Here is a 57,671-nt window from a genome sequence, read left to right on the forward strand (position 1 = left end):
AGCGCAAGGCCATCTTCAACAAACCAGCATCATATTATCTGAAAAGGGGGTCCCTCTTCGACGCCGATCGGGGGTCCCTTTTGAACGCCGTTTGACACCAGAGCTTCCACCGAGAACGCTCAGCACTGTCTCGCGGCTCGCCTGTAGCATTCGGATGTCAGGCTTTGCGCTCGAAACCGCCAAACGGCCCAGCAACATATCCCGTAACTCCGGGCCGGGATCAGCGGCCGGAAGCAGAAAGCGCTCGCCGCGAAGATCCGTCCAGTGAACCACGTCGCGTTCTGCAAGCGGATGCGACAACGGCAGCGCGGCCAACATCCGCTCGCTCCAAAGCGACTCGCAGCGGAACCCGTTATGGCCGGCGGCACCCATGAGGATCGCAATGTCGATCTCACCTGTATCAAGGCCGGCGAGCAGGACGCTGCGGTCCGCTTCGACGCATCCGACTTCGACATCGGGGTGCGCGTCGCACCAACTCATCATCGTTGCCCGCAGATTGCCGGCGGAAACCGAGCTGTTATGCCCCAGCACGAGACCACCTGCGCGGCCTTGGCCGGCTGCCCGCATCATCGCCACGAGCTTCTCGGCCGTTGCCACCATTGGTTTCGCGCCGCGAATGAATGCGTTTCCTGCCAGCGTCGTTGTTACGCCGGCGCGCGAGCGTTCAAAGATCGGCATTCCGATGGAGCGCTCCAACTTCAGGATGGCGCGGCTCAGCGTCGATTGCTCGACATCCAGCGCGCGCGCAGCCCTGTAGAAGCTGCCGTGATCTGCCGCCGCAATGGCGTAACGAAGCTGGCGGATGTCAAACGACATCATCCCGCTCGCTACTCTTGAATCGCGGCAGCGGCGCGTCGCGCGATGCCTTGAACAGCACGATGCCCGCTTCGAGCCGGTCCAGAATGAAATGGTCCTTGCTGGCTTTGGCGGATTTGATGTCCGCCTTCGAAAACACCGACAGCGACACCGCACAGCGATTTCCCAACTCACGAGCGATGATCGCCTTCGCACGGCACCACCGCGTTTCGTCGGCATAGAGCGTATGATTGACGACGACCCAGAACTCGTAATCCGAGAAATAGAGCGAGGCTTTGTCCTCGTACCAAGTGCGCCGGGCATAGGGTCCAATGAGCACGATCTTCAGGATCTCGCCGAGCACAGGAGCTGCCACACCCTCGAATGAAGCGGCCGCACGCAGGATGCGCGTGATACGCTCGATCTCCTGTTGCTTTCTCCGGATGAGGTGCCCGACGCGGGCCATGACCACCTCGCGCGCATAGACATCCTCGATAAACTGGTCCTGGCCGGTCATTCTTTGCACCTCATTTTGCCGGTTTACGAATTCCGGAAATTGAGCGGCACAAGCCCATGTCTAGCAATCCAGCTAAACAGAGGGGTACTGATCAGGTCAGGTAGTTGAGGCTTACATAACCGTCCCGAGCGGCGGCGAGCACGAGCTGACTTCGGGTCTTCACGCCATAACGGCTGCGGGCGCCCTCGACGTATTCGTGGATTGTGCTGGGGCTGAGACCAAGAATTTTCCCCATTTCCCACTCGGTTTTTCCGGCGGCGATCAGCCGAAGACAGTCGATCTGGCGCGGACTGAGGGGCGCGCCATGAGCTTTGACCGCTCGGCCCTCAATCATCTCGCGTCCCCTCTGAAAGACGATGCCGCCGATGAGCTGCGCCGAGATCGCCTCGGCGTATGTGAAAGGCCGGTCTTTTCGGCGGGCTACGCTGAAGAAGGCTCCACGCTCTCCCGGAATCCGGAAGGGCACGGTGTAGCCCGCATTAAGCCCGTGAGCTCGGCCGCGCTCCAGAACCGAGAGCTGGGCCTGCGTAGGGGCAATCATTTCGCGGATGCGCTCCCAGCAAAGGCCGGTGGGGCTCCGGATGCTGGCGGCATGAACCGGATCATTACGATACAACCGACCGCTGATGACTTCGTCCACCCAAGAAGACGGATAGTTGGTCATCATCAAGCAACCGGGTCGGTCCTTTCCAAGGTCGCCGTCGTCGACGAGTGCAAACCAAGGAAATCCGAATGATCGGATTGCCGCGTCGACCACCGTAGTTAGCTGCGCGTCGGTCTGGGCCGTTTCACATGCCTTTTGGACTTCCTCAAAGTCTCTAAGCTGTGCAGAGTCCAAGGCTTGAGCCATGAGCAATCCTACTCGATAATTTGCTGTTTTTTCAAGCCTCAAGGCCGCTTACCGTGGCAGTTTAGTGGTCGCGCATCAGTATGCTCTCCGCGCGCGGTTAATATGAGCGATGGCCTTGGACATACGCCGCTGGACCGCTTTTTCGCTGAGACCTTCTTGGTTGGCGATTTCCTTGTAGCTTGTGCCATCCCGACGATGGGCGAGGAAAACCGACCGGGACTTTTGTGACAATCGGGCGAGCGAGGCTTCGAGCCGTTCGAGTTGATCGCGCGCCTCAAGAGCGGCAATTGGATCGTTCCCCGCAAGCGGCACCTCGTCAGCCGGAATGTGATAGGCCATCCGACGGCGTGCCGCGACCCTGGCTCTCTCCCGAAGCAGGTTTAAGGCAATCGTGCTCAGGTAGGCTTCCGGTCGTTCGATCGCTGTTTCAGGTCTTTTTTCGCGTGCGCCTGCCAGCCGGATAAAACAGTCCTGAACGAGATCGGCTGCGTCCTGCCGCGCCCCGTGGCGCGCGAAGAAACGAAACAGTCGGCGGGAATGAATGCGATGAAGTTCTTCGAGCCCGATTGGCGAAGATGTCGGCCTGTTCTCACTGGATAGTGGACGGGCGGTATCGCCGGCCAAAGGCGCTGGTTGGCTCGGGGTGTGGACCATCATCGCGCTCCAAATCGCGCCGTCGGCGATCTCCGGCGGCAATTCGGTCGAAGTAGAAAATGTCGAGGCGATACGGGCAATCCCTCCGAACAGAGGGATTAGCGGTTCGAACCGCCTGCCTTGCGTACGCGCTGGAAATTGAGTCTGAGTTCGCTTCCACCGAAGAGTGGACGGTTCAAATCCGCGCCTCAACCGCGATATCGCAGCGCTTCGGCCAGCAAGGCACGTCACGAGGCATTTACGAACGATCTAATCCTGGTCAGCCATAGCTCCGCGGTGCGCGGCGAAATATATTCGCTATGTTTGTTCGGCGTGTCGCCGCGCATACTTATACGCCTAGGCCGTATGGGCTCCGATGAAGGAAAAATCGAAATCTCAAATCGTAGAGCCGTCGGTGGCCGGTGGTAAAAAGCTCGAATCGTGTGGGGTGGAATGTCAGCTTAGCGCCCCATTTTTCGCCGTTCGGGAAGGTGGCCGACCACCCACCTGCAGAGCCTTACGCGGCACCTTCGAATTCGAGATTTGTCGCCACCATGCGCCCGTCACGCCCTTCCTTCAGATCGAAAATCCAGCGCTGGCCCTTTTCGACCTCGGCGACCCCGACCTTCTGGACCTCGGAGACATGCAGGAAGACCTTGGGCTGCTTGTCGTCGCGCGAGATGAAGCCCCAGCTGCCTTCGGGGCCGACATATCTGACCGTTCCTGCTGGCATGGACCGCGCTATCCTTCCTTCGCGCATTCGATGCAGGTGGTAACGGCGGGGTTATGCTCCAAGCGCGCCGGCGCAATATCATCGCCGCATTTCACGCAGTAGCCGAACTCGTCTTCGTCGATCCGGCGCAGCGCCGCATCTATGGCCGATCGCTCCGACTGTCGACGGCGCCCTTGGGCCAGAGCCATTGCCTGCACCTGCATTGCGTCGATGCGCGAAAGCCTGCCCACGCTGTCTTGGTCGAGCGCGACCGGCGCTCGGTCTGCTGCGGACAGTCGGTCCTCGGCCACGAGTTCCTCGCGCCGGGCGAGGAGCTTCTGGCGAACGCGAGTGAGGTCGAGCGCCACGTTACCGCACGAGCAGCACCGGCACGTGGGTCGTGCGGATCATGGTCGTCGTGGTGCTGCCGACGATCAGAGTGCGGATTGGCGAATGGCCATACGCTCCCATGACCAGCATCGCGCCGGGCGTCTGCTCGACAATCTTGGCGATCACGGTTTCCGGCTTACCACGTTCGAGGGTCGTGGTGACGTCGCGTTCTGCCCCAAGGCGCGATGCGGCATCATTCAGCGAACGACGGTGCGCTTCGTTGTCCGTGTCAGCCATGACGATTTTGACGGGCATCCCAGTGAAGAGCGTGGATTCGACCAGTCGACCCAGCGCCCGCTCGGCGGCCGGGCTGGCATCATAGGCAAACACGATGCTGCGCGGTTCGGAATAGTCGCGCGAGGCGACCAGCACCGGCTTGGTACTGGCACGCACAACGCGCTCGAGCTTCGAACCGATATGGCCGCTCGCGAACTCGTGGGATGCACCGCGCTTGCCGATGACGACGACGCGCGCGCCTTCTTCGCGTTCCAGGATCGTCTCGACGATACCACCATGGCGGTGCAGCGTGCGCACATCGAACGCACCACCTTCACGTAGGCGCTTTTCACCAGCGGCCAGCAGCAGTCGGCCGCGTTCTACCTTCAGCTTGGCATCGGCTGCTTCCAGCGTGACCAGTTCTTCCATCAGGCTGGACTTGACCCCGAGGCCGATGGCCCCGGACAGGTCGCCGCGCGCGGCCACGGCATCGCTGCGTTGGACTACATGAAGCAGCTCGACCGGCATTTGCAGGCGGTTGGAAGCCCAGGCGGCAAGATCGCAGACGCTGTCGGCGTAGCTGGATGCGTCGATACAGGCGAGGACGTGTTCCATCGTCATAATCCTCTCAGTGCGCGCCGAGTTGCGCTTCGGCACCCGGCTTGTCGTGGATGGCGTAGCGGTCGACCATAGAAGCGCTGGCTTCGTTGAGTCCGATGACGCTCACTTCGGTGCCTTCGCGGCGAAACTTCAGGATCGCCTTGTCGAGCGTTCCAACCGCGGAGATGTCCCAGAAGTGAGCTTGTGACACGTCGATCACGACACGGTCGAGAACCTCCTTGAAGTCGAAGGCCCCCACGAAGCTTTCTGATGACGCGAAGAAAACCTGCCCCGACACCTTGTATAGGCGAGCAAGACCGTCCGCCGAAAGCTCGGATTCCACCGTGAAGATGCGCTTCACCTTGCTGGCGAAGAACAGGCCCGACAGGATCACGCCGGCCAGCACGCCCTGCGCCAGGTCATGCGTCCACACCACGATCACCACGGTGACCACCATGACCACCGACGACTGCCAGGGATGATGGCGAATGTCGCGAATCGATCCCCACGAGAAAGTGCCGATCGAGACCATGATCATCACGGCCACCAGCGCAGCCATGGGAATGATGGCGACCAGAGGTCCCAGAACTACGATCAGAAACAGCAGGAAGGCACCGGAGACGAAGGTCGATAGCCTGGTAAGACCACCCGATTTCACGTTGATCACCGATTGGCCAATCATCGCACAGCCGCCCATGCCACCAAGGAAGCCGGTGAAGAAGTTGGCGATGCCTTGCCCCTTCATTTCGCGCTGCTTGTTCGATGGCGTGTCGGTCAGGTCGTCGACGATCTGCGCCGTCATCATCGATTCCAGCAAGCCGACGGCGGCCATGGTCAGCGAGTAAGGCAGGATGATCTGCAGCGTTTCGAGCGTAAACGGCACATTTGGGATCAGCCAGGCCGGCAGTGAAGACGGCAGCTCGCCCATGTCGCCGACCGTGCGGACATCGAAGCCGGTGTAGAAGACCAGCGCCGTGATGACGATGATCGCGACCAGCGGTGATGGCACCGCCTTGGTGAGGTACGGAAACAGGTAGATGATCGCCAGACCGCCGGCGACCAAGGCATAGGTCAGCATCGGCACGCCGGTCAGCTCGGGCAACTGTGCCATGAAGATCAGGATGGCCAGCGCGTTCACGAAGCCGGTGATGACCGAACGCGACACATATTGCATCAGGACGTTCAGCCGCAGGAAGCCGGCAATCAGCTGGATCACGCCCATCAGGATCGTGGCCGCGAACAGATAATCGACGCCATGGTCGCGGATCAGCGGGAGTACCAGCACGGCAATCGCCGCAGTCGCGGCCGAGATCATTCCCGGACGGCCCCCGACCAGCGAAATGATGACGGCGATGGAGAACGAGGCGTAGAGGCCGACACGCGGATCGACCCCGGCGATGATCGAGAAGCCGATGGCTTCGGGAATGAGGGCGAGTGCAACGACGATCCCGGCAAGGATGTCGCCACGCGGGTTGGACAACCATTCGCGTTTGATGGCTTGTAGATTGAGCATGTGTGGCCTTGCTTATAAACCGATGCGACACAGCCTGGCGTCCCGCAGAAACCGGTTGGTTCGTACGCATCGCAAGTCAGACTGTGGGGCTGAAAGGTTATCCCGGGGATAGGCGCCGGGCCGAGCCACTCGGCAAAACCGAGTCCAGCGGATGGGCCGGCTGATAGTCCATTAATAATCGTGCCGCAAGTGCGAAGAGTTTCATCCTCAACCTGCCCGCCTCATGAGCAGGCGACAAAGACTTAACCGCCTCTTGGTAGCCTGAGGGCATGACTGCGTATCTCCATGAAGGCGGGTTGAAGCTTCGCCGGAAAGTCCGCGCGATCGTTGTCAACGAAGCTGGCGAGTTCCTGCTGGTGCGACCGCACGGCTACGGACAGAGCGAATGGACGCTGGCCGGCGGCGGCGTCGAACAGGGCGAGACGCTGCACGAGGCGATGCGACGCGAAATCGCCGAAGAACTGGGCGTGACGCTGGAGGACGACCTCCAAGCTTTGCCGGTCTGCAACCGCTTCATCTACAGCGTCGAGCATAAGGCCCGTCGCGCGCTCGATCATGACGGTCAGGAAGCGACAATGTTCGTGGTGCGGCTCGCTGCAGGCGTCCCTATTGCCCTGCAGGCCGAGGAAATTGCCGAAGTGCGCTGGTTCAGCCGCGCGGACGCGGCAGCGGCCTTTCCGGTGAAGAAGCAGCGAGACGTTTTTGAAGCCTGCCTCGCGGTCATCGCGGCGTGAGGTACGACGTTCGATAAGAGATCGACCTTCTTCATAGCGGCGATTCCGGAACAGCACCCCAGAGCCTTGTGCAACGTCGGCTTGGCCGCACACCCGTTTGACTGAACTAAACCCACAACAGCACTTCGACAGTTTTCGAAATATCGGTTGACCTACGAAACCTGCGCGCTTATTTCGACCCTTCTAGAAAGGTAGGGTTCATGGACGATCTCAGCGCGCAGGTCTGGGCGGTCGATGCACTCGCCGCGCTGGCGCATGAAACGCGACTGTCGGTTTTCCGCACGCTGGTGAAGGCTGGGCCGGACGGCATGATTGCCGGCGCGATTGCCGACCATCAGGGCGTGCCGCCCTCGACCATGTCGCATCACCTGGCCACGCTGGAGCGCGCTGGCCTCGTTCAGTCCGAACGCGAAAGCCGTCTGATCCATTACCGCGCCGACTTCCCCGGCATGCGTCGTCTGCTCACCTTCCTGCTGCAGGATTGCTGCCAGGGCGCACCTGAAATGTGCGGCGACCTGCTTGGCGATCTTACCTGCAACGCCGCTCGACCCTCGAACGCCTGAGGCCCGTAATGCCCGACAAGATCTACAACGTCCTTTTCCTCTGCACCGGCAACAGCGCCCGCTCGATCCTAGGCGAGGCGGTGATGAACAAGCTCGGCGCCGGCCGCTTCAAGGCGTACAGCGCCGGCAGTCAGCCCAAGGGCGAGGTCCACCCAATGGCGCTGTCGGTGCTGAACGGCATGGGCTACGATACCACCGGTATGTACTCGAAGAGCTGGAGCGAGTTCTCCAAGCCCGGTTCGCCAGAGTTCGATTTCATCTTCACCGTTTGCGACAGCGCCGCGGGCGAGACCTGCCCGGTCTGGATCGGTCATCCGATGACTGCGCACTGGGGCATAGAGGACCCGGCGGCCGTCGAGGGCGAAGGTCAGCGCGACGCATTTCTTCAGGCGCTGCGCTATCTGACGAACCGCATCTCGCTGTTCTTGACGCTGCCGATCGCCAGCATCGATGAAATGGCGATGAAGCAGAAGCTCAAAGAAATCGGCAAGGCCGAAGGCGCCAGCAGCGGAGCGAGCGCGTGACCGACATCGTAATCTACCACAACCCGGAATGCGGCACCTCGCGCAATGCGCTGGCCATGATCCGAAATGCCGGGATCGAGCCGCATGTCATTGAGTACCTGAAGACACCGCCGTCGCGCGCCATGCTCGAAAGCCTGATCCAACGGGCAGGCATCACACCGCGCGCGCTGCTGCGCGAGAAGGGCACGCCCTATGCCGAACTGGGGCTCGGCGATCCGGACCTCACCGATGTGCAACTGATCGATGCGATGATGGCACATCCCATCCTGATCAACCGCCCGCTGGTGGCCTCGCCGCTCGGCATCAAGCTATGCCGCCCCTCGGAAGAGGTGTTCGACCTCATTCCTGCGCAGCAGCGCGGCGCCTTCGCCAAGGAAGACGGCGAGCAGGTCGTCGATGCCGCCGGCAACCGCGTAGCCGGTTGAGACAGGGAAGCAGCATGACCTCGCAGTCTAAGCGCGAACGCCTGTCGTTCCTCGACCGCTATCTCACCTTGTGGATCTTCCTCGCCATGGCGCTCGGCGTCGGGCTGGGCTCGACTTTTGCGGGCCTGCCGGAGGCCATCGACAGCCTGTCGTGGGGGACCACTAATGTCCCCATTGCCATCGGCCTGACCCTGATGATGTACCCGCCGCTCGCGCGCGTGCGTTACGAGGAGTTGCCGCGCGTGTTCGAGGACAAGCGTGTGCTGGCGATCTCGCTGATCCAGAACTGGATCATCGGCCCGGTGCTGATGTTCGCGCTGGCGGTGCTATTCCTGTCCGACAAGCCGGAATACATGACCGGTCTGATCCTGATCGGCCTGGCCCGCTGCATTGCCATGGTGATCGTCTGGAACCAGCTCGCCAAGGGCGACAACCAGTATGTCGCCGCGCTGGTCGCATTCAACTCGATCTTCCAGATCCTGTTCTTCAGCGTCTATGCGTGGTTCTTCCTCGCCTTCCTGCCTCCCCTGTTCGGGTTGGAAGGCAGCGTCATCGATGTCAGTTTCTCGATGATCGCGGAAGCCGTGCTGATCTATCTTGGCATCCCGTTCCTCGCAGGATTCCTCACCCGCAGATGGCTGGCGAAGGCCAAGGGCAATGACTGGTACGAGAAAACGTTCCTGCCAAAGATCGGCCCGATCACGCTGGTCGCGCTGCTGTTCACGATCGTCGCCATGTTCAGCCTCAAGGGCAATGAGATCGTCACCCTGCCGGGCGACATCATCCGCATCGCCATTCCGCTGACGATCTATTTCGTGGTCCAGTTCACCATCAGCTTCTTCATGGGCAAGCTGATCGCCAGTGACTATCCGCGCACGACTGCCGTGGCGTTTACGGCGGCGGGCAACAACTTCGAGCTGGCGATCGCCGTCGCCATTGCGGCCTTCGGGCTGGCTTCGCCGGTCGCCTTTGCTGCGGTAATCGGCCCGCTGGTCGAGGTGCCGGTGCTAATCCTGCTGGTCAACGTCGCCTTCTGGTTCGGGCGACGCTGGTTTCCCGACAGCGTTCCGGCGGAGGCCCGCGCGTGACCGAGCCTGTCCACCAGCGCCTGCGCCCGCTTCCCGATCCCGATCTGCTACCGGCACTCAAGCCCGAATATGTTCACCGCCGCCCGGCGCTGGGCCTCGGTGAGTTCGATCCGCCACCCCGCATCTTGTTACTCTACGGTTCCTTGCGCGAGCGTTCCTATTCGAGGCTGGTGGTGGAAGAAGCCGCGCGCCTATTGCAGTACTTCGGCTGCGAAACGCGCATCTTCGATCCATCGGACCTGCCACTGCCTGATCAAGTGAAAGACGATGATCATCCTGCGGTCCACGAGTTGCGCGAACACTCGCTATGGTCGGAAGGCCAGATCTGGTGCAGCCCGGAGCGGCACGGCCAGATTAGCGGGATCATGAAGACGCAGATCGACCATCTGCCACTCGCCTACAGGGGCCTGCGCCCCACCCAGGGCCGCACGCTCGCGGTGATGCAGGTCAGCGCCGGATCGCAAAGCTTCAACAGCGTCAACACGCTGCGCATTCTGGGCCGGTGGATGCGGATGGTTACCGTCCCTAATCAATCCTCAGTGGCTAAGGCCTATGAAGAGTTCGACGAAGCCGGGCGCATGAAGCCGTCGAGCTATTACGATCGGATTGTCGACGTTGTGGAGGAACTGGTTCGTTTTACGGTGCTCCTCCGGCCGCACGCCGATCAGTTGGTCGATCGCTACTCGGAGCGTGTCGACCGGTACGAGCCGGTCTATACGCATGTTGAAGCTGCTGGGCTTGCCACTACGACTTAGACATCTGCGACCGCAAACGCTCGTGACAAGCGGGGCTCACGTCAGGTGGCGGCCGATTTGCGCCTTCATAGCATCAGAAGCACCGCCATGCGGCGCACGTCGGTGGCCGGCGCCCAGCAGCGGCTCTATAGGAGCGCAAACGGCGACACATATTGGTTATGTTTATCGTGCGCGGGGCGCCGCGCCCGGAAGGATTCGAACGCGTCCGCCGATCCACCTCAATCGTAGTGCTATAGCGTAAACGTAGTGCTCATCATGATCGGGCGTGGCCCGCCATACCGCTGTGCGCCGACGTGTCCTACCCATAAGCCGCATCGGCTACGCCAGCGTAGTGGATGTGACGGCGTCTATCGTGTGCGGCGCACTCAGCCTTAAGTCTGTACAGTTCCCCATCCAGCCCGAAGTCGTCGCCTGCTCAAGTCCAATGGTCAGTACTCTTGCCGTTACCGCGCTCAACGCAGGCCTAGGTTTTGCGCTCCACAAGACGGCAAGCCAAGACCTGTTCGCCCCAGGAGGTGGCGAATGTGTCGGAGACTACTTTCCATTGTCCTGCCGGGCTGTGCATCCCATGATGCTCGCCCATGCACGAACACTGACATTCGTCACCGGTCGCATTCCAACAAGCCGGTGCGCATTTTTCCTGCTCTCGATAAGGCTGAATGATATAAACCTTGCCGAACTTCTCGAGACACTGTCCGACCAGCGCATTAAACCAGGCTTGCGGAGTTTCCCAGAAGCGGCGCTGCTCGTCCCATTCGGGATTGGACCGACGCTCGCGCCGGATCCAAGCTCTGTTGGTGATCCCATACGGCAGACGCATCCGGAGCCGATGTCCCGGCCCCTGCCTCAGCAGGACCGGAATCTCCTTCTGATTCCAAATGCGCCGGAGTCGATCGGGCGTACCGTCGTCCAAGCCGAGCCTTTCTAATTATCCTGCGTCGAGACCAACCTCATATCATTGCCCTGCGGCCGCGGACCTCGATGCGATATGCCATCGACAAGCCGAAAGAGGATGCTCTCGAGTTCATGCGTCGGCAGATGCAACTCGGCGGCGATGTGATCCCTCGTGGTGCGTTCGCTCCATAATGCGCCCAATACTCGCGGCCAGACCACTGAGCACTCCGGTTCCAAACCCTCCGGTTCGCGGGTTCGATAGCCACGGCGAGAGATTTCGATATTGAACGTCCGGTTCTGCCACTCGCTGACAATGCCCATTTTGTTCAGCCGGTAGGTCAGTGCGGCCACCGAGACGCCCCACCGCTTTTTCGCGTGGATAAGCTCCTCTAGCCCAGTGACGTAACGGATTCGACCTGCGACATCGTCTTGCGGCATCAGGAAGTGCGACGCGAACTGGTCAGCTTCGTTTTCGGCCTGTCGGCTATCCTGCTGTTCGCCATGCCGATGCATGACCAGATGCCCCAACTCATGTGCTGCGTCGAAACGACTGCGCTCGGTCGATTTGAAGGTGTTGAGGAACACAAACGGTTGTGCATTTCGCCAACATGAAAAAGCGTCGACGGTCTTGGTGTCCTCGCAGAGCGAAAAGACGCGGACGCCCTTTGCCTCCAGCAGCTTGACCATGTTGGGAACAGGCTGCTGACCCAAGCCCCAATATTCCCGCACAGCCTGCGCGGCTGCTTCTGGTGTGGCATCCGCGCGAAGGTCGGGCACGTCAGGGGCAGGAAGATTGAATCGCTCTTCGATCCAGTCGTCGAAAAGGAACGCGATAGTGCCAGCCGACAACGCCGCGTCGCGCTCTTTGGCCGTCATGGAGGTCAGGCTGCGAAAGCTGGCCGACTGAACTGCGAGATCATCAAAGTCTCCCGCAAAGAAGAACTCGGGCGGGAAATCCAGCACTCTCGAAAGGGCGCTAAGGGTTTCCTCTTCGGGCTCATTCACACCGTTTTCCAGGCGCGAGATCGTAATTGGCGAAACGCCCACCGCGGTGGCGAGCGCGCGCGCGGTCATCTTTCGCCGTTTCCGGCTGAGAATGAGCCTACGATGGTTAAACATAGTAATCGTCAGTTCTTACGCGAAACAGACACCTCGAAATCGACTGGGGGCGCGTCGTCCGCCAGCGGGTCGGGATTATCCCAATCGCCCTTCCGCACGAGAAGGATGCGCTCGTGAAATTGATCGAACTGCTCGTCGTTGATCGCGACGGGGCATGAAAGCTCAGCGCGAACGTCGGCGCCGTCGGCATAGACGAACAGATACCATGTCGCCGCCGTGATCTCGGCCACTTCCTGCTCCCGCACCTCAGGGAAAAGGTCATATTGGCCAAGCTCGACAGCGCGTGCCGCGCCGGCTCCCTTTTTCGAAACAGCAATCGGATCGCAGATGGGATCCCCCGCACGGTCGGCATTCTGATAGACAATTTTGATGCCGATCTCGGCGTGGAAGATCGACTCGATATTGTCACGCCGGCACGTCTGCCAGCCCTGCGGCAAGAATACGCGGCGAAGATGTTCGGTGCCTGCGAGGTAGGCGAGCAGCCCGCCTGCGCTGAGCGGATGAAAGGGCGTGGCGTTGCGCCGAGCGCCGACCGCAGCGCGGACGACTTGGAGCAGCTCCGCCTTGGTCACGCGAAGCTGATCGAGGCGAGGCGCGACTTCAAATTCTTCTGCGAGGACTGCCATGACCACCCCTGTTAACTTTTCAAACCTCATTTGAGCAGAAAAAAGTTAGCACGTCAATATGGCTTGAATTCTCAAACCCTGAGGCCGAGGTCGCTTGCCAAGAAACATTCTGCCACGGCTTGCTGATAAAGTGTGTCGAGAGTCGAGCTAAGTGCCAGAAGCGCCGCAATCCGGTGGATCATTTGGCGCAACCAACGGCGCTCTTCGTCGGTCAGTCCGTTACCCGTCCGGCGGTCAGCCTGGCGGTAGCCAAGCCATTTCTTGAGCACGGGATAGCCGCCGAGCTGATATGACCAGACTGCCTCCGGAACATGCGCAAAATGCGCTTCATCGTTCAGGAAAAGATCGCCGGTGCGATCACCCCACGCTTGATCCCACATCGCGTCGGGCAGCTCGGGATCAGTGAATGGCCTTGGAATCCATTTGCCTTTGCCGCCGCCCCAATAGGTGACCGTCAGCTTGAGGTCGTCCGATGAGATCTGCCCGCCGTCCATCCGGCGGAGCTGCCCGAGAAGCGCGGCGCGCGTGGGCGTGAGCACGCCATCGATCACATCGCGCGCATCTCGATTGGCGTCGAGCAGGCGGATGACCTTCTCGCCGGCGTCGACCATTTTTTCGAACAGGTCGGTGTTCTTAGGAATGGGAATATGAGCCCAATCACTGGAAAGCGCGCTCTTGTGCTCAGCCTGATAGTTCGGGGCATGGAGCAAGGCGAAGGCGACGCGGAATAGCCTGCCGACCAGGAGTCGTGCGGCATCCCCGCTGCGCTCCCCGGGGAGGCCAAAATGCTCGCGCAGGACCCGCCAGGCTGGCTCGGCGATATTGGCATCGCGGTGCGCAAGCAGGTCGTTGCTGATCGTCTCGCGCGGGAAAACCACCGAGCCACGTTCATGGACGTGCAGATTTATCAGCGTGGTGGCGTAAAGCGGCCACGTCTCGGATACCTTACGAGGTTCCGGAACGGTGATCAGCCATTCGTTGTCGGCGAGGTTTTGCGCGAATTCCGGCCGGGCCTCGTTCAGCCATTTGTGCTTCTCGACGTAATAGATATTCCGCTGATCAAGCGGGAAAGTCAGGAACGGCTTCACGCTCTCGGCCTTGAAATGCCCCTCCTTCTTGAGGGCAGTCCACGCCTTTTCAGGTTGATACCGCGCTTTCTCTTCAGCGATTTCGGGCACAGCAAGAGCGGCGCTCTGGAAGCTTTCTGCGTCAAAATATTTCCGGACCCTGGTCGTTAGCGTAGCAGCATCCACGTCGATCACGCCGCCTTCGACGCCCCTATTGTGATTTACTCCCTGGAATTTCGTCGGGAATAGTTCGTCGAGCGCCGGCCAAGCCTCGAAGCCGCCCTCCATCACGCGCGGTGAGAGCCTCCAGCGTCCTTCGGCGCTGGGATGGATGTCCTCATAGGCTGGCGCCTCACCGGGCACGATCGCCTCTCCGCTCGGCAGGCTGGCGATCAGCGCCTCGCGTTTCCGCGCAGCCGGACCCCAGAAATCGCGGTAGTGAACTTGCGTCGCGGCCGGCATGGTCGGCGCCTCGGCGCGCTTTATCCAGGTGACGATCGCCGTGCCGGGCTGAATACCGCGCGAATCCATATCGGTCGTAAACACGCTGTCGTCGCGCGTTCCGGCGCCGGGCAGGCCCTTGGGAATGATCTTGCCGGTGCGATATTTATCGCCGTTGAGATTGTCGACCCAAACAGCATGGAAGTTCGACAGCAGCGAGCGTCGCATCAGCGGGTGAGATCGGCCCGTCAGATACGAGGAGTTGGAAATGTAGGAGACCACGCCATAGTCGGCGGCGATCCCGATCCGCTCTTCAGCCAATCGAAGAAAGCGAACGTAAAGATCGTCAAGCAGCTGCTTCCTGACCCCGAATTCCTCATAGAGCAGGCTGCTGCCCTTCTGTTTCATCAAGGGCCGGCCGAAGCCGTCGAGTTTGACCTGACCGTCTTTCGTCTTTTGCTCCACCAGCTCGATCCCCTTGTAGTGGGCGACCAGCTCAGCCTCTTCCGCCTGGGCCGCGCCGGTAAAGCGGTCATAAGGCGGATTGCCGATGACGACGATGATCTTGGCCTCGCGCTTGACCTGTTGGGAGGCGTCGAACTCCTCGCGCATTTCGGGAAAATTGAGCTTTACGTCGCCATGCTCGTGCCAGCCCGACAGCGCGTTCGTCAGATAGACAGCAAGGCGGCGATCGGGGTCTGGTTTGGCGCCTAGTTGCTCCAACAGCAGATAAAGCTGCAGCTGGGCGATCGCGAAGGGCGCGGTCAGAATCTCGAAGCCGATGACGCGGTCCTGAAACGCCCTAGTCAGTTCCAAGCCGACAGTGGTGGCGTCGCCCTCGGCGATCAGTTCCTCGGCGATGCAGCGGGCGACCTCAAGAAGATAAGCCCCGGTCCCGCAGCAGGGATCGAGCACGATCACGCCGGGATCGGCTAGGCCGCGCGGGCGGCCGAGTTCGGTCTTGAGCAAATAGTGGACGCGCCGGACCTGGTAGCGGACGACCTCGGGCGGCGTATACCAGACACCGAGATCCTCGCGCAGCTTGGGATCGAACGCCTCAAGGAACGGCTCGTAGAAATAGGTGATGGCCGCGGTCGAGGTTTCGCCATCGATCGTAGGGAAGGTCATCCGCCCGCGAAACAACGGACGATCTACCCGATTCAGCGTCGCGATCGCCCGCGCCAGATGCGGCTCCAGCCCAAGATGTTTCATGCGCGCCGGGTGGCGAATGTCGTGCAGCAGTGCGTCGAGGAACGGTATGGGGAGGAAGCTGTGCGCGTCGTCGATGTCGAACACCGCGTTCGCATCAGCCTTTTTGTCCCATAGGATCCAGGCGGCGAACAGCGCATAGAAAACGGACTGCACGAGCGATGAGCGGAAGAAGCGCGCCCCTTTCTCGTCGTCGATGTCGAAGGCGAGGCCGAGCGCCTGATGATAGTCGTCGAGGAGCGGCTTGAGCGGCTTGAGATCGGTGGGCAAGGCATCCTTTGCGTCGCGCGCCTGCCGCGCCAGGATTTTGGCGAGATCCGACGGCGCCCCGATTCTCGCTAGGTCGGTGACGGCGTGTGTGACGATGGCGATGAGCGCGGCGACGGCTTCGGCATCGACCTTGGGTTTGGCGCCGCCGGTTACCGCTGCCCATAAATCGACCGTTTTCTGCAGCACCCGCTTGTCCGGCGGCACTGGGGTCACGCCGTCCCTTACATAGGCCGAGTCGCACACGAGCAGACCGAAGCCGCGGATGTTGCACAGGAGAACGACGCCCGTTTGCGCGAGGTAGCGCCCGATCTGATCCTTCTGCTCGGTCGATGCAGCGAGATCTTCCAGCGTCGTGCTGGCGCGTTTGACCTCACCGAACACGCCGACAAAGAGCGCACCATCGCCGAGCACGAAGTCCGGCATGTCATGGCTGGCGGCGCCTTTTTCCGAGGTGCCCGTGCGCACGTCGAACGGCAGCTTTTCGGATTTCAGGACCGACGCGAGCAAGGTGCGGACATCGGGATAGAACGTCGTTTCAGTCGATGACGGCAGCGCTTCCAGATTGCGCGTGTCCGCGCAGTAGGCTGCGATCGACTCTGAAAGTGGCGTGGACAACCGGAAAACCTTTCAGCGAGCGCGACGTGCCCGACATGGATCGAAAAGGCTCAGCGCACCGGGGCGGTGAACCGAGAGGATTATCTCTGCCCGAGCCGGCCCCAGCAAGACCGCGCTCATATCGTGAGCAATCTGACGTCGGGGTCGGCATCCGGGATGCGCTTCATCCGGCCATCGGCGGTCACGAAGATGAGATCGCGCTCCTTGGCCTGCGCGCACATCCAGAGGTCGTTTTCATCGATGCCGAGCTTTTGACCGGTGGCTTTGTCGACCCACTCTTCGATATATTTCGGCCTGTCCTTGCGCAGCACCTTGGCCAGATATTTCTGCGCGATGCGTGCCTTCACTTCGGCATAAACCGACGCGGTGTGGTGCGTGATGTCGATGACCGCGTGCGAGCGAGCCTGGACCAGCATCGCCTCCAGCGCCGACAGATTGCCCTTGCCGATCGCGGCGGCGAGCTTGGTCCCAAATCCGAGTTCGGCTAGCGCGACGGCGGAGATGAATCGCGGGCTGGCGGCGGGCAACGCCGCCAGCGACTGGCTCTTTTCGGCGTGATGGGGATGCGTCGGATCCAGATAGATGGACAGGATCGTCGTATCGAGAAGATAGGCGTCCATTCTCCTTCAGGCCACATAGTCGCGGAGCAACGACAGCTGGTCTTCGGGCAAGGGCTGGAAAATCTTGCGGACCCAGTCTCCGCCCGGGTTGAAGCGGCCCGACGCGCGTTCGGCCAGGCTCAGTCCGGGCACCGGATACAGGCTGTCCCAATGCTGCCAGTGATGCGAAACCGGGCGCTCGGACCCCTCGAAAAACGCCAGCAACTGCCGCTCGAGCCGCAGCGGAAGGTCATAAGCTTCCAGCAGCGTCGCATCGATATGCGCGAGCAGCCGGGGTAGCTGGTCCTCCGTCCCGGTCAAGATGTCCGAGCTGCCGAGCAGCGCGACATAGGCCTCAACCAGCTCGCCGAGCTTCGCGGGCAGGGAAACCGGGATCGGAATGGCGTCGATGACCGAGGCCCTGAAGCGGTCCTTGGGGGAGTTCACCGCGAGAAAGGCATTCGCCACCGGTCCGTTCAAGACGGCGGTCAGTGCGAGCAATGCATTCGGTGTCACTGCGCTCGTCGGCCGCATGGCGAAGAATTGTTGAGAACACAGCAGACCTTCGAGATCCGGAAAAGCGCCTATGCACCACGCGCCGCGGCTCAGCCGCGTGGCGCTGGCAATCAGCTTCGGTGTCGACCAATCATGTGTCGCGCCACAGCGAAGCTGATCGGACCTGAAATCCAGCCAAACGGAAGGCGGCGAGCGATACTGCCGCAAGTTGCGGGCATTGGCATAGCCGAGCCGGTAGCCGGGCTTTTCCACGTCGCTCGCGGCCTGATCCTGGCGGTACTTCCATTCCAGCCCCCGTCGTGATTCCAGCACCGAGGCCAGTCGCGGGTTGCGCTGCAGATAATCCCAAAGGTCGTTCAGTGGCGGTATCCACAACTGCCCCCGCGGATCGTCGTCGATGACGCGCGTCACATCGCGCTGGACCGTCGTCTGCCCGGTCTTCAGGAAGGAGGAACGATCTCGTTCGGCGACTTCGGTTGAGAGTAGCGTGATGGTCTTGGTCGTAGGCGCGCGCAGGTCGCGGGCGATGACCGCCGAAGATTCGACGTCCGATGCGCCGAAGATCCCGTCGGGAAGCTTCAGGATTTCGACGGAGCCATACAGGCTCTCCATGCGACGGCGCTGTTCCGCGAACTGCTGCTCGAGGATGAACGATCGCGGGAGCACGAAGCCCAGGGCGAGCGGTTTGGCGTCGAGCGCCGCACTGAGCGCGGCGATCGCCTTCGAATGTGTGTCGGCAGCGATCGCGTAATTTATCCGGTCGGCCTTGCTGAACGCTTCGAACGGCGGGTTACATACGATGACGTTGCTCGACCCGATCCGCTGCGCGAGCGCGCCGTCGGCGAACAGATCGGCTTCTTCGACATGCCAGCCATTGTGATTGGGGTAGTCGGCAAGGATCAGCGACAGCGTCGCCACTTCGCAGGCGAAGGGATCGACCTCGTCGCCGGAAATATGTTTGATGAGGAAATCGTGGCGCTGCTGGTCCGACCATTCCACCGGCAGCAGATCGCGCAGGTGACGCAGCGCCGACACCAGAAATACTCCGGCGCCAGCGAATGGCTCGTAGATATTGATGTCTTCGGGTTTGTGATTGTGCAGCTCCAGGCGTTGAACAACATATTCCGCCACCTGGCGCGGCGTACTGTGCGTCCCGAACAGCTTGCGCGTTTCCGGCGTGACCAGCGTGTTCTCATAGACGAAGGCGAGATCGTCGGACGAGATATTGGAAAAACTGATCCCGGCGCGCAAATGCCGCCACGCCGGATCGAACATCGCTGGTAGCGCGCTGTTAGCTGACCCGTCGATCGCGCCGAGTGTATAATAGGTCTCGATCCCGGTTAGGACCGATGCCAGGTCTTCGGGATTCCAGCCATCGGCATAGGGATGTCGGCGATCCTGTAGTACCTTGGCAGCGAGCAGGCGAAACACTACGCGAAACAATGTGCGCGGATCGAGGCGATCGCCGCCGGACGCCTTGCGCGCCAGATCGAGCGTCTCGACCAGCAGACGATCCAGTTTGAGGTGGATTTCGCCTTCGATCGCGGGCAGCAGCCCCAGATCCACGAAATCGAGCTGATAGCTCCCACCGGCGCTGCCGACCGACTTGGCGCGGTGAATGGCATCGGGGTGCCAGCTCGCCTGATTGCGGGCGAACAACGCTGTCAGATCGGCAAGCTTGATCTTCTCAAGTGCCCGGGGCGGGTCGACACTTCTGACCTGCCAGACGGTCACATCGTCATGGTCGATGACGAACAACAGCGGCGCACCCAGTGCTCGATGCTCATTCACGAGGTCGACGGCATGGCGACCCTCGCCATTCACCACCGCGAGTGCTGCGGACCGATAGGATGGCGGCGTTCGCGTGAAGGCGACGAGCGGCACCGTCCGGGTAGTGTTGGTATCGACCAATACGTCCGCAAAGGCATAGTCGCGCACGACCGCTTCCGAGCGATAGCCGGCGCTGTGGACGGCCTGTGCGATGCTGTCGATGGCATTCACAGCCGGCCTCCGCGCGCGGAGGCCGCAGTGTTGATCGGCATGGGGGGAAAGAGAAGTGACGCCTGCTCGCGGCTGTCGCTTGCCGCGAGCAACTGCTCCCGGAGACGCGCCACCATCGGGCCCAGCGGGATCGTGATCAACGGCTGATCGCTAACGACCTCTGCAAGCTCCGGGCGGAGCTGCAGCTGCGCGCCGGGCACATTGATAACCACCTTGGCGCGCTCCAGCGCCGGCCAAGGCGACAGGTTGCACAGCTCGAACAGGGGTTCAGCAATGGGAGCCAACGCGCCGACGCGGATCGCCATATCCGTCGCCAGGGATCTGATGACCGACACGGCTACGAGATCGCCCGAGCTAAAGCACGGACTATGCCCTCGTCCCCTGCGCAAGGGGGCCAGCGCCTTTTTCCAATGGCGATAGGTTTCCGGAGCGATCGAGATCGCGCTGCGAAGCTGGCCAGGGGTATAGAGCACCGTCACGAAATCGGCTCACGATCTTGTTGTTTACAACAAGATGCTCTGTTTTCTCTCCCGTGGCAAGAACGATGCTCCTTTGGATCACGCGAGCCCATTTCAAAACATGCCGGCATCGCCGATGGCTGGCGATGCAATGCGCTCTGGCTAAAGTGGGGGAAGGTGGAACTTACCTCTGATCGCGGTGGCAGGAGAGTATTGCTACAGAGTAGATGCGATACATTATAATCCGGCGTGGCCCGTCATCGGCCACCATTTGCCGCCGTCGCTACTCAGAAGCCGCAACAGCTAACCCACGCGCCCCGGAGCTTGAAGGAGCGTGGCGAGTATGTACGAGATAGATCCGGCATGTGCGGATAGCGTGCCGGTAACCCGATGGTCGTAACCGTGCAGGACTTCGAAGTCATACTGGTCACGAAAGCGCGCGAAGGCTGCCTCTTTTGGAGTGATGCCCTTGGCACTCAGCAACTCGTATGCGTCTACCATAACGTTGAAAATCGCTGGCTCGATGTTTGCCGCCGATCCGTAGCGATGGACTGTTGCCCGGATCGCCTCGCGTTCATTCTGGTCTTTCACACGCGCAAGCAACCGATCGACGGACGCGTCCGGGATCAGACAAAGTATCGCGAGATCGCTCGTGATCGTCGGCACGTTTCGAACTGATGGTGCGCGAGGCGTGAAGCAGTTCGGCCTCGTGATGATAGAGGTTGCGAAGAGCGCGTAGTGCCTGGAAATTGTGTGACGGATTGAGATTGGGCCGCCCCAGCGCGCCGACCTTGTCGCTAAAGCTGTGCAGCGCATTGAGGAAATCGAACAAGGCGTCGGTGTCAGCCATGACGCAATGCCGATCATAGCTCCGGAACAGGCGCGCGGCGGCGGCTACCACGGCATATTCGGTGTCGCTTGGCGTCATGGGCACCTAGTGAAGCGAAGGGAAGGCCGTGGCAACGGCCGTGCTCGCTTCTAAGCCTCATCATAGGCAATCGTAGTCCTAAGCGATGCTCGCCTATCGTAGCGCTACAGCGTAGACGTAGTGCCCATCGTCATCGGGCATGCCCCGCCACCACCAATGACCACGATTTCCGAGCAGTCCACGGCATTCAAGTAATGCCCTGGAAAGCACAGGATATCGTGCCGGACTCCGACTGGTTGCGTCAACAACCCTGATCCTGCGCGCTTCCTGAGCCAAGGCGCCCCGCTAAGCGTTCCGCCAGCCTCTGTACCTTGAACCCATGGGCCAGCCAGTCCACGAATGCGCGGGTCTTGGCGGGCAGGAGCGTGCGCGAGGCATAATAGACCGAGATGGCTCCGGCATCGGCATAACAGTGCGGGACCAGTCGGATCAGCGCACCGCTCTCCAGGGCAGGCAGCACGTCCGGCATGGCCAGCATCGCCACGCCCAGCCCCAGCAATGCCGCCTCCCGCATGGCGCTGGGATCATTGACGATGATGCGCTCCGTCAGGGTGGCGGCCATTTCCCGCCCCGCCGCGTCGCGCATCGCCCAGTGCCGTACGCGCCCGGTCTGGAGCGAGCGCATGACGATTCCGTCGAGCGAGGCCAGCCCGACCGGATCGAGCGGAGCGACGCGCCCCTCCATATAGGCGGGAGAGGCGACCGCCACGATATGGGCCGGCGCCAGCGTCCGGGCCACGATGCCTGGCGACAGGTCGAACCCGCCGCCGATCGCCGCGTCATAGCCCTCGGCGATGAGGTCCACGGCGCGGTTCTGGAAATGCCATTCGGGCTTGATGCGGGGATAGCGCGCGAGAAAGCCGGGCAGCATCGGCAGGACATGGGTTACGCCGAAGGTCGGCGCCATGCTGATCCGGAGTGTGCCCGCCGGCTCGCCGCTATCGGTGGCGATGCCGGCGATCGCCGCCTGGATGCCCTCCAGATTTTCGGCGATGGCCAGGCGGAAGACCTCGCCCGCCTCGGTCAGGGTCAGCTTTCGGGTGGACCGATGGAAGAGCCGCACGCCCAGGTTGCGTTCCAGCATGGCAACGTTCCGGCTCACAGCGGCCGGGGTCAACGCGAGCCGCCGCGCAGCCTCGGAAAAGCTGCCATGCTCGGCGCTGCGGATGAAGGATTCCAGATTGGCGAGCGTTTCCACGGCGCCCGTTTCAACTGACCATTGAAGATAATGCAAGACAATACCGGATAATCGAAAAGGAATATCTGCGCCATCTTCGCTCCATCACTTGATTTGAAGGAGCACATGACATGACTGAGCCTAACCAACCCCTCGCCGGCAAGGTCGCCCTCGTTACCGGCGGATCGCGCTCGATCGGCGCGGCCATCGCCCGCAGGCTCGCCGCCGACGGCGCTGCGGTCGCGCTGACCTACAGCGCTTCGCCGGACCGCGCGGCGCAGATCGTCGCCGAGATCGAGGCTGCCGGCGGCCACGCTATGGCGATCGAAGCCGATGCCGGCGACCCGGCGGCGGTGCGCGCTTCCGTCACCGGCACCGTCGAGGCATTTGGCGGCATCGACATCCTCGTCAACAATGCCGGCGTTGCGGTCAACGCGCTGATAGAGGATGTGAGGTTCGAGGATTATGAGCGGATGCTCGCGGTCAATGTGACCGGTGTCTTCGTCGCCACGCAGGAAGCGGTCCGCCACATGAAGACGGGCGGACGCATCATCCATATCGGCTCGTCAATGACGCGCTACGCCGCTTTCCCGACCGCCTCGGTCTATACCCTGACCAAGGGCGCCGTGAGCGGGTTCAATCGCAGCCTGGTGCGCGACCTCGGCCCCAGGGGCATCACCGTCAACACTGTCCATCCCGGCCCGACCGACACCGACATGAACCCGGCGGACGGCCCGGTCGCCGCCATCGTCGGTCCAGGCGTGGCGATCGGCCGCTACGGCCAGCCGCGCGAGATCGCGGCCGTCGTCGCCTTCCTCGCCAGCCCGGAGGCGGCCTTCGTCACCGGTGCCGACATCATGGCCGATGGCGGCCTGACCGCCTGACGCCAGACAGCGCTCAAGCGGAAAAGGACATCGGCTTCGTTGCGGTCGACTTGTCCAGAATTCCGCCGCCATCCTCGCCACGGCCTCATGCCCGAAGGTCATGATCTGACCGGCCATATTGATCCGAATGACACTGCAAAACATGCTCCTGGCGCGCCCCTCCTGCGAGGAGCGCGCCATCGGCATCAGGCGAAAATGAAGTCGGCTGCCGAAATATGTGCGGTTGTCAGGGTTGTACCCAGGCTCGCGACGTCGATGCTGAACGCAGCCCCCGCGGAGGTCACCACATCGAGGATGACGTGCCCCGCCGCGCCGTCATGCGCAAACACGGTTCCCAGTCCGCCGCCGGATGCGAATTTAGTCACGCCCAGCTTTTCCAGAACGATGCGATCGGACCCATTCTGAAAATCGACGATCCGGTCGCCGCCGTCCAGCGCACCGGCACCTTTGAAGACGAACCAGTCCGCGCCGGCGCCACCCCACAATGCGTCGCTACCAGCCTCGCCGATCAGCTTGTCGAAGCCGCCGTCGCCATAAAGCTGATCATTACCAAGACCGCCATAGATCAGGTCATCGCCTTCGCCGCCATACAATATGTCATGGCCATTTTCGCCATTCAGCGAATCCGCATCATTGCCGCCATAGACAAAATCATTCCCGGATCCGGCCTGGAGATTATCGCGACCATCGTCTCCGTAGAGCCGGTCCACACCCCATTCGGCAACAAGGATATCATCGCCGCTGCCGCCACTCAGATAATTGTCGCCGTCGCCACCATCGACACGGTCATTGCCATTGCCACCATAGACTTGGTCGTTGCCCGACTGACCCTTCAGCTTATCGTTGCCGTCTTCACCATAAATCCGGTCGTTGCCGGCACCGCCGCCCACAGCCTGGTTCGTCAGCTTGCCCGTCGCGGGATTGATTTCGTTTAGGAAACCGTCATCGCCTGCTCCCGCATAGATGAGGTCGTCGCCGACGCCGCCATCAATATAATCCCGACCACCGCCGGACCGAATGATGTCGTTCCCGGCATCGCCCAGCAACTGGTCATGGCCATCTCCCATCACCAGCTGATCGGCGCCATCGCCACCGGACGCGATGTTATTGCCCGATTCACCATAAAGATAATCATTGCCGAGGCCACCATCGAGCCTGTCATTGCCGGCGCCACCATAGAGGATGTCGTTTCCTGCGCCGCCTTCGATATAGTCATTCCCCAAATCGCCCCAGATTTCATCGTCGCCATCCAGGCCTGAAATCGTGTCGTCCTGTGACGTGCCCTTGATGCTGTTCTTCAAGTTCGTGCCTATAAGCGTAGCCATTCGCGACCCCTTGCTTCCAATCATGCCGGACATCATCAGTCGATAAAGCCGACGCATTAATATTTTTATGTCTTCTTGCGTGCGGCAGAACAAACCGTGCGACAATCCTGCCGCACGGCGTGCCTGCCACCGCCTCATCACCTAGAACGGGGATGTCGGCTCTAGTAAGTCGGGGAGGGGGCCGCTCGACGTGATTTCGGGGCGCTTAGGCGTCCTCGCATTCGCCCGTACTCGGGCACGGGAGAGGAAGGCCTTTCATCGGCGGTATTGTTCGAGCAGGAAGGTTCCGCCCGGCGAATGCCGGGGGCCGAAGGGATACGCACTGCGGGTGCGATTGGCGGCACGCAATCTCCGCTCTAGCCCCTTTCGATCATGTCCATGAAATCCCTGGCAGCCTCTCGGTCAGCCGGGTCGTCGAACGTCGTCCCGACATCGGGCGCGGCGCCGAGCAGGAACAACAGAGCCCAGAGGGCGAAGCGTCGACCCTGGCTGTCTTCCAGGCCAAGGTCGACGCGCATTCGCTCGATGCCGGCAGCCATCGCTCCGGGGGCCACCGCATTCAAATCGGTGGTGCCGAAATAGCGATGGATCTGGTCATCGAAATTCATGGGAAGCGACAGCCTCCCGGATCAGCCGTTCAGCCGGTCCTTGACCGCCTTGGCGGGCGTGAAGGTCAGCTTCTTCGACGCAGCAATCTCGATCACGGCGCCGGTGGCGGGATTGCGGCCCTGGCGCGCGGGGCTGTCCTTGACCTTGAACTTGCCAAAGCCGTTGAGCGAAACTTCGTCACCCTTGGCGGCAGCGTCCGCGATGGCGCCGACCACGCTGTCGACCAGCTTGCGCGCCTCGGCCTTGCTGATGTCGTGGGATGCGGCGACCGCTTCGGCAAGATCGGTGTTGTTCATGAGGATATAAGCTCCTGATTATGGAACGCCTGGAAATAGCGGCCTGTTGTCGGTACGTCCACGGCCTAATGACATTGTGCGGGCGTTGGCGCCGACGGACGGATCACAACCGCCGTCCGGACACGCCTGTTCCAGGCAGAACGCCGATCCGGTTGACGCCCCTGCCATCAACAATCTCGACCTCACCCTGAAATATGGGCATGGTGCCCAGATGTCGGGACCGCGGCAACGACGCCTGCGAAAGACACGACCAGAGGAGAGGCCATGGCGACGAGCGACGAGGGCAGCCTGCCGAAACATCACCGGGCGACACAGGGGGAAAAGCTGGTGATAGCCGCCTCCTCGCTGGGGACGGTGTTCGAATGGTATGATTTCTATCTCTACGGCCTGCTCGCCACCTATATTTCCGCCCAGTTCTTCTCCGGCGTGAACGAGACCACCGCCTTCATCTTTGCCCTCGCCGCCTTTGCCGCGGGCTTTGCCGTGCGGCCGTTCGGCGCGATCGTCTTCGGACGGATCGGTGACCTGGTCGGTCGCAAGAACACGTTTCTGGTCACGATGGCGATCATGGGCCTGTCGACCTTCGCGGTCGGCCTGTTGCCCGGCTACGCCGCGATCGGGGTGACAGCGCCCATCATCCTCGTCATCCTGCGGCTGCTTCAGGGACTGGCGCTCGGCGGCGAATATGGCGGCGCGGCGACCTATGTCGCGGAACATGCACCGCATGGGAAGCGCGGCCTCTACACCAGCTGGATCCAGACCACCGCCACATTCGGCCTATTCGCGGCGCTGCTGGTGGTGATCGGCTTCCGCTTCGCGCTGGGCGAGCAGGCATTCGCCGCCTGGGGCTGGCGCCTGCCCTTCCTGATCTCCATCTTCCTGCTGGGCGTGTCGATGTGGATCAGGCTGCAACTGAACGAAAGCCCGGTCTTCCAGAAGATGAAAGACGAAGGCACGACGTCGAAGGCGCCGCTGACCGAAGCCTTCGGCCGATGGTCCAACCTGCGCTGGGTGGTCATCGCGCTGTTCGGGGCGGTCGCGGGCCAGGCGGTGGTTTGGTATGCGGGGCAATTCTACGCCCTCTTCTTCCTCGAAAAGACGCTGAAGGTCGACGGCGCGACCGCCAATATCCTGATCGCGGTGGCGCTGGCGCTGGCGACCCCCTTCTTCGTCGCCTTCGGCTGGCTGAGCGACCGGATCGGTCGCAAGCCCATCATCCTGGGCGGCTGCGCGCTGGCGGCCATCGCCTATTTCCCGTTGTTCGCGGCCCTGACCCACGCCGCCAACCCCGCCCTCGCCGCCGCCCAGGCCGCTGCGCCGGTCACGATCGCGGTCGACCCGCTGCAATGCTCCTTCCAGTTCGACCCGGTGGGCCGCAACAGGTTCGACCAGTCGAGCTGCGACATCGCCAAGGCCCAGATGGCCAAGGCCGGCATCAGCTACGCCAATGCGGAAGCGCCCGCCGGCCGTCCGGCCGTGGTCAGCATCGGCAGCACCCGTCTGAATGCGCCCGATCCCGCCCGGCTGGAAAGGGCGGAGAAGACGGCGGCGATCGCCGCTTTCCAACGGCAGCTGGACGCCGCCCTTACCCAGGCGGGCTATCCGCAAAAGGCCGAAAAGGCGAGGATCAACAAACCCGCCGTGGTCGCCATCCTCTGGGCGCTCGCCATGCTCGTGACGATGGTCTACGGCCCGATCGCCGCGATGCTGGTTGAACTTTTCCCCAGCCGCATCCGCTACACCTCCATGTCCCTGCCCTATCATGTCGGCAATGGCTGGTTCGGCGGCTTCCTGCCGACGACGGCCTTCGCCATGGTCGCGGCGACCGGGGACATTTATTACGGCCTCTGGTATCCCGTCGTGATCGCGGCTGCGACGGCGGTCATAGGGTTGCTCTTCCTGCCGGAAACCTTCCGCCGCAACATCGACAGCTGAAGCATCGGCGCTGAGCGGCAAAGACATGATCCCGGCGCGCCCGATCCATTTGTGTTGCCACCGGAGGCCCCCTAAGAAGGGCCACCACAGCAGGATGATGACGGCGCGCATGGATGATCTACAATTTGATCCGGGCGGAAGCGAGCCGACCATCGCCGATGTCGCCGCCATCGCCGGCGTGTCCATCCGCACGGTTTCGCGGGTCATCAACAACAGTCCCAAGGTCAACAAGGATACGCGGGAACGCATCCAGGCGGCGATCCACCGCCTGAATTTCAGGCCCAGCCTGCGGGCGCGAGCGCTTTCGATGGGGCGCTCCCTGCTCATCGGCATGGTGCATCATGACCGCAACGCCCTGGTGCTCGACACCATCCAGCGGGGTGTGGGCCGGGAAGCGACACGGCGCGGCTATGAAGTGATCAGCCATGCGGTACCGATGACCGAAGCCGACGGGATCGCCCATGTGCTGGATTTCGCGCGCCGATCGCGGGTCGACGGCCTTGTCGTCCTGCCCCCGGTGTCCGGCATCCCCGGCCTGCCCGATGCGCTCAGGGCGGAACGCGTCCATGCCGTTGCGCTCTCCTCGGTACCGATCACCGGCTATGGCACCGTGCTTCTTTCTCCGGAGCGAGCGGCGGCGGGCGACGTCGCCCGCTATCTCCTGTCGCTCGGCCATTGCCGGATCGCGATGATCACCGGGCCACGGGCGATGGTTTCCGCCCGGGAACGCCGCGTCGGCTTCATCGAGGCGCTGGAGGAAGCGGGCACGCCGCTGCTGGCGGAGGCGGAGGGCGACTATGGCCTGGCCGCCGGGATCGAGGGTGCCCACGCTCTCCTCTCCCTGCCCACGCCGCCGACCGCGATCTTCGCCGCCAATGACGTCATGGCCGCCGGCGTGCTCAAGGTCGCGGCGGAACGCGGCATCGCCGTTCCGTCCATGCTGTCGGTCGTGGGCTTCGACGGCAGCCTTCTGGCCGAAATGCTCACGCCCTCGCTCACCACGATCGTGCGCCCCTTCGGCGAGATGGCGCAGATCGCCACCCGCCATCTGATCGACCTGATAGAGGGGGAGCCACCGGTCGAACCGGATATCCCGCCCCTGCGCCTGCGGGAATCGCAAAGCAGCGCGCCGCCGCCTGCCTGACATACGCCACTGGACTCTTGGGGCGGCGTCACTATATACCGCTCGGTATGGAAATGGCGACACATAGCGGGAGAGGCCGTCCCAGGGAGTTCGATCCCGAGCAGGCGCTGGCGGCGGCGCTCGAGGTCTTCTGGCGTCGTGGCTATGAGGGCGCGTCCCTCGCCGAACTGACCGAGGCGATGGGCATCACCAAACCCAGCCTCTATGCCTGCTTCGGCAACAAGGAATCCCTCTTCCGCAAGGCGCTTGACCTCTATGAGCGCGACAAGCTCTGCTATGTGAAGTCCGCGCTGGAGGAACCCACGTCCAAGGCGGTGGCCGAGCGGCTGCTGCGCGGGGCGCTTGCGATCCAGACCAATGCCAGCGATCCCAGGGGCTGCCTGGGCGTCATCAGTTCGGTAGGCGGCACCGCCCATGCCGAATGTATCCGCGATGAGGTGCACGCCCGCCGCGCCTCCTCGGACCGCGCGATGGTCGAAAGGTTCGAGCGCGCGCGCGACGAAGGCGACCTGCCCGATCATGTCGAGCCGCAGGCCCTGGCCTGCTATCTCTCCGCCGTCATGCAGGGCATGGCGGTCCAGGCCGGCGCTGGCGTGCCGACCGAACGACTGGAAACGCTGATCGACACGACCCTGTCCATGTGGCCGGGCCGCTGAGCGAATTTATTTCGCTGTCGTAGCGGTATTCCCCTTGAAATGGCCGCGCCGCAAATAAAATACCTCTCGGTACAAAAAGAGGTTGACCAGCAAGGTCGCGTTAATATATACCAATCAGTATAGAACTGGCTGGGCGCATGTCCCAGGGAGGTCATCATGCGACATAATCTCAAACATTCCCGCTGTTGCTGACAGCGGCATAAGGGGCGGCCTGCCGGCGACGGAGGCAACCTGATCCACATTCCCGATCCTTCCATTGCCGCGCCCACCGGCGCGCGCAGGTGGGATCGTTCGCGCAAATTTCGGGCGCAAGGCACGGGACGCGGCGGCGCGGCTCCGGGCGTAGAGACGCGTCCTCTTCAAACGGGGAAGGAAAAGGCAGTGGCTTTCCTTGATTTCGCACAACCGTTGGCCGGCCCGCAAATGGCGGTCGGCTCCAGCATCGTCCCGCCCGCCAGCGCGACGGATTTTTCCGCGCAGGAGTGGCAGATCGTCTCCCTCGCCCGCACGGACGGGCTGCGCTCACTCCAGGGACCGGGCCGTTTCGCCCGCCTGCGTCGCTGGATTTTCGGCGAGGAAACCAACCTGGCCCTTGCCAGCGACCGGCTGGAGGCACTGCGCCGCCTGGCCGTCGAGGCCTGGCACAAGGGCTATGCCGTCTCGCTGTCCGGTCTCGCCGCCTTCCGCGCGGCAGGCTTTTCCACCGCCCAACTCGAGCTTCTGCTCGCCACCATCAGCGCGGGCCGCACGGCTCGCCGCACCCGGAGTTTCGCATGAACCAGCACACGAAAATCACTGCCGACGCCGAATATTCGGACGCCGGCATTGGACCGAAGCGGCGATGGTCCCGCCGCCATGGCGGCATCGCCGCCGTCGCCGTCATTGCTCTTTTCGGCGCAGGCTGGAAGCTGCTCGACCAGCCTCAGGCCCAGGCGTCGGCCTCCCCGCTGGCTGCGGTCGGCGTGTCCGCGCCGCTCGCCCGCAGCGTGACCCAGTGGGACGATTATGTCGGCCGCTTCGCCCCCAGCCAGACAGTGGAAATCCGCCCGCGCGTGTCGGGTGCGGTAACCGCCATCCATTTCCGCGACGGCGATTTCGTCCGTCAGGGACAGCTGCTCTTCACCATCGACCAGCGCCCCTTCCTGGCGGCCCTTGCCGAAGCGCGGGCGAGCAGCGCATCGGCCCGAAGCGCGCTGCTGCTGGCGCAGAATGACTATGCCCGCGTCCAGCGGCTCAGCGGTGACGAGGCCGTATCGGCCAGCGAAGTGGATGCGCTGCGCTCGCGGCTTCAGGCCGCACAGGCCTCGCTCGCGGGGGCGCAGGCGCGCGAGCGGCAGCGTGCGCTGGATGTCGAGTTCACGCAGGTCCGCGCCCCCATTTCCGGCCGCGTCTCCGACCGCCGCGTCGACATCGGCAATCTCGTGTCCGGCGCGGAAGGCAATGGCGCGACGCTGCTGACCACGGTCAACAAGCTCGACCCCATCTATTTCAACTTCGATGCGTCCGAAGCGCTCTACCTCAAGTCGCAGCGCGACAAGGGCGCCGGCGGCGCGGTCGAGGTCCGTTTGCAGGATGAGGCCGACTATCGCCACAAGGGCCGGCTCGACTTCACCGACAATGGTCTCGATCCGCGCTCCGGCACGATCCGCATCCGCGCCATATTCGACAATCCGGGCAATTTCCTGACCCCCGGCCTGTTCGGCAACATGCGCCTCGCCAATGGCGGCAAGGTCAATGCCCTGCTGGTTCCCGATGAGGCGATCCAGTCCGATCAGGCGCGCAAGACCGTGCTGGTGGTGGGACGGGATGACAGCGTGACGGCGAAGCCGGTGGAGCTTGGCCCGATCGTCGACGGGTTGCGGATCATCCGCTCGGGCCTCGCGCCCGATGACCGGGTGATCGTGTCCAACATCCAGGCGGCCATGCCCGGCGCCAGGGTGGCGGTGAAACCCGCCGCGATCCGCCCGACACCAACCCCGGTCACGCCGGTCGACAGCCCGGCCCCGGTGGCGGCGCAGGCAACCTTCGCCCGGTAATTCATTTACACCCCTCCCCTGAAGGGGAGGGGATATTCGAAGACAATCCCAAGCCCGCGATCCGGCCCCGCCGGATCGCGCGGCATCCCTTTCGCTCGCTCGCAAAGGACGCTCCGATGCGTTTCTCCCGTTTCTTCATCGACAGGCCGATCTTCGCCGCCGTCATAGCGGTGGTCATCACCGTGGTCGGCGCGCTCGCCTTCATCGGCCTGCCGGTGTCCCAATATCCCGACATCGTGCCCCCCACGGTCACGGTCTCCGCCCAATATCCCGGCGCATCGGCGGAAACGGTCGCATCGACCGTCGCCGCGCCGATCGAGCAGGAAATCAACGGCGTCGACGACATGCTCTACCAGAGCAGCCAGTCGACCGGCGACGGCAAGGTCGTCATCACCGTCACCTTCAAGATCGGTACCGACCTCGATGCCGCGCAGGTGCTGGTGCAGAACCGCGTCGCCGTCGCTATCCCCCGCCTGCCGGAGGAAGTGCAGCGCCTCGGCGTCGTCACCCGCAAGACCACGCCCGAATTCCTGATGGTCGTGAACCTGCAATCGCCCGACGGCACGTTCGACCGCAATTACCTGTCCAACTATGCGCTGACCCAGGTGCGCGACCGGCTCGCCCGGCTCGACGGCGTGGGTGACGTGCAGCTCTTCGGATCGCGCGACTATGCGATGCGGATCTGGATCGACCCGGACCGCGCCGCCGCGCTGGACCTGACCGCGGGCGAGATCGTCTCGGCGCTCCGCGCCCAGAATGTCCAGGTTTCTGCCGGTTCGATCGGCCAGCCCCCCTATGATCGCGGGGAAGCCTTCCAGCTCGGCGTCGAGATGCAGGGCCGCCTGACCGAACCGCAGCAATTTGCCAACATCGTCATCCGCACCGATGCCGACGGCCGTCAGGTCCGCGTGGCGGATGTCGCCCGCGTGGAACTGGGCGCGCAGGATTATGGCATCAACACCTATCTTTCGAACAAGCCCACCGTCGTCATCGCCGTGATGCAGCGCCCCGGTTCCAACGCGCTCGACGCGGCGGAGAAGGTGAAGGCGGAAATGGACCAGCTGTCCCAGCGCTTTCCCAAGGGGCTGGAATATAGCGTCATCTACAACCCGACCGAATTCATCAGCCAGTCGATCGACGCCGTCTACCAGACGCTGATCGAAGCGGTACTGCTGGTCGTGCTGGTGATCCTCGTCTTCCTCCAGAACTGGCGCGCGGCGATCATCCCGATCATCGCCATCCCGGTCTCGCTGATCGGCACGGCGGCGATTCTCGCAGGCCTTGGCTACAGCCTCAACAACCTGTCGCTCTTCGGCCTCGTCCTCGCCATCGGCATCGTCGTCGACGACGCCATCGTCGTCGTCGAGAATGTCGAGCGCAATATCGAGCATGGCATGTCGCCGCTCGAAGCCGCCCGCACTTCCATGGACGAAGTGTCGACCGCGCTGGTCGCGATCGTGCTGGTGCTGTGCGCGGTGTTCGTGCCGACGCTCTTCATCACCGGCATTTCCGGCGCTTTCTACCAGCAGTTCGCCGTCACCATCTCGACCGCGACGATCATCTCGCTGATCCTCTCGCTCACCTTGTCGCCCGCCGCCGCCGCGCTGCTGCTCAAGGCAAAGCATGGCCCGCGCGACCGGAGCGGCGATCCACTCTGGCGGCAGAAGCTGGGCGTGGCCGTCGATGCGTTCAACCATGGCTTCGACCGGATGAGCGCGGGCTATGGCCGCCTTACCCGCTTCCTTGTCGCGCGCCCGAAAAAGATGCTGCTGACCTATGCGGGCCTGATCGCCGCCACCATCGCCCTGTTCTGGGTGACGCCCGGCGGCTTCATCCCGGCGCAGGACCAGGGCTATTTCCTGGCCGTGGTGCAACTCCCCTCCGGCGCCTCGCTCGAACGCACCGACAAGGTGACGCGCGAGGTGGCGGAGAAGATCCTGCCGGTGAAGGGCCTGCGCGGCGCGGTGATGTTCGCCGGCTTCCATGGTCCCTCGCAGACGCAGGCACCCAACAGCGCGGCGATCTACTTCCCCTTCAAGAGCTTTGCCGAGCGCAAGGCGGAAGGCGTCACCTATGCCGGCATCATGGAACAGGCGAACAAGGCCGTCGCCGGTTATGACAAGGCGCGCATCCTGCTCGTGCCCCCGCCGCTCATTCAGGGCATCGGCTCGGCCGGCGGCTATCGCATGATGCTGGAGGACCGCGAGGACCGCGGCTATGCGGAACTCAACAAGGTCGCGGGCGAAATGATCGCCAAGGCGAACCAGTCCCCCAGCCTCGCGATGGTCTACACCCTGTTCGACGTCGGCACGCCGCGCGTCTACGCGGACATCGACCGGCGCAAGGCCGACCTGCTGGGCGTGCCGCCCGAACGCATCTTCGAAGCGATGCAGGTCTATCTGGGGTCGGCGTTCGTCAACGACTTCAACCTGCTGGGCCGCACCTATCGCGTGACGGCGCAGGCCGATGCCGATCATCGCGGCACGGTGGCCGACATCGCCAACCTCAAGACCCGGTCGAACAGCGGCCAGATGGTGCCGATCGGCTCCGTCTCGACCTTCAAGGACAAGACCGGCCCCTATCGGGTGGTCCGCTACAATTTGCTGCCGGCGGTGGAGATCGACGGCGACACGGCCCCCGGCTATTCCTCCGGCCAGTCGCTGACCACCATGGAGAAGCTCGCCGCCGCCGCGCCTGCCGGTTATGGCAGCGAATGGACGGGCGTTGCCTATCAGCAGAAGATCGCCGGCAACACCGCCGGACTCGTCTTCGGCATGGCGGTCTTCTTCGTCTTCCTGGTGCTGGCGGCGCAATATGAAAGCCTGACGCTGCCGTTGTCGATCATCCTGATCGTGCCGATGTGTCTGTTCGCGGCCATGCTGGGCGTGAACCTGCGGGGACAAGACAATAATATCCTGACGCAGATCGGTCTGGTCGTGCTGATCGCTCTTGCCGCGAAGAACGCCATTCTGGTGGTCGAATTCGCCAAGCAGGCGGAAGAGGAACAGGGCCTGTCGCCGGTCGAAGCCGCCGTTCAGGCTGCCCAGACCCGCCTGCGCCCGATCCTGATGACCAGCTTCGCCTTCATCCTGGGGGCGGTGCCTCTGGTGATCGCGACCGGAGCCGGCGCGGAACTGCGGCAGGCGCTGGGCACGGCGGTTTTCTTCGGCATGGCCGGCGTGACGGCGTTCGGACTGCTCTTCACTCCCACCTTCTATGTCGTGTGCCGCGCGCTTGGCGATCGCTTCACCCGCCGCCGGCGCGGAGCCGGTGACAATGGCGCCGAGCCTGCATTGCAGCCGGCCGAATAAGGACAAAAGCCATGACAAGGAACTTCATCGCCTTGCTGCTCGGCGCCAGCGCCCTCACGGCCTGCGCCGCCGGGCCGGATTACAAGGCGCCTGCCACCCCGACCACGGCCGCCGCCCCCTTCATCGGGGCGGCCACCCCCGCGGTCGTTCAAGCCCCCGCCGACGATCATTGGTGGCAGCTCTATAACGATCCGCTGCTCGACGGGCTGGTCAAGGATGCGCTGTCGGCCAATACCGACATCCGCGTCGCCGTCGCCCGGCTGGAACGCGCCCGCGCCCAGCTGCGCGGCGCACGCTCCGACCGGCTGCCCAGCACCACGCTCAGCGGATCTCCGACCTATGGCCGCGTCTCGCAGGCCCAGACCCTGCCCGGCATGGATCGGGAAAACTGGACCGTCGATATGGGTCTGGACGTCGCCTATGAGGTCGATCTGTTCGGCCGGGTGAAGCGCAGCATAGAGGCCGCGCGCGGCGACGCCGGTGCGGCGCAGGCCGACACCGATGCAGTCCGCGTCGCCGTCGTCGCCGACACCGTGCGCGCCTATGTCGACGCCACCGCCTCGGCCCAGCGTATCGCCGTCGCGCAACAGACGGTCGATCTGCTCGACCAGTCGCTCCGCATTTCGCAGGCGCGCTTCGATGTCGGCCGGTCCGACCGGCTCGACGTCATTCGCATCACCTCGCTCCGCGACCAGCAAAAGGCGCTGATCCCGTCGCTGGTGGCGGATCGCAACGCGGCGCTGTTCCGCCTCGCCACGCTCACCGGCCGCACCCCGCAGGATCTGCCCGCGACCGTGCGCGACGCGAAGGTCACACCCGACCTCAGCCAGCCCATTCCCGTGGGCGACGGTCAGGCGCTGCTCGCCCGTCGCCCCGACGTGCGCGCGGCCGAACAGCGGCTGGCGGGCGACACGGCGCGGATCGGCGTGGCCACTGCCGCGCTCTATCCCCGCATCACGCTCGGCGGATCGATCGGCAGCACGGCGATCGGCGGCGGCAATATCCTGGGCGGCGGCCCGCTCAACTGGCTGCTGGGACCGCTCATCAGCTGGGCCTTCCCCAATCAGGAGGCCAACCGCGCCCGCATCGCGGCGGCGCGGGCGGATGGCGACGCGGCGCTGGCGACCTTCGACGGCACCGTGCTGCGCGCGCTGGAGGAAACCGAAACCGCCCTCTCCACCTACGCCAACGCCCTGCAACGGCGCGCCGCGCTCCAGACCGCACGTGACGAAGCGGCCCGCGCAGCCCGCATCAGCACAGCGCGTCAGCGGGAAGGGCAGATCGACTTCCTGACCGTGCTCGACGCGCTGCGTACCCAGGCGGCGGCCGACGCCGACCTCGCCGCCGCCAACCGCGCCGTCGCCTTCGCCCAGGTCGACCTGTTCCGGGCCTTGGGCGGCGGCTGGACCGCCGCCTGAAGCGACAGGACTGTTCGCCGTCCCGCCCGCATGATAGTCCCTTGCAAGGGCACCGGGCGGGGCGGCATGACAGAAGAAAGCGCGATTGCATGATGCCGCTGCCCGTCTCGCGCGCACGCATGGTCGAACTGTGGCGCTATTACCAGATGGGCCTGCTCAACACCGCCTTCGGCCTTGGTGCCTATGCGCTGCTGGTATGGCTGGGTCTCAACATGTTCGTGGCCCAGCTTCTCGCCCATATGATGGGCATGGCGTTCAACTATATCAGCTACAGCCGCCACGTCTTTCGCGACGCACGCCCGGCCAAGCTGCGCTTCATCCTGTCCTACGGCGCAAATTATCTGCTGGGCCTGGGTGCGCTTGCGGCGCTGTCGCGCGTCATCGCCTCACCCTATGGCGCTGGCTTTCTGGCGGCCGGGATCGTGTCTGTCGTCAATTATTTCGCCCTGAAGCATCTGGTCTTCCGCTCCAGGGCGACATGATCGGACAGGCCTCGCGCGGCGAACCTCTCCCGTCAGACCGTAAAATTGCCGGCGACGGCAAAGTCTTCGATCGGCTTGCGGCCACTCGGCACCTCGCGCGCCTGCAAGGCTTCCGGAAGCGTCGTCTTGTCCGCCTGCCGCCCGATCGCCACCGCCGCCTCGATGCGGAAACGGTCCGGCACGGCCAGTTCCCGGCGCGCTGCGTCGAAATCGACGCCGGTCATGCCATGGGTGTGATAGCCCAGCCGCGTCGCCTGTAGCGCCAGAAGCGCCCAGGCCGCGCCCGCATCGAAGCTGTGGCTGTGCGACGGCTTGAAATCGTCCGATCCGGGCGCCGCCATCTGCGTGTCGGACAGGATATAGACGATCACCGACGCATTACGCACCCAGCTCTGGTTGAACGGCAACAGCACCCCCAGGAACCGGTCCCAGTCGGCCGTGTCTCGATGGGCATAAAGAAAGCGCCAGGGCTGGTAATTGAACGCCGAGGGCGCCCAGCGCGCGGCATCGAAGATGGTATCAAGGTCTGCCTGCGGCAATGCCGACGCATCGAATGCGCGCGGCGACCAGCGCTCCAGGAACAGGGGATCGACGGCGCGAGTCACCGTGCGGGGGTCGGTAGCCATGATGTCTCCTCGTGAATGATCGGCTCGGCCGGTCTATGCCGGACGACGCCCCTGATCGCGAAGAGAAAATATGGCAACGCTGCGTTTAGCGCGCACTCTCGCAGGAGCATAGTTCGCCTTCCCGATCGGCAAGGCGCGGCGCATCGGCATCCTTTTCCAGCAGCACGACGGTCGGTTCACGCAGCAAGGCCTGCGTCAGGCGGCTCCACCAGCTTCCAGCGGGCGCATCATCCATCCGGGGTTCGATCATGGCTCTCCTTCTCGCCGACTCGCGCAGCTTACTATCAATATGATAGACAAAGAGCGCACAAGCAATGCTGCTGCGTGGCAGAGAAATGCTTGCCGGGAGGCAGCGCCATGGTCGCCGGAGCGGCGCGCGCGATGGCCGGACTACCCGACGGGACGATCGACATGTGCGGGGAAAATCGACCCGGACAGCCGGCGACGCGTGCAGTTCGCCACCAGGCTGGCCGGGATCGCAACATTGTCCGACTTGGAGAGGACATGACAACGTTGTCCAGCCTCCTTAAGTGATTCCCGTTCCCAGCGCAACAGCATTTCTCATGCCGCCCGAAAACAGAAGGGCGCGGCCATCCGAAGACGGCCGCGCCCTTCGCGCATTTGATCGGGAATCAGCCCGCGAACAGGTTGGTCGGCAGCCCGCGCACGCCGCACTCTACCTCGAAGAAGCCGCCATCATAGGCGGTCGGATCGACAAGACCCACCGTCGCCGAACTCACGAACATGCGATCGAGGTCCGGTCCGGCGAAGCAGATATTCGTCACCTGCCGGGCCGGCATCGCGATCGCGCGGTCCAGCCGGCCTTCGGGGGTGAAGCGGCTGATCCGGCTCCCGCCCCAGTGGGCGACCCAGATATGCCCCTCCGCATCCACGGTCATGCCGTCGGGATAGCCATCCTCCTCGCCGAACCGGATGAAAGGTTCCCGATCGGTCGCGCCATCCTCGGTCCGGCGGAATCGATACATCTGCTTCTTCGCGGTATCGCTATGATAGAGCCACTGGCCGCAGGGCGAGAAGGCCGGGCCGTTGGGCACCCGATAGCCGCTGTCGATGACGCGCCAGCTGCGATCGGGCGCGAGACGGTAGAGCGCGCCGCGATCATGTTCCTCGGCCATATCCATCGTGCCGCACCAGATATGCCCCTGCGCGTCCGCCTTGCCGTCGTTCATGCGGCTGCCGGGAAAATGCGGTTCGGGATCGCCGAAGGGCGTGATGGTCAGCGGATCGAGGCTGATCTCGGCGAAGCCGCTCTGGAAGCCGCCGACAAAGCCGCCGATCGCCCGTTCTGCCACCCAGCCCAGCGGCTCGGGCATCGCCCAGCGCTCGATCGCCCCGCTTTCCAGCGACAGCCGGTTGAGCGCGGGGGCGAGAATATCGACCCAATAGACGGCATTGTCACGCGCGGACCATAGCGTGCCCTCGCCCAGACTGTCCGCGACATCGCGATCGATCAGGCGCCACGCCGCCATCAGCGCTTCACCGACAGGCGATAGACCATCGCGTGATGATAGGGCTTGCCCGGATCGACGCGCGCGGACAGGAAATTGGCCTTGTTGGGGGAATCCGGGAATTTCTGCGGTTCCAGCGCAATGCCGTCGCCCATGCGGTAGAGATGCCCGCCCTTGCCGACCAGCGTCCCATCCAGGAAATTGCCCGCATAGAATTGCACGCCCGGCTCGGTCGTCAGCACCTCCAGCACGCGGCCCGACACCGGGTCTTCCAGCCTGGCGGCCAGTTCCGGCACCTTGGTCGCGCCCTTGTCCAGCGCCCAATTATGGTCATAGCCGCGCCCGGCGACGATCTGCGGGTCGCGCCCGTCGCGGATGCCGTCCGCCACGCGACGCGGCGAACGGAAATCGAACACGCCCCCCTCGACCAGCTTGAGTTCCCCGGTCGGGATCAGGTTGGCGTCCACCGGCGTATAGGCCTTGGCCGGGATCGTCAGCAAATGGCCGAGCGCGCCATCGGGCGACCCCTCACCTGCCAGGTTGAAGATCGCATGGTTGGTCATGTTGACGATGGTCGGCTTGTCGGTCTTCGCGTCGAAAGCGATGCCCAGGTTGCCGGCCTCGTCCAGCGTGTAGGTGACGGTCACGTCCAGCTTGCCGGGATAGCCCGAATCGCCATCCGGGCTGCTCAGCGCCAGCACGGCGATCGCGGTCGGCCCGCTCTTGATCGACACGATCTTCCAGACCTTCTTGTCGAAACCCTTGCCACCGCCGTGCAGCGAATTGACCTTGTCGTTGACCGGCAACTGATAGCGCTTGCCGTCCAGCGTGAACGCGCCGCCCGCGATGCGGTTGGCGTATCGGCCCACGGTCACGCCGAAATAATTGGGATGGTCGACATAGCCGGCCAGGTCGTCATAGCCGAGCAGCACATCGGCTTGCCTGCCGTCCTTGCCGGGGCCGGACAGCGACTGGAGCGTCGCGCCATAGGTCAGGATCTTCGCCGACACGCCCGCGCCGTTGCTGAGCGTGATCGTCTCCACCGCCGCGCCATCGGCAGTACCGGCGGGCGCGCGGCTAGCCTCGGCGGCCATTGCGGTCCCGCTTGCGAGGACCGCGCCCGACATCGCCGTCCCGCTTGCGAGGGTGAGGGCCAATGCGTATGACAACGCTGTTTTCAAATCGACGACCTTTCGCATGGACTTCCTCCCGATGACGCGCGCCCATTGACGGGCGGTTTCGGGGGATATACTCCGACAAATTCTGCGGGCGCAACCCTTGATGGGCGTCCGCCGCTGGAACTGCACTGGAGAAGGATGAATGGCAGGACCGATCTCGTCAGGCGCTGCGCCCGTCGCAACGCATAATCCCGGCACGCGCTACGGCCCCGCCCTAGCACTGCTCGCCAGCCTCTTCTTCATGTGGGGCTTCATCACGGTCATCAACAACACGCTGCTGCCGCATCTGCGCAGCGTGTTCGAACTGAGCTACACCCAGACGACGCTGATCGAATCGGTCTGGTTCATCGCCTATTTCTTCGCATCCATCCCATCGGCCAAGCTGATCGAGCGGGTCGGCTACCAGAAGTCGATGGTGATCGGCCTGCTCGTCATGGCGGCGGGCGCGCTGGGCATGACCGTCGCGGCGTCCATCCCCTCCTATGGCGTGACCCTTGTCATGCTGTTCGTGATCGCCAGCGGCATCACCCTGCTCCAGGTCGCGGCCAATCCCTATGTCGCGGTCGTCGGCAAGCCCGAAACCGCCTCGTCGCGCCTCAATCTGGTGCAGGCGATGAACTCGGCCGGCACCATGCTGGCCCCCATGTTCGGCGCCTATCTGATCCTCGGCCGGTCGAAGGGCGGCACCGCGCAGGGCGAAGTCGTCCTGACGCAGGCCGAACGTCTGGCCGACGCCCAGTCGGTGATCCTGCCCTATGTGCTGGTCGCCATCGTTCTGGCGGTTCTGGCGGTCGTCATCGCGCGCTTCCCGCTGCCCGCCATGGGCGCGGCCACGCAGCGCCACAACAAGGAAGAGCGCAAGAAATATTCGCTCTGGGCACATCGCAACCTGGTGTTCGGCATCCCCGCGATCTTCATCTACCTGATCGCGGAAATCGGCGTCGCCAACCTGTTCATCAACTTCGTCAGCCAGCCGCAAATCGCCAACCTGACGCATGAACAGGCGGGCAATTACCTGACCCTGTTGTGGGGCGGCATGATGGTCGGCCGCTTCGCCGGATCGGCGATCATGCAAAAGTTCGACGCGGGGCATGTCCTCGCCGCCTTCTCGATCGGCGCCTTCATCGTCATGCTGGCCACGGTCTTCACCACCGGCCCGGTCGCCATGTGGTCGCTGATCCTGGTCGGCCTGTTCCATTCGATCATGTTCCCGACCATCTTCACCCTGGGCATCAAGGGCCTCGGGCCGCTGACCGAGGAAGGATCGGGCCTGCTCATAATGGCGATCGCCGGCGGCGCGCTGGTGGTGGTGCAGGGCTGGCTGGCGGACCATTATGGCCTCCAGACCAGCTTCCTGCTGACCGCCGTCTGCGAACTCTACATCCTCTTCTATGCGCTCTGGGGGTCGAAGACGACCAACGCCCTGCCGGACCAGCAGATCGCGGAATAAGCCGAGGGTCGCACTTCGGACGGCAAAAGGGCCGGAGCGGGGATGTCCGCTCCGGCCCTTTTTCAATGCAAAAACCCTGCCCGTGCTGGAAGGGCCTCAGCGCGCCATCGCGCTCGCCGTATCCTCCAGCGCCAGGTCGACCAGCACGCCCATCGCCTCCGCCGCGGCCTGCGGATCGCCCGCCGCGATCGCGTCATAGACACGGACATGGTCGGGGATCGGGTTGCGCGGCAGGGCGCGGGCGCGCTGCTTGAACTGGGTGGTCCAGTTGACCGCCGCGCCGATGCTGGCGGTCAGCACCAGCAGCGCGTCGTTGCGGGTCGCGTTCAGGATCGCATTGTGGAAATCCCGGTCCGCCGCCCGCCCGGCCTCCGTCGCCAGCGTATGGCGGCGCATGGCGGCGAGCGCATCCTTCATGATCTTGAGGTCGTCCTTGTCGCGCCGTTGCGCCGCCAGCCGCGCCGCGGCCGGTTCGACGATGGCCCGCAGCTCGAACAGGTCGCGCACGAACTGGATGTCCGGCTCCCCGGCAAAGGCCCAGGCCAGCACATCGGGATCGAGCAGGTTCCAGCGGGTACGGGGCAGCACGCGCGTACCTGCCTTGGGCCGGCTCTCGACCAGCCCCTTGGCAGTCAGCACCTGGATGGCCTCGCGATAGGCGCTGCGCGACACCTCCAGTTCCTCGGCAAAGGCGACTTCGCCCGACAGCGTGTCGCCCGGTTGATATTGCCCCGACAAGATCGCAGTGCCCAACTTGTGCGCGATGGCGCCGTGCAGCCGTCGCCCCGGTCCCCGCGCCGCCCGATCCTTGCCGTCCTTTTCCGTCTCATCCCTGTGCAAAGACGGATTTTCCTTCACCATTCGGCTTCCTCCCACCTCCATCCACTGAGGCACAGACCAGCCTAGAATACAATCATTGCCTTTACCATCGCCGTGTAATATGTCGGAGTAATTCGGAGATTCACCGCTGCGCCAGCCCTTCGCCGGCGCAGCGCTTCGCTTATTGTCGAGCAGCGCCAAAGGTCGGCGTGCGGGAGGAGAGTTTTCATGACATTGCGTCTGTTGCAGCATCGTTCGGACTCTGGCGAACGGGCGGTCATCGCCGCGCAGGGCGACGCCGCCCATTTCGTTCCGGGCTTTGCGACCATCCGCGCGCTGGCGCTGCACGCGATCGCGCAGGGGATCAGCCTCGCCGCCGCCGTCGAAGCCGCCGGCCAGGGCGAGACCGTGGACATTGCCGCCGAATATGACGCCAATCGCCTGCTCGCCCCGATCGACCATGAAGACGGCGCCCATGTCCAGCTGACCGGCACCGGCCTCACCCATCTGGGTTCCGCCGAAGGCCGCGACAAGATGCACCGCGAAGCCGCCGCCGCCGAAAAACAGACCGACTCGATGCGTATGTTCCTGGAAGGGCTGGAAGGCGGCAAGCCCGCAGCTGGCCAGGTCGGCCAGCAGCCCGAATGGTTCTACAAGGGCGACGGGTCGCAGCTTGTCGGCCCGACCGACCCGCTCGTCATGCCCGCCTTCGCCCAGGATGGCGGCGAGGAACCCGAACTGGCCGGCATCTACCTGATCGGCGAGGACGGCACGCCTTATCGCCTTGGCCTCGCGCTCGCCAACGAGTTCAGCGACCATGTCACCGAACGGCACAATTATCTCTGGCTCGCCCACTCCAAGCTGCGTCAGGCCGCGCTCGGCCCGGAACTGCTGGTCGGCGAACCGCCCGAACATATTGAGGGTGCCAGCCGCATCCTGCGCGACGGCGAAGTGATCTGGGAAAAGCCCTTCCTGTCGGGCGAGGGCAATATGTCGCACAGCTTCGCGAACCTGGAACATCATCATTTCAAATATGACCTGTTCCGCCGCCCCGGCGACGTCCATGTCCACTTCTTCGGCACCGCGACCCTGTCGTTCAGCGACGGCGTTCAGACGCAGGAAGGCGACGTCTTCGAAATCATCGCCGCGCCCTTCACCCTGCCGGTGCGCAACCCGCTCAAGCGCGCTGCATCTGTCCAGGTCGCTGTCAAGACGCTCTGACATCCATGGACCCGATCCGGATCGCGATCGTCGGCATCGGCAAGATCGCGCGCGACCAGCATGTCCCGGCGATCCGGGGCAACAGCGCCTTCAGCCTGGCGGCCACCGTGAGCCCGCATGATGCGGGCCTCGACGGCGTGCCGCACCATGCCAGCCTGGACGCGCTGCTTGCCGAAGGGCCGGCGGTGGATGCCATCGCGCTCTGCACGCCGCCCCAGGTCCGCTATGATCTCGCGGCTCAGGCGCTGGCAAAGGGCATCCACCTCTTCCTGGAAAAGCCGCCGGGCGCGACCCTGGCGGAAGTGGAAGCGCTGAAAAACCAGGCCGACAAGGTCGGCGTCAGCCTGTTCGCCGCTTGGCACAGCCGCTTCGCCGCCGGCGTCGCCCCGGCCCGCGCCTGGCTTGCCGAGCGGCGGATCGACAAGGTGTCGATCGTCTGGCGGGAGGATGTCCGCGTCTGGCATCCCGGCCAGGCCTGGATCTGGCAACCCGGCGGCCTTGGCGTGTTCGATCCCGGCATCAACGCGCTGTCGATCGTGACCCATATCCTGCCACGCCCCTTCTTCCTGAAGGACGCCACGCTGACGCTCCCGCAGAACCGAGCCGCGCCGATCGCCGCCGACCTGCTGTTCCGCGACACGGCCGGCGCGCCGATCCACATGGACCTCGACTGGCGCCAGACCGGCCCGCAAAGCTGGGACATCATCGTCGAAACCGACGCCGGCACGCTGAAGCTCGCCCAGGGGGGCGCCGTGCTGCATGTGCCGAGCGGCACGGAACATGGCGAGGACGTCGAATATGCGGGATTGTACGCCCGTTTCGCCACGCTGATCCGGGGCGGCCGGTCGGACGTCGACACCGCCCCGCTGCGACTGGTGGCCGATGCCTTCCTGCGCGGCACGCGCCAGACCACAGACCCCTTTCACGACTGATTATCCACAGGCTTGTTCACAATCTTATTCACAATTTCATCCACAGGGAGAGGACGGACATGATCAAGACCCTGCGCCGCACCACCGTTGCGCTGCTGCTCTGCGCGAGCGCACTGGCCGGGCAGCCGGCCAATGCCGACACCGACGGCAAGCCGACCACCGCCACCATCGACGCCGACCAGCCCGGCGCCGTCTATGACAAGGCGATCTTCACCCAGTTCGCCGAGCATCTGGGCACGGGCATCTATGGCGGCCTCTATGTCGGCAACGACAAGTCGATCCCCAACACCAACGGCTTCCGCAACGACGTGATCTCCGCGCTGCGGAACCTGTCGGTGCCGGTCATCCGCTGGCCGGGCGGCTGCTTCGCCGACGAATATCACTGGCGCGAGGGCATCGGCCCGAAGAAGGACCGCCCGGTCAAGATCAACACCCATTGGGGCGGCGTGACCGAACCCAACAGCGTGGGCACCCATGAATTTTTCGAGCTGATCCGTCAGGTCGGCGCCCAGGCCTATGTCGCCGGCAATGTCGGCAACGGCACGCCGCAGGAAATGGCCGAATGGGTCGAATATATGACCGCGCCCGCCGGCACCCTCGCCGACCTGCGTGCGAAAAATGGCCACAAGGAACCCTGGGCCGTCCCCTATTTCGGCGTCGGCAACGAATTGTGGGGCTGCGGCGGCAACATGCGGCCGGAATTTGCCGCGGATGAAACGCGTCGCTACGCCACTTTCGTCAAGGCGCCCGCCGGCACCAGGATCATGAAGATCGCCGCCGGTGCGAATGTCGACGACTATAACTGGACCGAAACGATGATGCGGGTCGCGGGCGACAAGCTCGACGGTCTTTCGCTCCATTATTATACCCTGCCCCAGGGCGGCTGGCCGCCCAAGGCCGACCCGGTCAATTTCGACGAGACGCTGTGGGCCGACACCCTGGCCAAGGCCGTCCATATGGATGAGCTGATCACCAAGCACAGCGCGATCATGGACAAGTACGACCCCAAGAAGCGGGTCTTCCTGGCCGTCGACGAATGGGGCACCTGGTACGCCCAGGATCCGGGCACCCATCCGGGCTTCCTGCGCCAGCAGAACACGCTGCGCGACGCGCTGGTCGCGTCGGTCCATCTCGACATCTTCGCCAAACATGCCGACCGCGTCCGCATGACCGCGATCGCGCAGATGGTGAACGTGCTTCAGGCGATGATCCTGACCGAAGGCAAGAAGATGGTGCTGACGCCCACCTATCATGTGTTCGAGATGTACAAGCCCTGGCAGGATGCAACGGTGCTGCCGATCGAACTCAAGACGCCCTGGTACAACAAGGACGAGTTCACCATGCCGGCGGTCAGCGGATCGGCGGTCAGGGCCAGGGACGGCAAGGTCCATGTCGGCCTGTCGAACCTCGACCCGAACCAGTCCAACACCGTCACGGTGAAGCTGGACGGCCTCAACGCCGCCACCGTGACCGGCCGGGTGCTGACGGCACCGGCGATCAATTCGCACAACAGGTTCGACGCGCCCGAAACCGTCAAGCCCGCCGCCTTCACCGGCGCGCAGATCAGCGGCGGCACGCTGACCGTGACGCTCCCGGCCAAGTCGGTGGTCGTGCTCGAACTGCAATAAGGCTTTTCGCCGACTGGGCGGGCGGTCCTTGCGGGCCGCCCGCCCTTTTTTTCATCGATCTGACCGGGGAGAGGACCGCATGGCGCGGCAGACCATCACGACGATACTGGGCCTTGCCCTGCTTGCAGCCACCGGCGCCGCCTGCGCCCGCCAGCCGGCCACCCCTGCTCCGGCCGCTGCGACGCTCAACGATCGCCTGACCGGCGACCTCGTCCCCACCCACGATCCGGTCATCGCGCGCGAAGGCGATGTCTACCATGTCTTCAGCACCGGCCATGGCGACCGGCTGATCGAAACGCGCACATCGACGGATCTGGTCACATGGACCGCGGGCAGTCCCGTCTTCACCGCCCTGCCCGACTGGGCGAAGCAGGCCATCCCCGGCAGCAACGGCATGTGGGCGCCCGACATCAGCTTCGTGAACGGCCGCTACCGGCTTTATTATTCGGTCTCGACCTTCGGCTCGAACCGCTCGGCGATCGGCCTCGCCACCAGCCCGACCCTGGACCCCGGGGCGAAAAACTACGGCTGGCGCGACGAAGGCCTGGTCGTCATGTCGACCAGGGACGACGACTATAACGCCATCGACCCCAATTTCATCATCGATCGCGAAGGGCGCCACTGGCTCTCGCTCGGCAGTTTCTGGACCGGCATCAAGCTGTTCGAACTGGACCCGAAGACCGGCAAGCCCAAAGACCCGAAGGCCAAGCCCCTATCCATCGCCCGTCGCCCCGCTCCGGCCGGCGGCCCGGCTCCGGTCGAGGCGCCCTTCATCGTCGAGCATGGCGGCTATTATTGGCTGATGGTCAGTTACGACTATTGCTGCAAGGGCGTGAACAGCACCTATTATACTGTCATGGGCCGGTCGAAGGAGATCACCGGCCCCTATCTGGGCAAGGACGGCAGCCCGCTGATGGAGGGCGGCGGTACCATCTTCCTGCGCGCCGACCTTCAGGAACAGCAGCGCTTCCGGGGACCCGGCCACGCCGGCTGGCTGCATGACAAGGGCGGCAAGGCCAAGGAAGACCGGGACTATGTCGTCTATCATGCCTATGACCGCCAGGCGAACGGCGCCCCAACCCTGCGCATCGCGCCGGTGCGCTGGGGGGCTGACGGCTGGCCCGTCGCCGATTATTGATCCATTAGTCCGACAATCTCCAGGAGAGACGCCCGATGCCCTTCGCCCTTTCGCGCCGCAGCTTCATCGGCAGCGCTGCCGCCCTGTCGGCTGCGCCCACAATCGCCGGCGCTGCTTCGGACGCCATGGTTGCGCCCGTCCCCGCCAACCCGCTGGTCCGGCAGCGCGCCGACGCGCAGGTCTTCCGCCACGATGACGGCTTCTGCTATCTGACCGGCTCGGTCCCCGAATATGACCGGCTCGTGCTGCGCCGGTCGAAGACGATCGCCGGCCTCGCCACGGCCGAAGAAACGGTGCTGTGGCGCCATGAAAAGACCGGACCCCGCTCCGGCTTCATCTGGGCGCCGGAGCTGCACTGGATCGACGGCCGGTGGATCATGTATTTCGCCGCCGGTCCCAGCGGTGGCGGCGATGATGTGTTCCGCATCCGCACCTATGCGGTCGTTTGCGACGGCGCCGATCCCATGGCGGGCAAATGGAGCCTGCTGGGCGAATTCCAGACGCCCTGGGACAGCTTCAACCTGGATTCGACCAGCTTCGTCCACAAGGGTGTGCGCTATTTCGCCTGGGCGCAGCGCGAACCGGGCATAGAGACGAACAGCAACCTCTACATCGCCCCGCTCAAGACTCCGCTGACGCTCGCCGCCAGGCCGACGCGCCTCACCATTCCCACGCTGGACTGGGAAGTGCGCGGGTACAAGGTCAACGAAGCGCCCGCCGTGCTGCACCGCAATGGCCGCCTGTTCATGACCTATTCGGCCAGCGCCACCGACGCCCGCTACTGCCTGGGCCTGCTGACGGCGGACGAGAACGCGGACCTGATGGATGCCCGGAGCTGGACCAAGTCGCCCCAGCCGGTCTTCGTCACCAACACGCAGACCAGCGTCTACGGTCCCGGCCACAACAGCTTCACCGTGGACGAACAGGGCCGCGACATCCTCGTCTATCATGGCCGCGACTATGAAGCGATCCAGGGTGACCCGCTGTTCAACCCGGACCGCCATACCCGCGTCCAGCGCCTCTACTATACCGCCGACGGCACCCCCGATTTCGGCGTGCCGGTGGGCAACGGCCCGCTGCCCGAACGCTTCATCTCGGCCGCCAGCCCGCAGGCGCTGCTGGCGCATGACGCTATGCGGCTGATCGGCGGCAATCCCTCGCTGGCCCAGACCCAGTTCCGCCAGACGCCGGGCCGCGCCGGCAAGGCAAGCGTCATGCTCTCCCCCATCCTCCTGCCCGGCCATTATCTGGTGGCCGGCAAGGATGGCTCGGTCACGATCCAGAAGGACCAGAACAGCGCCGACTTCGCGCTGCGCAGCCAGTTCGTCCGGCTGGAGGACAAGGCGAGCGGCCTGCTTCGCTTTGCCGCCATTTCCGCGCCCGGCAAGGCGCTGGGCCTTGCGGACGGAGAGATTCGCCTGGTGCGCAGCCGCGACGCCACTGCATATTGGCGCGCCGACTGATCCCATCCAAGTCCGACAAAATATCAATGCCATGGGGGCCGTTCGCTATCGGGCGAGCGGCCCCTTGCGCATGGAAACGCGACCATCGCCCTTAGGGAAACCAAGGCTTTCCCGACATGCAGCATAAATGTCACTCGCGTCCCAATTCATGGGACCATAGCACCATTTTCCGCTTGCGATTCATTTGTCGGAGCAATAATTAGTCCGAGTAATTCACGCATGGCGTATGCGCCAGCTCCAGGGGAGGATATCCAAATGGCATTCAAGCCGATCGCACTCGGTTCCGCTTCCATGTTCGCGCTGATGCTCGCGGGCGCCGCCCAGGCGCAGACCGCGCCCGCCGCAGCGCCGCAGGCTGAAGAAGAGGCAGCCGACATCGTCGTCACCGGCGTCCGCGCCTCGATCGTTGGCGCCATCAACGTCCGCAAGGAAGCTGTCCAGATCGTCGACTCGATCGTGGCCGAAGACGTCGGCAAACTGCCCGACAACAATGTCATCGAAGCGCTCCAGCGCGTCACCGGCATCCAGGTCACGAACCGCACCGGCGGCGAAGCGGCGGCGATCTCGATCCGCGGCCTGCCCGACGCGCTGACCACGCTCAATGGCCGCAACATCTTCACCGCCTCAGGCCAGGCTTTCGCGCTTCAGGATCTCTCGGCCAACCTCATCCGCCAGGTCGATGTCTACAAGACCCGCGCCGCCGACCAGATCGAAACCGGCCTCGCCGGCCAGATCGACGTCAAGACCCGCCGCCCCTTCGACTTTGACGGGTTTGCCATCTCGGCGCTGGCGCGCGGCATCTACAACGAGGAGGCCGACACCTATAATCCCAACGCCGCGCTGCTGGTCAGCAACCGCTGGGAAACCGGCATCGGCGACATCGGCATCCTCATCAACGGCAGCTACACCCGCACCAAGTTCCGCGACATGACCACGACGGCGGGCGCGATGGTACCGTTCGCCACCGAAAATCCGCCTGCGGGATCGGGCTTCACCCCGCTCCAGCGCATCTTCTCCGGCTGGCAGCCTGGCCAGGAGCGCGGCCTTCCGACCGCGGCCGGTTCGACGCTGAACATCAACGGCGTCGACGTGCCCTATTATCTTTCGCGCGATGCGATCTTCAGCTCCGATCTCTACGGCAAGCGCGAACGCCCGGCGTTCAATGTCGCGGTCCAGTGGGCGCCCAACGACAGTTCGGAATATACCGCCGAAATGTTCTACAACGGGTTCAAGGGCAGCACCTTCAACAGCCTTCAGTTCAGCTTCGCCGACTGGTGGGGCAGCCTCGGCCCGAACCCCGGTTCGACCTTCGAGCTGTATGACGGCACCAACATCATAAAGTCGCGCCGCGCTGGCGACGTGTTCGGCTTCAACAGCGGCGACTTCAGCACCAACAAGACCGACTCCTACGTCTATGCGCTGAACGGCAAGTGGAATGTGGGCGAACGCGGCAAGATCGTCGCAGACCTCGCCTATCAGACCAGCACCAACAAGACGTCCTTCATCGCGATGCGCACCACCCGCGTCGCCAAGTCGATCGACGTCGATTTCAACGCCGGTGGCGGTATCCCCTCCTATCATTTCGATGATGACGCGCTGCTGGCCGACCCCAGCCAGTGGACCATCGGCGAATTCTACGACAACGCCAACAAGTCGAAGGGCAGCGCGCTGACCTTCATGCTCGACGGCGATTATGAATGGGACGAAGGCTTCATCCGCAAGATCAGCGGCGGCTTCCGTTACGACGATCGCAAGGCCCGCGATTCGGTCCGCACGCAGGACGCGGGCGGCCTGGGCGCGAACCTGTCCACCCTGCCGGCCGACGCCCTGTTCACCAACAGCGGCTTCTATGACGGCCGCGCCGACATTCCCACCAGCTGGGTGCTGGCCAATGGCTATTGGCTGTCCAAGAATGCCGACACCATTCGCCAGCTCTACAAGAATGATCCGCGCTACGCCGACCGCATTCTGCTGTCGGACCAGATGACGATGACCGACGTGTTCGACATCAACGAAGTCACTCTGGCCGCCTATCTTCAGGCCGATGCCGAAGTCTCGATCTTCGGCCGTCCGCTCCAGTTGCAGGCAGGCGTGCGTTTCGTCGCGGTCGACACCAACTTCACCTTCGTCGATCGCTACAGCACTCCGCCGCTGGTGACGCAGGCGGCATCGGGCACGGAGCGCTTCCTGCCCAGCTTCACCGCGCGTTACGATATTTTCGACAATCTGCGCCTGCGCTTCAACTATGGCGAAACGCTGCGCCGCCCCGGCTTCGCCGACCTCAACCCCAACTACACGCTGACCGGCGACCTCACCAATGTCGGCTACGGCACCGGCGGACGCGGCAATCCGGCGCTGCGGCCGACCACGTCCAAGAATTTCGACCTTGCGCTGGAATGGTATTTCGAACGCAGCAGCGCGATCTACGCCACCCTGTTCCGTCGCGAGATCGACGGGCTGGTCGTGCCGATCACGTCGCTGACCACCGTCCCCGGCTCGGGCCTCAACACCAACAGCTTCCTCATCACCCGCCCCGAAAACGCCTCGGACGGCGTGCTCAAGGGCGTGGAGCTGGGCCTGACCTATTTCCCGACTTATCTGCCCGGCCCGCTCAAGGGGCTTGGTTTCCAGGGCAGCCTGACGATCCTGGACTCCAAGCAGAATATCCCGCTGGTCGACATCAACGGCAATGTCACGGGGCAGACGACATCGTCCTTCTTCGGCGTGTCCGACCTCAGCTACAATGCGACGCTGGCCTATGAGCGCGGCCCGATCGGCGCGCGTCTCTCCTATGTCTGGCGCAAGGAATTCCTCGCCAACAACGAAGCGCGCCTGTTCGCCAACCCGATCGGCGTATGGCGCGCGCCGGAAAAGAGCCTGGACTTCCAGCTGACGGCCAAGATCAACGACAGCCTCGGCCTCACCTTCGACGCGGTCAACCTGACCCGATCGAAGATGCAGACCTACTACAAGTTCGAAGATGTCGGCGGCCCGGACAAGTTCAACCTGGGGACCACGCTGCTGGCGCGCACCTTCGCGCTGGGTGTCCGCTACACGTTCAAATGAGTGCCCGATGGGGCGCGGTGTCTCCTCACCGCGTCCCGTCATCATGGCGGCCGCTCCGGGAAATCTCTCCAATTCCCGGAACGGCCGCCATATTTGTTTGCACATGATCGGGAGACCAGGGATGCGCGCGATGAGGATTCTGCTGCTGGCGGGCGCCGCCATGATCGGGATCGGCGCCGCCCCGCCCCCGTCCTCGATGGACATGGACGCCATCGCCGCCCGGCGCTTCGGCAATGACGCGCCCTGGTATCGCGATCGCATCCCCTTCTTCGAGTCCGCCGATCCCCGGATCGACGCCGTCTATTATTATCGCTGGCAGATTTTCCGCGCGCATCAGCGCGACCTCGGCGCCGAAGGCTATATCTCGACCGAATTTCTCGATGATGTCGACTGGCAGCGCCATCCCTATGCCAGCCTCAACGATGCGACCGGCTTTCATCTGGGCGAAGGGCGCTGGCTGAACGATCGGCGCTTCGCCGACGACTACATCAATTTCATGTATGGCGGCGGCAACGACCGCCATTTCACCGATCATATGGCGGATTCGGTCTGGGGCCGCTACCTGGTCGACGGCGACCGTGCCGGGGCGTTGCGGCACCTTGCCGTCATGAACCATATCTACCGGCTGTGGGACGAGAAGTTCGACTTCGACAAGGGGCTGTATTTCGTCGAACCGCTGCTCGACGCGACCGAATATACCGTCTCCTCGATCGACGCCTCGGGCGGGAAGGACGGGTTCCGCGGCGGCGACGCCTTCCGCCCCTCGGTCAACAGCTATATGTTCGCCAATGCCCGCGCCCTGTCCCGCATGGCCGAAATGGCCGGCGACCGCGCGATGGCCGCGGACTATGCCGCCCGCGCCGACGCCCTGCGCAAACGCGTGCTCGACGACCTGTGGAGTGAAAAACTCTCCCATTTCATCGACCGCCACCAGTCGCGGAAGAATCCATTCGTCAGCTATTGGCAACCGATCCGCAACCGCGAGCTGGTCGGCTATCTGCCGTGGATGTTCGATCTGGTCCCGGACGATGCGCGATATGCGCAGGCATGGCGCCATCTGCTCGACCCCGCCTCCTTGGCCGGGGCGGCCGGGATGCGGACGGTCGAGGCCGGCTACGAATATTATATGCGCCAGTACCGCTATCTCGGCGCCGACCCCGAATGCCAGTGGAATGGCCCCGTCTGGCCCTATCAGACGACCCAGGTGCTGCACGGCATGGCCAACCTGCTCGATCATTACCGCCAGCCCGGCCCCGTCACCCGCAGCGCCTATATGCGCCTGCTGCGCCAATATGCCGCGCTCCACTATCAGGGGGACAGGCTGGATCTGGAGGAGGATTATCACCCCGAAACCGGCCGGCCGATCGTCGGCCTCGATCGCAGCCATCATTATTTCCATTCGGGCTTCAACGACCTGATCCTGACCGGCCTTGTCGGCATCCGCCCCCGCGCCGACGATGTGCTGGACGTGAACCCGCTGCTCCCCCAGGCCGGCGACCCCCAGGCGCTCGACTGGTTCCGGGTGCAGCATGTCCCCTATCATGGACATGACATTGCCGTGACCTGGGATGCGGACGGCAGCCATTACCGGCGCGGCAAGGGGCTGTCCGTCGAGGTGGACGGCCGGGAAGTCGCCCGCCGCGACACGCTTGGCCGCATCGAAGTCCCGATCACGCGCGCCGCCGCGCCCGCAATTCACCGACCGATCAACCACGCCGTCCAGCTCGTGCGCGGGCAGTTCCCGATCGGTTCGGCCTCCAGCAACGGCGACGTCGAAAATGTCCATGACGCGATCGACGGGCGCGTCTGGTTCTTCCCCGAACTGCCCAATGGCTGGTCGTCTGCTCCTTCCCCCGCCCGCCAATGGTATGCCATCGATCTCGGCAGACCCGTCGACATCGCCCGCGCCGAACTCACCTTCTTCGCCGACGGCAAGGGCTTTGCCGTGCCGGAAACTTACCGCCTCCAGGCATGGATCGACGGCGACTGGCGCGACGTCGCGACGCCGAAGGGGCGCCCGGTCGCCAACGGCGTCACCGGCCTGCGCTGGTCGGCACGCCGCACCAGCAAGGTCCGCCTGCTCTTCGCCCAGCCCAGCGGCAAGGCGGTCCGCCTGGTCGAATTCAAGCTGTTCGGGGCATAGACAACGGAGGAAGGGCCAAAACCCTCCATCCCGGACCATCCTCTCTGGCCACCGCACGAAAGGAATGATACACCCCGAAATAAGTCAAATGACGCAGATACTCGCCCCTTCCCGTCCCGGCATCTATGCCAAGGGCACCGAAACCGTCGACGCCATCCTCAAGGCGGCGCTGGACGTGCTGATCGACGAGGGGGCGGATGCCTTCACCATCCGCCGCATCGCCGCGCGCTGCGACATGAAGGTGGGCAATGTCAGCTATCATTTTCCGCGCAAGGAAATGCTGATCCAGGTGCTCCTGGACGAGCTGGTCGACAGCTATGGCAAGCTGCTCGAGGAGGTCGTGCGCAAGCCCGGCCTGACTGCCGAGGAACGGCTGAAGCTGGTCATCATCCTGTGCCTCGACGATATCGGCTCGAAGCGGACCACCCATCTGTTCACCGAATTATGGGCGCTGGCCAATCACAACCCCTTCGTCGCCGACCGCGTCCGCGCCTTCTATGAGCGCGTCCATGGCGTGATCGGGGGATATGTCGCCGCTATAAACCCGACGCTCAGCGCGGAGGATGTCCGCACCGTCGCGCTGTTCATCAGCGCGACGATGGAGGGCGCCACACCCTTTCTGGGCCATGGCAAGCCCTGGGCGGACAAGATGCCGGCCTTCACCGCGCTCGCGGTCCAGTCGCTCGTCACCCTCGCCCGCACGGCCACCTCGGCGGACATCGCTGCCCTCGCGCCGGTGCGGGAAACCGAACCGGCCTGAACGACGGGCCGGCCCCGCAACATTTTTTGTTGCTACGTCATTTCTCCCCCTTGACCAAATCTGGACAGCCGTCAAACCTTGTCGCCGACGCAGCAGGCACCAAGGGGGATCAGCCAGCATGTCGACCACCAGTCGCAGGATTTTCGCCGCCACTCTTTCCGCCATGCTGCTGGGCAGCGCCGCCGTGGCGGGGGCGGCGCCCGCCGACACCAGCGTCGCGCTGGAACCCGAAGAATCCGACGTCCTGACCATCGACCCGCCCAAGCCGACCTGGTTTTTCGTCGATGGTGGCTGGGACATGCCGGGCACCAGCATCTTCGACGGCGAAAGCGGCAAGATGAAGGGCATGGTCGAAACCCGGCGCCTCGCCGACATGGCGATCGATCCGGCCGGCAAATATTATTATGTCGCCGAAACTATCTGGTCGAAGGTCGATCGCGGCACGCGGCAGGACATGATTACCGTCTATGACAGCAAGACGCTGAACCTGGTCACCGAAATTGCCCTCCCCGGCCGCATCCTGATCGGATCGCGCAAGAATAATTTCATCGTCAGCGACGATGGCAAGACCGCCTATGTCTACGATTTCAGCCCGACCTCGGGCGTGAACATCGTCGATCTCGCCAGGAAGAAATTTACCGCCTCGATCGAACTGCCCGGCTGCGCCAGCCTCATCCCCAATCCGGGCGTGGGCTTTTCGGCGCTCTGCTCGGACGGCTCGCTCGCTACCGTCGCGGTCAAGGGGACGAAGGGCGACATCACCCACACCGCCCCCTTCTTCGATGCGACCAACGACCCGATCTTCGACAATTTCGCCTATGACCGGAAAACGAAGACCACCACCTTCCTCACCTATACCGGCCAGGTCTTCACCGCCCGGATCGGCGCGACGCCCACCGTCTCGGCGCCCTTTTCGATCCAGGCGGCGGCCGGCATCCGCCCCGGCGAAACCAGGCCGCTCGAACTCAACTGGTATCCCGGCGGCCGCCAGCCGATGGCGCTGCACCGTCCGACCGGTCATCTCTTCGTGCTGATGCACATGGGCGAATACTGGTCGCACAAGGCGTCCGGTGGCGAAATATGGCAGGTCGACGTCGCCGCCAAAAAAGTGGTCAAGCGCTTCGTGCTGAAGGAGCCGATGAACAATATCGAAGTGTCCCAGACCGAAAAGCCGCTCCTCTACCTGAACGGAGAGAAGGGCGAGGCGCTGGTGCTCGACGTCGCCACCGGCGAGGAAAAGCACAAGATCGAGAAAGCGGGCGGCGGTATCATCACCGTCCTGGAGCCGAACTGACCATGGCCGCGCAGGCGCTGGACCTCTTCGGCCTGACCGTCTCGATCGCCGTCGGCCTGCTGTTCCTCGTCGCCGGCGTCGCCCAGTGGCGGCACCGCGCGTTGCTGCCCGGCGTGATCGCCAATTACCGCCTGCTGCCCGTCGCGCTGGTCGGCCCAGCCGCGATCGCGCTGCCCCTGGTGGAAGTGGCGACCGGCGTCGCCCTGCTCATCGGCCTGCACCCCCTGCCGGTGCTGGTCGCCGTGGGGCTGCTGCTGCTGTTCGCCGCCGCGATGGCGATCAACATCGTGCGCGGCCGCGGCCATATCGATTGCGGCTGCGGCCATGGCGCGCTGCGCCACCCGATCGGCTGGCCACTGGTCGCGCGCAACGTCGCGCTCGCGTCGCTGCTGGGCCTGCACCTGCGGCCGGCGTCGCCCTTCGCCGCCATGGATGTCGCCACGGCGCTGGCCGGCGGCGTCGCCATCGCGCTCCTCTGCCTGCTGCTCCAGTCGCTGACCGCGCTTGCAGCCTCTCCCGCGCATCGGAGATAATATGCTCACCTCGCTCATCATCTCCCAGATCATCTCCTGGATCGTCATCCTCGGCCTCGTCGTCGCGCTGCTGGCGCTGGCGCGGCAGGTGGGCGTGCTGCACATCCGCGTCGCCCCCGCCGGCGCGCTCGCCACCAGCGGCGGGCCGTCCGTCGGCACCACCACCGGCCCGATCGCCGCGCGCGACCTCGACGGGAATCCGGTGACGATCGGCGGCCACGCCCATGGCGCGAAGCTGCGCCTGCTGCTCTTCGTCTCAGCGCAATGCCCGCTCTGCAAGGCGGTGATCCCGATGGCGACCAGCTTCGCCAGGGCAGAGCGCGTCGCGCTGAGCTTCATCGGCGATGACGATGCCGACGCGCAGCGGGCGATGATCGCGCAGCACGGTCTGGAAGGCCACCCCTTCATCAACGGCCCCGAAGTCGGCCAGGCCTATCAGGTCGCCAAGCTGCCCTTCGCCGTGCTGCTGGACGAAGAGGGCGCGATCCTGTCCAAGGGGCTGGTCAACAGCCGCGAACATCTGGAGAGCCTGGTCGTCGCCCATGAAATGGGCATCCGCACGGTGCAGGATTATATCGGCAGCCTGAAGGCGCAGGCCGCGTAAGAACAGGATTGGGGGCAAGACAGATGACGAAGTTCAACGCCGACGCCTTGGGGGAAAAGCTGCTGCGCCGGTTCGCGGGCGGCTCCTCGCGCCGATCGATGCTCACGCGCCTGGGGGCCGCGCTGGTCGCCGCCCCCGCCTTCCCGCTGCTCCCCGTCAGCCGCGCCGAAGCCGCCAAGCCCGACCGCTCGCCCGAAGCCAAGACCTTCTTCGCCCGCACGGCGCAGACGAAGGACGACACCAAATGCGACTATTGGCGCTATTGCGCGATCGACGGGGCGCTCTGCACCTGCTGCGGCGGCGGTATCCACAGCTGCCCGCCGGGCTCGGAGCCGTCGCCCGTCTCCTGGGTCGGCACCTGCATCAATCCGGACGACGGCAAGGCCTATCTGATCGCCTATCGCGACTGTTGCGGCAAGCCGGCCTGCGGCCAGTGCGCCTGCGACAATACCGATCGCGAGACGCAGCTTTACATGCCGCAGCTCAACAATGACGTCATCTGGTGCTTCGGCACCAGCAGCATGGATTATCACTGCTCCACTGCGGTGATGGTGGGCGCCGCGAGCTGAGAAGCGATTGGCCGGGCGTTGTCCGCCGTCGGACCGTTTCGGTCGCAATGACGGGTGGAGATGAAAGGGAGCCGGCACGGATAGCGAATATGCCGACCAGGATGCCATCACGCCAACTCGGTCCCCTCCTCTGCGCCGCGCTGCTGCTCGCCGGCGGAACCGCCGCGCTGCGCGCCGCCCTGCCGCCCATGGGTCCGCTCCCTGCCGCCATCACCGATCCGGCGATGGCGCGCGCCGACTATGTCGAACAATGCGCCGGCTGCCATGGCGTCGCGGGCAGCGCGGCCCCCGCCCAGCTGCCTGAACTGCGCGGCCGGGTGGGCTGGTTCCTCTGCACGCCGCAGGCCCGCGCCTATCTCATCCGCCTGCCCAATGTCGCGCACAGCCGGATCAGGGATAATCAGCAGCTGGCCGACATGATGAATTATGTCGTCTTTGGCCTGGGCG

General features: G+C 63.9%; 54 protein-coding genes and 1 other annotated feature (1 of these 55 running past the window's edge). Of the genes, 29 read left to right on the forward strand and 25 right to left on the reverse strand.

Annotated features, from left to right (window positions below; translation table 11 throughout):
• Window positions 1-15: 15 nt before the first annotated feature.
• The 8 genes from A7Q26_RS24580 to A7Q26_RS11365 all read right to left on the reverse strand — a co-directional run bounded on the left by A7Q26_RS24580 (window position 16) and on the right by A7Q26_RS11365 (window position 6,226).
• A complete protein-coding gene (locus A7Q26_RS24580; protein WP_198162915.1) occupies window positions 16-816 on the reverse strand; it encodes a LysR family transcriptional regulator in 801 nt (266 codons plus the stop codon).
• Entirely contained in the window at window positions 806-1,312 is a 507-nt protein-coding gene (locus tag A7Q26_RS11335; protein WP_066859514.1) for a hypothetical protein, read from the reverse strand. The genes A7Q26_RS24580 and A7Q26_RS11335 overlap by 11 nt, the downstream gene beginning before the upstream one ends.
• Window positions 1,313-1,403: 91 nt before the next feature.
• Complete coding sequence (locus tag A7Q26_RS11340) at window positions 1,404-2,162, reverse strand: helix-turn-helix transcriptional regulator (protein WP_066859515.1); 759 nt, start codon at window positions 2,160-2,162, stop codon at window positions 1,404-1,406.
• 75 nt (window positions 2,163-2,237) lie between these two features.
• Complete coding sequence (locus tag A7Q26_RS11345; RefSeq protein WP_232313772.1) at window positions 2,238-2,819, reverse strand: RNA polymerase sigma factor; 582 nt, start codon at window positions 2,817-2,819, stop codon at window positions 2,238-2,240.
• A gap of 493 nt (window positions 2,820-3,312) precedes the next feature.
• Complete coding sequence (locus A7Q26_RS11350) at window positions 3,313-3,528, reverse strand: cold-shock protein (RefSeq protein WP_066859517.1); 216 nt, start codon at window positions 3,526-3,528, stop codon at window positions 3,313-3,315.
• 8 nt (window positions 3,529-3,536) lie between these two features.
• Window positions 3,537-3,875: a TraR/DksA family transcriptional regulator gene (locus A7Q26_RS25885; RefSeq protein ID WP_066859518.1), complete on the reverse strand. Its 339-nt coding sequence runs from the start codon at window positions 3,873-3,875 to the stop codon at window positions 3,537-3,539.
• A gap of 1 nt (window position 3,876) precedes the next feature.
• Window positions 3,877-4,728, reverse strand: coding sequence for a universal stress protein (locus A7Q26_RS11360; protein WP_066859808.1), 852 nt, complete (start codon window positions 4,726-4,728; stop codon window positions 3,877-3,879).
• A 13-nt stretch (window positions 4,729-4,741) separates the two neighbouring features.
• Window positions 4,742-6,226: a SulP family inorganic anion transporter gene (locus tag A7Q26_RS11365; RefSeq protein WP_066859519.1), complete on the reverse strand. Its 1,485-nt coding sequence runs from the start codon at window positions 6,224-6,226 to the stop codon at window positions 4,742-4,744.
• Window positions 6,227-6,321: 95 nt separating this feature from the next.
• Window positions 6,322-6,375: a sequence feature (sul1 is cis-regulatory element that is thought to sense ions involved in sulfur or methionine metabolism; They are found in Alphaproteobacteria), on the reverse strand.
• Window positions 6,376-6,495: 120 nt separating this feature from the next.
• Here A7Q26_RS11365 and A7Q26_RS11370 point away from each other — a divergent pair.
• From A7Q26_RS11370 to arsH, 6 genes are all read left to right on the forward strand, one after another.
• Entirely contained in the window at window positions 6,496-6,960 is a 465-nt protein-coding gene (locus tag A7Q26_RS11370; RefSeq protein ID WP_066859520.1) for an NUDIX domain-containing protein, read from the forward strand.
• Between the two features lie 200 nt (window positions 6,961-7,160).
• Window positions 7,161-7,523, forward strand: coding sequence for an ArsR/SmtB family transcription factor (locus A7Q26_RS11375; protein ID WP_066859521.1), 363 nt, complete (start codon window positions 7,161-7,163; stop codon window positions 7,521-7,523).
• An 8-nt stretch (window positions 7,524-7,531) separates the two neighbouring features.
• Window positions 7,532-8,047, forward strand: a complete 516-nt coding sequence (locus A7Q26_RS11380) for an arsenate reductase ArsC (protein WP_066859522.1) — start codon at window positions 7,532-7,534, stop codon at window positions 8,045-8,047.
• Window positions 8,044-8,472, forward strand: coding sequence for an arsenate reductase (glutaredoxin) (gene arsC, locus A7Q26_RS11385; protein WP_066859523.1), 429 nt, complete (start codon window positions 8,044-8,046; stop codon window positions 8,470-8,472). Before A7Q26_RS11380 ends, arsC begins: the two co-directional genes overlap by 4 nt.
• 14 nt (window positions 8,473-8,486) lie before the next feature.
• The gene (gene arsB / locus A7Q26_RS11390; protein ID WP_066859524.1) at window positions 8,487-9,560 is read left to right on the forward strand and encodes an ACR3 family arsenite efflux transporter; all 1,074 of its coding nucleotides are present in this window, start codon (window positions 8,487-8,489) and stop codon (window positions 9,558-9,560) included.
• Window positions 9,557-10,315, forward strand: a complete 759-nt coding sequence (gene arsH, locus A7Q26_RS11395) for an arsenical resistance protein ArsH (protein WP_066859525.1) — start codon at window positions 9,557-9,559, stop codon at window positions 10,313-10,315. The genes arsB and arsH overlap by 4 nt, the downstream gene beginning before the upstream one ends.
• 463 nt (window positions 10,316-10,778) lie before the next feature.
• Here the strand turns inward: arsH and A7Q26_RS24585 are convergent, their stop codons facing one another.
• The 9 genes from A7Q26_RS24585 to A7Q26_RS11435 form a co-directional block, all read right to left on the reverse strand.
• Complete coding sequence (locus A7Q26_RS24585) at window positions 10,779-11,228, reverse strand: hypothetical protein (protein WP_084439093.1); 450 nt, start codon at window positions 11,226-11,228, stop codon at window positions 10,779-10,781.
• An 11-nt stretch (window positions 11,229-11,239) separates the two neighbouring features.
• A complete protein-coding gene (locus tag A7Q26_RS11400) occupies window positions 11,240-12,328 on the reverse strand; it encodes a helix-turn-helix domain-containing protein (protein ID WP_066859526.1) in 1,089 nt (362 codons plus the stop codon).
• Window positions 12,329-12,336: 8 nt separating this feature from the next.
• Window positions 12,337-12,984 (reverse strand): hypothetical protein, encoded by a 648-nt coding sequence (locus A7Q26_RS11405; RefSeq protein WP_157102535.1) that lies wholly within the window; start codon window positions 12,982-12,984, stop codon window positions 12,337-12,339.
• 41 nt (window positions 12,985-13,025) lie between these two features.
• On the reverse strand, window positions 13,026-16,556 hold the full coding sequence (locus tag A7Q26_RS11410) for a type ISP restriction/modification enzyme (RefSeq protein WP_066859528.1): 3,531 nt from the start codon (window positions 16,554-16,556) through the stop codon (window positions 13,026-13,028).
• A 116-nt stretch (window positions 16,557-16,672) separates the two neighbouring features.
• Window positions 16,673-17,176, reverse strand: a complete 504-nt coding sequence (locus A7Q26_RS11415) for a PIN domain-containing protein (RefSeq protein WP_066859529.1) — start codon at window positions 17,174-17,176, stop codon at window positions 16,673-16,675.
• Window positions 17,177-17,182: 6 nt separating this feature from the next.
• Window positions 17,183-19,555, reverse strand: coding sequence for an N-6 DNA methylase (locus tag A7Q26_RS11420; RefSeq protein WP_157102536.1), 2,373 nt, complete (start codon window positions 19,553-19,555; stop codon window positions 17,183-17,185).
• 113 nt (window positions 19,556-19,668) lie between these two features.
• Window positions 19,669-20,151: a hypothetical protein gene (locus A7Q26_RS11425; protein WP_066859531.1), complete on the reverse strand. Its 483-nt coding sequence runs from the start codon at window positions 20,149-20,151 to the stop codon at window positions 19,669-19,671.
• A gap of 553 nt (window positions 20,152-20,704) precedes the next feature.
• Window positions 20,705-20,980 (reverse strand): hypothetical protein, encoded by a 276-nt coding sequence (locus A7Q26_RS25150; protein ID WP_198162916.1) that lies wholly within the window; start codon window positions 20,978-20,980, stop codon window positions 20,705-20,707.
• Between the two features lie 319 nt (window positions 20,981-21,299).
• Window positions 21,300-22,256, reverse strand: coding sequence for a LysR family transcriptional regulator (locus tag A7Q26_RS11435; RefSeq protein ID WP_066859812.1), 957 nt, complete (start codon window positions 22,254-22,256; stop codon window positions 21,300-21,302).
• A gap of 110 nt (window positions 22,257-22,366) precedes the next feature.
• On the opposite strand from A7Q26_RS11435, the gene A7Q26_RS11440 reads away from it, so the two are divergent.
• On the forward strand, window positions 22,367-23,119 hold the full coding sequence (locus tag A7Q26_RS11440; protein ID WP_066859532.1) for a 3-oxoacyl-ACP reductase family protein: 753 nt from the start codon (window positions 22,367-22,369) through the stop codon (window positions 23,117-23,119).
• Between the two features lie 185 nt (window positions 23,120-23,304).
• Here A7Q26_RS11440 and A7Q26_RS11445 read toward each other — a convergent pair whose 3' ends face one another.
• The 3 genes from A7Q26_RS11445 to A7Q26_RS11455 form a co-directional block, all read right to left on the reverse strand.
• Window positions 23,305-24,537, reverse strand: a complete 1,233-nt coding sequence (locus A7Q26_RS11445; protein ID WP_232313774.1) for a calcium-binding protein — start codon at window positions 24,535-24,537, stop codon at window positions 23,305-23,307.
• 263 nt (window positions 24,538-24,800) lie between these two features.
• Window positions 24,801-25,052, reverse strand: a complete 252-nt coding sequence (locus A7Q26_RS11450; protein WP_066859533.1) for a hypothetical protein — start codon at window positions 25,050-25,052, stop codon at window positions 24,801-24,803.
• A gap of 21 nt (window positions 25,053-25,073) precedes the next feature.
• Window positions 25,074-25,349, reverse strand: a complete 276-nt coding sequence (locus A7Q26_RS11455; protein ID WP_066859534.1) for an HU family DNA-binding protein — start codon at window positions 25,347-25,349, stop codon at window positions 25,074-25,076.
• Window positions 25,350-25,613: 264 nt separating this feature from the next.
• Here A7Q26_RS11455 and A7Q26_RS11460 point away from each other — a divergent pair, with 264 nt between their 5' ends.
• From A7Q26_RS11460 to A7Q26_RS11495, 8 genes are all read left to right on the forward strand, one after another.
• The gene (locus tag A7Q26_RS11460; protein ID WP_066859535.1) at window positions 25,614-27,284 is read left to right on the forward strand and encodes an MFS transporter; all 1,671 of its coding nucleotides are present in this window, start codon (window positions 25,614-25,616) and stop codon (window positions 27,282-27,284) included.
• 109 nt (window positions 27,285-27,393) lie between these two features.
• On the forward strand, window positions 27,394-28,428 hold the full coding sequence (locus tag A7Q26_RS11465) for a LacI family DNA-binding transcriptional regulator (RefSeq protein ID WP_066859818.1): 1,035 nt from the start codon (window positions 27,394-27,396) through the stop codon (window positions 28,426-28,428).
• A 53-nt stretch (window positions 28,429-28,481) separates the two neighbouring features.
• On the forward strand, window positions 28,482-29,084 hold the full coding sequence (locus A7Q26_RS11470) for a TetR/AcrR family transcriptional regulator (RefSeq protein WP_443018159.1): 603 nt from the start codon (window positions 28,482-28,484) through the stop codon (window positions 29,082-29,084).
• 381 nt (window positions 29,085-29,465) lie between these two features.
• Window positions 29,466-29,861 carry a hypothetical protein gene (locus A7Q26_RS11475; RefSeq protein WP_066859537.1) on the forward strand — a complete coding sequence of 132 codons (396 nt, stop codon included), beginning with the start codon at window positions 29,466-29,468 and terminating at the stop codon, window positions 29,859-29,861.
• On the forward strand, window positions 29,858-31,120 hold the full coding sequence (locus tag A7Q26_RS11480; RefSeq protein WP_066859538.1) for an efflux RND transporter periplasmic adaptor subunit: 1,263 nt from the start codon (window positions 29,858-29,860) through the stop codon (window positions 31,118-31,120). Before A7Q26_RS11475 ends, A7Q26_RS11480 begins: the two co-directional genes overlap by 4 nt.
• Window positions 31,121-31,236: 116 nt before the next feature.
• A complete protein-coding gene (locus tag A7Q26_RS11485; protein WP_066859539.1) occupies window positions 31,237-34,431 on the forward strand; it encodes an efflux RND transporter permease subunit in 3,195 nt (1,064 codons plus the stop codon).
• An 11-nt stretch (window positions 34,432-34,442) separates the two neighbouring features.
• On the forward strand, window positions 34,443-35,849 hold the full coding sequence (locus tag A7Q26_RS11490) for an efflux transporter outer membrane subunit (protein WP_066859540.1): 1,407 nt from the start codon (window positions 34,443-34,445) through the stop codon (window positions 35,847-35,849).
• Between the two features lie 89 nt (window positions 35,850-35,938).
• Complete coding sequence (locus A7Q26_RS11495) at window positions 35,939-36,331, forward strand: GtrA family protein (protein WP_066859541.1); 393 nt, start codon at window positions 35,939-35,941, stop codon at window positions 36,329-36,331.
• Window positions 36,332-36,363: 32 nt separating this feature from the next.
• Here the strand turns inward: A7Q26_RS11495 and A7Q26_RS11500 are convergent, their stop codons facing one another.
• From A7Q26_RS11500 to A7Q26_RS11510, 4 genes are all read right to left on the reverse strand, one after another.
• A complete protein-coding gene (locus tag A7Q26_RS11500; protein WP_066859542.1) occupies window positions 36,364-36,957 on the reverse strand; it encodes a nitroreductase family protein in 594 nt (197 codons plus the stop codon).
• An 85-nt stretch (window positions 36,958-37,042) separates the two neighbouring features.
• Entirely contained in the window at window positions 37,043-37,207 is a 165-nt protein-coding gene (locus tag A7Q26_RS25155) for a hypothetical protein (protein ID WP_157102538.1), read from the reverse strand.
• Window positions 37,208-37,589: 382 nt separating this feature from the next.
• Window positions 37,590-38,447 carry an SMP-30/gluconolactonase/LRE family protein gene (locus A7Q26_RS11505; RefSeq protein ID WP_066859543.1) on the reverse strand — a complete coding sequence of 286 codons (858 nt, stop codon included), beginning with the start codon at window positions 38,445-38,447 and terminating at the stop codon, window positions 37,590-37,592.
• The gene (locus A7Q26_RS11510) at window positions 38,447-39,625 is read right to left on the reverse strand and encodes an aldose epimerase family protein (RefSeq protein WP_066859544.1); all 1,179 of its coding nucleotides are present in this window, start codon (window positions 39,623-39,625) and stop codon (window positions 38,447-38,449) included. Before A7Q26_RS11510 ends, A7Q26_RS11505 begins: the two co-directional genes overlap by 1 nt.
• A gap of 121 nt (window positions 39,626-39,746) precedes the next feature.
• On the opposite strand from A7Q26_RS11510, the gene A7Q26_RS11515 reads away from it, so the two are divergent.
• A complete protein-coding gene (locus A7Q26_RS11515; protein WP_066859545.1) occupies window positions 39,747-41,054 on the forward strand; it encodes a sugar MFS transporter in 1,308 nt (435 codons plus the stop codon).
• Window positions 41,055-41,150: 96 nt separating this feature from the next.
• Here the strand turns inward: A7Q26_RS11515 and A7Q26_RS11520 are convergent, their stop codons facing one another.
• Window positions 41,151-41,915, reverse strand: coding sequence for a FadR/GntR family transcriptional regulator (locus A7Q26_RS11520; RefSeq protein ID WP_198162917.1), 765 nt, complete (start codon window positions 41,913-41,915; stop codon window positions 41,151-41,153).
• Window positions 41,916-42,101: 186 nt separating this feature from the next.
• Here A7Q26_RS11520 and araD1 point away from each other — a divergent pair, with 186 nt between their 5' ends.
• The 13 genes from araD1 to A7Q26_RS11585 form a co-directional block, all read left to right on the forward strand.
• A complete protein-coding gene (gene araD1, locus A7Q26_RS11525) occupies window positions 42,102-43,094 on the forward strand; it encodes an AraD1 family protein (protein ID WP_066859546.1) in 993 nt (330 codons plus the stop codon).
• A 5-nt stretch (window positions 43,095-43,099) separates the two neighbouring features.
• On the forward strand, window positions 43,100-44,026 hold the full coding sequence (locus A7Q26_RS11530; protein WP_066859547.1) for a Gfo/Idh/MocA family protein: 927 nt from the start codon (window positions 43,100-43,102) through the stop codon (window positions 44,024-44,026).
• A gap of 59 nt (window positions 44,027-44,085) precedes the next feature.
• Window positions 44,086-45,654: an alpha-N-arabinofuranosidase gene (locus A7Q26_RS11535; RefSeq protein ID WP_066859548.1), complete on the forward strand. Its 1,569-nt coding sequence runs from the start codon at window positions 44,086-44,088 to the stop codon at window positions 45,652-45,654.
• Window positions 45,655-45,733: 79 nt separating this feature from the next.
• A complete protein-coding gene (locus A7Q26_RS11540) occupies window positions 45,734-46,792 on the forward strand; it encodes an arabinan endo-1,5-alpha-L-arabinosidase (protein ID WP_066859549.1) in 1,059 nt (352 codons plus the stop codon).
• 35 nt (window positions 46,793-46,827) lie between these two features.
• Window positions 46,828-48,255, forward strand: coding sequence for a glycoside hydrolase family 43 protein (locus tag A7Q26_RS11545; RefSeq protein WP_066859550.1), 1,428 nt, complete (start codon window positions 46,828-46,830; stop codon window positions 48,253-48,255).
• A 255-nt stretch (window positions 48,256-48,510) separates the two neighbouring features.
• Entirely contained in the window at window positions 48,511-51,321 is a 2,811-nt protein-coding gene (locus A7Q26_RS11550) for a TonB-dependent receptor (RefSeq protein WP_066859551.1), read from the forward strand.
• A 130-nt stretch (window positions 51,322-51,451) separates the two neighbouring features.
• Window positions 51,452-53,464, forward strand: a complete 2,013-nt coding sequence (locus A7Q26_RS11555; protein WP_232313775.1) for an MGH1-like glycoside hydrolase domain-containing protein — start codon at window positions 51,452-51,454, stop codon at window positions 53,462-53,464.
• 88 nt (window positions 53,465-53,552) lie between these two features.
• Window positions 53,553-54,224 carry a TetR/AcrR family transcriptional regulator gene (locus A7Q26_RS11560; protein WP_066859553.1) on the forward strand — a complete coding sequence of 224 codons (672 nt, stop codon included), beginning with the start codon at window positions 53,553-53,555 and terminating at the stop codon, window positions 54,222-54,224.
• Between the two features lie 163 nt (window positions 54,225-54,387).
• Window positions 54,388-55,518 carry an amine dehydrogenase large subunit gene (locus tag A7Q26_RS11565; RefSeq protein WP_157102542.1) on the forward strand — a complete coding sequence of 377 codons (1,131 nt, stop codon included), beginning with the start codon at window positions 54,388-54,390 and terminating at the stop codon, window positions 55,516-55,518.
• A gap of 2 nt (window positions 55,519-55,520) precedes the next feature.
• Window positions 55,521-56,051, forward strand: a complete 531-nt coding sequence (locus A7Q26_RS11570; protein ID WP_066859555.1) for a MauE/DoxX family redox-associated membrane protein — start codon at window positions 55,521-55,523, stop codon at window positions 56,049-56,051.
• 1 nt (window position 56,052) lies between these two features.
• On the forward strand, window positions 56,053-56,655 hold the full coding sequence (locus A7Q26_RS11575; protein ID WP_066859556.1) for a methylamine utilization protein MauD: 603 nt from the start codon (window positions 56,053-56,055) through the stop codon (window positions 56,653-56,655).
• Window positions 56,656-56,678: 23 nt separating this feature from the next.
• Window positions 56,679-57,224, forward strand: coding sequence for a methylamine dehydrogenase light chain (locus tag A7Q26_RS11580; RefSeq protein ID WP_066859557.1), 546 nt, complete (start codon window positions 56,679-56,681; stop codon window positions 57,222-57,224).
• 89 nt (window positions 57,225-57,313) lie between these two features.
• Window positions 57,314-57,671: the 5' portion of a cytochrome C gene (locus A7Q26_RS11585; protein ID WP_232313776.1), read on the forward strand. 179 nt of this gene lie beyond the right edge of the window; 358 of the gene's 537 nt are visible here — the first part of the coding sequence; its start codon is at window positions 57,314-57,316; its stop codon lies beyond the right edge, outside the window.

This window comes from Sphingobium sp. TCM1 (genome assembly GCF_001650725.1).
Lineage (GTDB): Bacteria > Pseudomonadota > Alphaproteobacteria > Sphingomonadales > Sphingomonadaceae > Sphingobium.

Coding starts and splice junctions, on each gene's coding strand:
- A7Q26_RS24580 (WP_198162915.1), bottom strand. CDS start 816: ATGTCGTTTGACATCCGCCAGCTTCGTTACGCCATTGCGGCGGCAGAT.
- A7Q26_RS11335 (WP_066859514.1), bottom strand. CDS start 1,312: ATGACCGGCCAGGACCAGTTTATCGAGGATGTCTATGCGCGCGAGGTG.
- A7Q26_RS11340 (WP_066859515.1), bottom strand. CDS start 2,162: ATGGCTCAAGCCTTGGACTCTGCACAGCTTAGAGACTTTGAGGAAGTC.
- A7Q26_RS11345 (WP_232313772.1), bottom strand. CDS start 2,819: ATGATGGTCCACACCCCGAGCCAACCAGCGCCTTTGGCCGGCGATACC.
- A7Q26_RS11350 (WP_066859517.1), bottom strand. CDS start 3,528: ATGCCAGCAGGAACGGTCAGATATGTCGGCCCCGAAGGCAGCTGGGGC.
- A7Q26_RS11360 (WP_066859808.1), bottom strand. CDS start 4,728: ATGGAACACGTCCTCGCCTGTATCGACGCATCCAGCTACGCCGACAGC.
- A7Q26_RS11365 (WP_066859519.1), bottom strand. CDS start 6,226: ATGCTCAATCTACAAGCCATCAAACGCGAATGGTTGTCCAACCCGCGT.
- A7Q26_RS11370 (WP_066859520.1), top strand. CDS start 6,496: ATGACTGCGTATCTCCATGAAGGCGGGTTGAAGCTTCGCCGGAAAGTC.
- A7Q26_RS11375 (WP_066859521.1), top strand. CDS start 7,161: ATGGACGATCTCAGCGCGCAGGTCTGGGCGGTCGATGCACTCGCCGCG.
- A7Q26_RS11380 (WP_066859522.1), top strand. CDS start 7,532: ATGCCCGACAAGATCTACAACGTCCTTTTCCTCTGCACCGGCAACAGC.
- arsB (WP_066859524.1), top strand. CDS start 8,487: ATGACCTCGCAGTCTAAGCGCGAACGCCTGTCGTTCCTCGACCGCTAT.
- A7Q26_RS11400 (WP_066859526.1), bottom strand. CDS start 12,328: ATGTTTAACCATCGTAGGCTCATTCTCAGCCGGAAACGGCGAAAGATG.
- A7Q26_RS11405 (WP_157102535.1), bottom strand. CDS start 12,984: ATGAGGTTTGAAAAGTTAACAGGGGTGGTCATGGCAGTCCTCGCAGAA.
- A7Q26_RS11415 (WP_066859529.1), bottom strand. CDS start 17,176: ATGGACGCCTATCTTCTCGATACGACGATCCTGTCCATCTATCTGGAT.
- A7Q26_RS25150 (WP_198162916.1), bottom strand. CDS start 20,980: ATGGCTGACACCGACGCCTTGTTCGATTTCCTCAATGCGCTGCACAGC.
- A7Q26_RS11440 (WP_066859532.1), top strand. CDS start 22,367: ATGACTGAGCCTAACCAACCCCTCGCCGGCAAGGTCGCCCTCGTTACC.
- A7Q26_RS11450 (WP_066859533.1), bottom strand. CDS start 25,052: ATGAATTTCGATGACCAGATCCATCGCTATTTCGGCACCACCGATTTG.
- A7Q26_RS11455 (WP_066859534.1), bottom strand. CDS start 25,349: ATGAACAACACCGATCTTGCCGAAGCGGTCGCCGCATCCCACGACATC.
- A7Q26_RS11460 (WP_066859535.1), top strand. CDS start 25,614: ATGGCGACGAGCGACGAGGGCAGCCTGCCGAAACATCACCGGGCGACA.
- A7Q26_RS11465 (WP_066859818.1), top strand. CDS start 27,394: ATGGATGATCTACAATTTGATCCGGGCGGAAGCGAGCCGACCATCGCC.
- A7Q26_RS11470 (WP_443018159.1), top strand. CDS start 28,482: ATGGCGACACATAGCGGGAGAGGCCGTCCCAGGGAGTTCGATCCCGAG.
- A7Q26_RS11480 (WP_066859538.1), top strand. CDS start 29,858: ATGAACCAGCACACGAAAATCACTGCCGACGCCGAATATTCGGACGCC.
- A7Q26_RS11485 (WP_066859539.1), top strand. CDS start 31,237: ATGCGTTTCTCCCGTTTCTTCATCGACAGGCCGATCTTCGCCGCCGTC.
- A7Q26_RS11490 (WP_066859540.1), top strand. CDS start 34,443: ATGACAAGGAACTTCATCGCCTTGCTGCTCGGCGCCAGCGCCCTCACG.
- A7Q26_RS11495 (WP_066859541.1), top strand. CDS start 35,939: ATGATGCCGCTGCCCGTCTCGCGCGCACGCATGGTCGAACTGTGGCGC.
- A7Q26_RS11500 (WP_066859542.1), bottom strand. CDS start 36,957: ATGGCTACCGACCCCCGCACGGTGACTCGCGCCGTCGATCCCCTGTTC.
- A7Q26_RS25155 (WP_157102538.1), bottom strand. CDS start 37,207: ATGATCGAACCCCGGATGGATGATGCGCCCGCTGGAAGCTGGTGGAGC.
- A7Q26_RS11505 (WP_066859543.1), bottom strand. CDS start 38,447: ATGGCGGCGTGGCGCCTGATCGATCGCGATGTCGCGGACAGTCTGGGC.
- A7Q26_RS11510 (WP_066859544.1), bottom strand. CDS start 39,625: ATGCGAAAGGTCGTCGATTTGAAAACAGCGTTGTCATACGCATTGGCC.
- A7Q26_RS11515 (WP_066859545.1), top strand. CDS start 39,747: ATGGCAGGACCGATCTCGTCAGGCGCTGCGCCCGTCGCAACGCATAAT.
- A7Q26_RS11520 (WP_198162917.1), bottom strand. CDS start 41,915: ATGGTGAAGGAAAATCCGTCTTTGCACAGGGATGAGACGGAAAAGGAC.
- araD1 (WP_066859546.1), top strand. CDS start 42,102: ATGACATTGCGTCTGTTGCAGCATCGTTCGGACTCTGGCGAACGGGCG.
- A7Q26_RS11530 (WP_066859547.1), top strand. CDS start 43,100: ATGGACCCGATCCGGATCGCGATCGTCGGCATCGGCAAGATCGCGCGC.
- A7Q26_RS11535 (WP_066859548.1), top strand. CDS start 44,086: ATGATCAAGACCCTGCGCCGCACCACCGTTGCGCTGCTGCTCTGCGCG.
- A7Q26_RS11540 (WP_066859549.1), top strand. CDS start 45,734: ATGGCGCGGCAGACCATCACGACGATACTGGGCCTTGCCCTGCTTGCA.
- A7Q26_RS11545 (WP_066859550.1), top strand. CDS start 46,828: ATGCCCTTCGCCCTTTCGCGCCGCAGCTTCATCGGCAGCGCTGCCGCC.
- A7Q26_RS11550 (WP_066859551.1), top strand. CDS start 48,511: ATGGCATTCAAGCCGATCGCACTCGGTTCCGCTTCCATGTTCGCGCTG.
- A7Q26_RS11555 (WP_232313775.1), top strand. CDS start 51,452: ATGAGGATTCTGCTGCTGGCGGGCGCCGCCATGATCGGGATCGGCGCC.
- A7Q26_RS11560 (WP_066859553.1), top strand. CDS start 53,553: ATGACGCAGATACTCGCCCCTTCCCGTCCCGGCATCTATGCCAAGGGC.
- A7Q26_RS11565 (WP_157102542.1), top strand. CDS start 54,388: ATGCTGCTGGGCAGCGCCGCCGTGGCGGGGGCGGCGCCCGCCGACACC.
- A7Q26_RS11570 (WP_066859555.1), top strand. CDS start 55,521: ATGGCCGCGCAGGCGCTGGACCTCTTCGGCCTGACCGTCTCGATCGCC.
- A7Q26_RS11575 (WP_066859556.1), top strand. CDS start 56,053: ATGCTCACCTCGCTCATCATCTCCCAGATCATCTCCTGGATCGTCATC.
- A7Q26_RS11580 (WP_066859557.1), top strand. CDS start 56,679: ATGACGAAGTTCAACGCCGACGCCTTGGGGGAAAAGCTGCTGCGCCGG.